Origin of the sequence: Ralstonia pickettii (assembly GCF_000607165.1) — a bacterium.
In the GTDB taxonomy this organism is placed as follows: Bacteria; Pseudomonadota; Gammaproteobacteria; order Burkholderiales; family Burkholderiaceae; genus Ralstonia; species Ralstonia holmesii.
Window position 1 is genome coordinate 400,664 of the sequence record NZ_JFZG01000004.1, and the last position, 56,267, is coordinate 456,930.

Genomic DNA, 56,267 nt, shown 5'->3' on the forward strand with positions numbered 1-56,267 from the left:
GCGCTGCGCGCCTTTGAAGCCACCGCGCGCCACCTCAGCATGAAGCGCGCTGCCGACGAGCTGTCGGTCACGCCCACGGCCGTCAGCCATCAGATCCGCCGCCTGGAAGACGCGCTGGGCGTGACGCTGTTCGAGCGCCACGTGCGGGCGCTGCGCCTGTCAGCCGCCGGCCAGCAGTTGTATCCCGTGCTCAATACCGGCTTTGACGCGTTTGCGCAGGTGATCGATGCCCTTCGTGGCCCGCAAGCGCAACCGACCCGTCAGCGCGTCACACTTACCGCGCCGATGGGGCTTGCCGCGCGCTGGCTGGTGCCACGGCTGGGTGAATTCGCGACGCAGCATCCGGAGGTGGATCTGCGCATTCATGCGTCCGACACTGTGGTCGACCTGTACGGCGGCAGCGCAGACCTTGCAGTGCGCTATGGCGATACGCCCGCTGCGGCCAACGGACTCATCAGCGAACATCTTTTTGGCGATGCCTATGCGCCGGTCTGCCATCCGGGCTTGAACGTCCAGTCGCATGACGATCTGGCGCGCGTGCCGCTCATCCACTCCGAATGGCAGCGCACGCTGCCGCAGCCGATTGCCTGGCCGATGTGGGCGCGCGCCGCCGGGATAGAGCACAGGCTCAAGACCGACACGGGCATCGTGCTGTCCGACGACGGGCACGCCATGTCGGCGGCAACGGCCGGGCAGGGCGTGATCCTGGCGAATCTGCCGCTGGTGCGCGATGCGCTGGAGAGTGGCGCGCTCGTCCAGCCGTTCGCAGCGCCCGTCATTCAACGCTATGCCTTCTGGGCCGTGGCGCCATCTGCGCGGCTTGAAGACGCCGCCGTGCGCTCTGTGTGGGATTGGCTATGCGCGTGCCGCGAAAACACGGCACGCGTGCATCGCTCAGCGCAATAGCGGCGACGTGGTACGAGCCGGCGCGAAAGCTTCGTGCCACGCAGCGGCAAGCTGCAGCAGCGCAAATTCTGACCGCGGCGGGGCAATGACCTGCAAGCCCAGCGGCAGGCCGTCGGTGGTGAAACCCGACGGCAGGCTTGCGGCCGGCACACCCCCCAGCGTGGCGCCAATCACGACTTCCATCCAGCGGTGATACGTGTCCATGGCGCGGCCGGCTACCGTCTTGGGCCAGTGCTCTTCCGCAGGAAAAGGCGCAACTTGCGTGCAAGGCAGGACAAGAAAATCGTACTGTGCGAACTGCCCCAGCAGCGCCTGATACCAGCTCGCACGCGTGGCAATGGCGCGGTTGATGTCGATGGCGGTGCGGCTGCGTCCGTGCTCGATTTCCCAGATGGCTTCGGGCTTGAGCAAGTCACGCGTGGCTGCGTTGGCGTAGAGGAGCCCCAGGTTGCCGGATACGCTCAGCGCGCGCAGCGTGCACCAGCATTCCCACAACGCATCCATCGCGAAGAAGGGCCGTACGGTTTCGACATGGCAGCCCAGCGTATCGAATGTGTCCAGCGCCTGCTCGTTGACGGCCAGCACTTCGCGGTCGACGGCAAGGTAGCCGCCAAAATCGCCCAGCCACCCAATGCGCGCTTGCCGGAAATCACGGTGCAGCGGCCGCATGAAGCACGCCGGATCGTCACCCAGTGACAGCGGCGCTCGCGGGTCGTAACCGGCCTGCGTGGCGAGCAACCAAGCGAGGTCTTGCGGATTGCGCGCCATTGGGCCTTCGGTGCCCAGTTGTTGGAAGAACACGTCGCCGGTGGGGCCGTAGGGCACGCGCCCGAGGCTTGGGCGCAGGCCGTAGATATGGTTCCAGGCAGCCGGGTTGCGCAGCGAGCCCATCATGTCGCTGCCGTCGGCCACGGGCAGCATGTTCAGCGCCAGTGCAACGGCTGTGCCACCGCTGCTGCCGCCGGCCGAGTGCTCGGGGTTCCAGGCGTTGCGTGTGATGCCGTACACACGGTTGTAGGTGTGCGAGCCGAGGCCGAACTCCGGCGTGTTCGTCTTGCCGATCAGCACGGTGCCCTGGCGGCGGATGCGCTCCACGACGATGCTGTCGTGTGTCGGCACATTGCGCGCCATGGCGAGACTGCCCATCGCCGTCACCATGCCGGCGGTGGCCGCAAGATCCTTCGGCGCTTGCGGAAAGCCATGCATCCAGCCGCCGGACAAGCCCTGCGAGAGCAGCACATCCCGCTCGCGCGCCTGGTCGATGGCGGATTCGGCATCGATGCGGGCCACGACAGCATTCACCACCGGGTTATGGCGATCGATCTGCGCGAGGAACGCTTCCATGACTTCCACGCACGACACGTCGCGCGCGTGGATGCGCCGCGACAGCTCGATCGCGCTCCATTGCACGATCTCTTCGTTGGCGGCCGCAGGTGTGGCTGCCTGGCTGAGGTTGGCTTGCATGGCTTGACTCGAAGTTCACTTCACGCGCGCAGGTAGGTCTGCGCCAGACGCACCCAGGCCGCTGCGCCCAACGGCAACACCTGGTCGTTGAAATCGTAGCCAGGGTTGTGCACCATGCAGCCGCCGAATTCACCTTCGCCATTGCCGAGGATCAGGTAGCAGCCGGGCACTTCGTTGAGCATCCAAGCAAAGTCTTCGCTGCCGTTGAGCCCCTTGGGCGCCTGCGTGACGACGTTTGCCGCACCCACCAGTTCGGTGCAGACCTGCTGCGCCAGTTGCGTCTCTGCCTCGGTATTGACCATGGGCGGCGTCAATTGACGATAGTCGATCTGCGCCTCGACGCCATGGGCTTGTGCGGTGAGGCTGACGATCTCGCGGATGCGCATTTCCACCAGCGCGCGCGTTTCCGGCCGCGCCGCGCGCACATTCAGACCGATCGTCACCGATTCGGGAATCACGTTGTGCGTTGCACCGCCACGAATGAAACCGACCGATACCACCGCCGTGTCGTCGGGTGCGACGTTGCGTGCGACCACGGTCTGCAGCGCGGTGATGATGGCGGCCGATGCAGCAATCGGGTCACGCGCACGATGCGGCATCGCGCCGTGCCCGCCCATGCCCTTGATGGTGACGTCGGCCACGTCGGAAGACAGGCTCACCGGCCCCGGCAACACGCGGAAGCTACCGGCCGGCACGCCCGGCATGTTGTGCAAGGCATAGACGGCATCGCACGGGAAGCGCTCGAACAGCCCGTCTTCGATCATGGCGCGCGCGCCGCACAGGTTTTCCTCATCAGGCTGGAAGATGAGGTTGAGCGTGCCGTCAAAGTCGCGGCTCTCGGCCAGCGCCTTGGCCGCTGCGAGCAGGATGGCGGTGTGGCCGTCGTGGCCGCACGCGTGCATCTTGCCGTGGTTGCGGCTGGCGTAGGGCAGGCCCGTTGCTTCAACGATGGGCAGGGCGTCCATGTCCGCGCGAATGCCGAGTCGGCGCGTGCCGCTGCCGAGCTTCAGTTGCCCCACCACGCCGTTCTTGCCGATGCCGGTATGCACCTCGTAGCCCCAGCTCTTGAGCAGATCGGCCACCAATGTGCTGGTCGCGCCCACCTCGAAACCGAGTTCAGGCTGCGCGTGGATCTGGCGGCGGATGTTGACGAACGTTTCTGCATCGATATGAACGGGCGGCAGCAGATGCGGCAGCAGTTGGAACGGCGTGAGCGTGGGCGCTTTGGTCATGTCGGGGCTCCGGGGTTGGAGGTTGGAATCGGGTTCAGTGGGTTTCGCGCGCTTCACGCAGGCTCAGCACGGTCAGCAGCGTGATGGCACTGCACGCCATCATGTAAAAGGCAGGGGAGAGCGGATTGCCGGTGCGGGCCAGCAGCCAGGTCACGACAAACTGGCACGAACCACCAAACACCGTGACACCAATCGCGTAGATGACCGACAGGCCGCTGGCACGCACCTTGATGGGCAGCAGCTCCATCATCATGAGCAGCATCGGCGTGGTGCCCAGGTACAGCGCGCCCGTGAGCAACGCCGACAGCGCCAGCACCAGCGGCACGCTCGGGTAATGCGTCATCAGCCAGAAGGCCGGATAGAGCGCCACCACCGTGACCAGCGTTGCGCCCACCACCAGCGGCTTGCGGCGCGGCAGGCGATCCGCAAGCCAACCCGAGAGCAGCGATGCGCCAAAGCTGGTCACCCCCGTCACACAACCGGCAAGCAGCGACAGCGAGGGCGGCAGATGCAGCTCGCGGATCATGTAGGTCGGCATGAAATAGATGACCAGATACGTGCCGACCGTCCCGCCGATGATCGTGAGCACGCCCTTGATGACGAGCCCGCCGTGATCGCGGAACAAGGTGCCGAGCGGGCTCGGTGCATGCGCCTCGGCGGTGTGCGTTTCATCGAGGTGCGAGCGGATATACAGGCCCACCGGCGCGATCAGCAGGCCGAGGAAGAACGGCACACGCCAGCCCCAGCTCTGCAGCGCTTCCGGCGACAGGCTGCCGTACAGAATGGCCGCGGTCAGTGCGCCGCACAGGGCTGCAAGGCCCTGGCTGCCCAGCTGCCAGCTCACGCGAAAGCCACGCCCGCGAATACCGCCGGATTCCATCAGCATCGCAGTCGACGCACCGATTTCTCCGCCCAGCGAGAAACCCTGCAGCAGCCGCCCGGCCAGAATGATGAGCGGGCCGAGCAGGCCTGCAGTGGCGTACGTAGGCGCCACCGCCAGGCACAGCGTGCCGATGACCATCAGCCCGATCGTCAGCGTCATCGCGGCCTTGCGCCCGTGGCGGTCTGCGTAGTTGCCGATCACGAAGCCGCCCAGCGGCCGCATCACAAAGCCGATACCGAACGTTGCCACCGCCAGCAGCAGCGAGCCATACGCGCTGTCGGACGGAAAGAACAGCTTGCCGATCATCAGCGCGAAGAAGCTGTAGACCGTGAAGTCATACATCTCCAGCGCATTGCCGATCGAGCACGCGGCAATCAGTCGTGCCTGGCCGACAGGCTTGGACACAGCAGCGACCGAGGCGGGCAAGGGCGGCTGCAGGGTGGCGTCATTCATGAGGGTCTCCATCCGGGGTATTGGCGAGAGGGCTTCTATGAACCCTTGGCGCTTGCAGTATTCCGCCAAGCCGCAGTCCGGAAAAAATCGTAAATATTCATCTCGATAACCAAATAGAATCACCGTCATAACCGGCGTGTATCCGCTATCGGGGAAAGCCCGCGAATCCTGGGGCGGAATCGGGTGACGCCGAGTGCCGGGCAGTGCGCCTAACAATGGGGAGGAGCCACGTGAAGCTGCACCAGTTGCGCATCCTGCTTGCCGTGGCACAGCACGGCAGCATCCACGAGGCTTCGCGCGGGCTGCATATTTCTCAGCCCGCGTTATCCAAGGCGATTGCGGAGCTGGAACGGGAGCTTGGCGTCACGCTGCTGTCGCGCTCGGTGCGCGGCGTGAGCCTGACGGCGTATGGGATGGCGCTCGTCAAACGGGCCAGCGTGGTCGAGCAGGAGTTGCGTCACGCGCTGGAAGACATCGAATCCATCCGCGGGCATGCGGAGGCCGAACTCAACATCGGCTTTACCGCCGTGGCGTCGAGCGGACCGCTGCCGGACGCGATGGCGGCACTGCGCAAGCGGTTTCCCAACGTCGCGCTACGCGGCTTCGAACAACGTCCGCAGCAGATTCTGGAAGGGCTGCGCGAAGGGCGGCTCGATATCGGACTGATCTCCAGCAACAGCGGCCCCGGCACGGGGAGTTTTCAGTGGGAGCCGCTGTTTTCGGTGCCGATGCGCCTGGCGGTGCGCCCAGGCCATCCGCTGCGCCGCGTACGCAGGCTGCGCCCGCTGCTGGATGCCGACTGGCTCGTGCTCGACCCATTGGAAGACCCGGGCAGCCCGATGGCCAGCCTGATGCGGCTGCACCGCCTCGAAATACCCCGCCGGATCGTGCAAAGCGCATCGAATCTGCTAGGGCTGCAACTGGCCACAAAGACGGACGTCGTCAGCATGTGGTCGGAATTCGTCTTCAGCGGCACCGGCGGGCCGCTGCGCATGGTTCCCGGCTCGCTCGAAGTCTTGCCGATGGAAGACGAACTGCCGGATTTCAATGTCTACATGGTCTACCGTTCGGCCGACCTGATGACGCATGTGTGTGCGGAATTCAGCAAGGAGATCCGGCACGCGGCGCAGGACTATCGCCATCGTTGAACATCACGCGTCAAGTTCGGCGCCTTCCGTGCGCATGGCCCCTGGCGGGCGCCCGACCACCCGCTTGAAGGCGCGGCTGAACGCAGCGAGAGACCCGTAGCCGAGCCGGTATGCGACGGCTTCAATTGCCTCGCGGTCACGCGTGATCCATTGCGCGGCGAGTCGCATCCGCAGCTCGGTCAGATAGCGTACGGGCGTCATTCCTGTGGCTGCGAGGAAGCGCTCGGCAAATACCGAACGCGAAACGCCCGCTTGCGCCGCCAGCTCGGCAACGCTCCAGTTGCGGCCTGGGTCTCGATGCAGCGCGACGATCGCGCGACCGAGTTTCGGCTCGCGCAGCGCCTGCACCCAGCCCGTCGCATCGCCACAACCGCACTCCACCCAGCCGCGCACGATGAAAGCGGCCACGACGTCTGCCAGTCGCGCCAGGATGCCCGCAAAACCTGCGCGCTCCGAGCACGATTCACGTTCCATCGCATCAAGCATCGGGCGGATTTCGGGATAGCGCGCGAGCAGGGTGCCGACGTGCATGAACTCGGGCATGGTGCCCACTAGGGGCTGCATGCCGCCCAGATCCAACTCCATGCAGGCGCTGAAAATGAGCGCATCCCCCGGCGCCGATTCCGTACCGGCGCCAACCGACGCCACCGTGTCGCAGATCTTCGCGGCTTCAAAGCCGGCGATCTCGCGGCACGGCACATCCGGATCGGACAACAACGCATGCGGCGTGCCCTGTGGCAGCAGCACGGCATCGCCAGCCTCAAGCTGCATCGTTGCGCCCGACGCGTCGCGCAGCAGCACCGGCCCGCGCCCAACAAAGTGGAATTGCGCACGGCCTGGCGCCTCGCCAAAGCTCAACCCGAAGGGCCGGGCTACGTGGATACGGCGGTACTGGACGCCACTCAGCCGCATGCCCAGCAGCAGCTCGCTGACAAGGTCGTGCACGTCGGGCAAGGCAGATGGCAGAGAAGAGGGCATCCCAAAATCCGGACGATTGATCAACAAGACCGGATTGTATGCCATAGACCGTCCGGCGATGGGGCCCTACCATGCGGCCTTATTGGTATTTCCCCTGATCTTTTTCTACGGACCGACGCATGAATCCCGGAATCTCCACGGCTGCCTCAATCGCGGCTCCGCGTGAACCCGCCTGGGGCGCTGTCTTTGCGATGGCGCTGGGCGTGTTCGGGCTCGTCACGGCCGAATTCCTGCCCGCAAGCCTGCTGACGCCCATGGCGGAAAGCCTCGGCGTGACCGAGGGCGTGGCAGGACAGGCCGTCACGGCCACCGCAACGGTTGCGCTCGTCACCAGCTTGCTGACCGCCGCTGTCACGCGCTCCATCGACCGGCGGCGCGTGCTGCTCGCATTCTCGGTGCTGCTCGTGGCATCCAACCTTGCGGTGGCGTTCGCGACCAACCTGACGACGATTCTGATCGGCCGCGTGGTGCTTGGCATTGCGCTGGGCGGCTTCTGGACCATGGCCACCGCCACCGCAATGCGGCTCGTGCCTGCCGCGATGGTGCCGCGGGCGCTGTCGATCATCTTCAGCGGCGTGGCCGTCGCCACGATCGCCGCCGCGCCGCTGGGCAGCTACTTCGGCCACCTGATCGGCTGGCGCAATGTGTTCCTGGCCGCAGCAGGGCTGGGCGTGATTGCGTTCGTGTCGCAGGTCGCGACATTGCCGTCGATGGCGCCAAGCGGCACGACGCGCCTGCGCACATTGATCGACGTGCTGCGACGCCCGAGCGTCGGCATCGGGATGTTTGCCACGATCCTGGTGTTCACCGGTCACTTTGCGTTCTTCACGTACCTTCGGCCATTCCTCGAACAGGTTGCAGGCGTTGGCGTAAACGGCCTGTCAGCGATCCTGTTGGGCTACGGCATTGCCAACTTCGTTGGCACATCGCTCGCCGGCCGTGTGCTGGAACACCGGTTGCGGCCAATGCTGATCGCCATGCCCGCGCTGATGGTGGTGCTCAGCATCGCACTTGTTGCGCTGGGCCGTGCGCCGGTCTTCGATGCCGTGCTCATCGCGCTGTGGGGCATGGCGTTTGGCGGCGTGCCGGTGGCGTGGTCGACATGGGTCACGCGCACCGTGCCTGATGAAGCCGAAAGCGCGGGTGGCCTGATTGTCGCGGCTGTGCAGCTTGCAATTGCAACCGGTGCGGCAGCGGGCGGCGTGGTGTTCGACGCGAACGGCGCGGTGGGTGTGTTCATTGGCGCCGCCGTAGTGCTGGCCATTGCCGTCGCGACGATCGTGACGGGCGTGCCCAAGCGCCTGGAGATGGTGCCGGCAATGGCTGAGTGACGGAGCAAGATGCGCGCTGCTGGGCTGGGCTGGGCTGGTCGGGTGTGGGTTGGGTCCAACATCAAAGCGCGCACCTGTATTTCTCATAATTTGCATTATGTTAAATAGATGGTCGACCGGCATCCACCGGTCTCGCCTCACACCTCTTAAGCCTTCTTCAAAAACTCCGGCTTGAGCAGATAGCTCACGCCATCGATCTTGCAATCGATCGGATGGTCACCCGGGACCAGCCGGATGTTCTTCACCTTGGTGCCCGCCTTGAGCGTGCCCGAACCACCCTTGAGCTTCAGATCCTTGATCAGGAGCGCTGCGTCGCCGGTACGCAGCGGGTTCCCGTTGCTGTCCTTGATCTCCGGTTCGGCCTCCACTTCGGCTGCGGGCTCCCGAGGGTCCCATTCGTGGGCGCAATCCGGGCAGATCATCATTTCGCCGTCCTGGTAGGTATTCTCAGAGGCACATTGAGGACAGGCGGGAATCGTGGACATATCGAGTGGCATGAAGCGGCTGAATTGGGGCCCGCACTATACCAGCCGGACCCCCCTGGATGGCTTGACCATTGTCACGCCGATATGCGCCGCGCCAGCAAGAAAACGGGCCCCGTCGCCGACCGGGCCCGTTTCCATCTTGCTCTTGAGGGCGTCCGTTGCGACGCCCTCAAAGCTGCCGTGCTCAGTTGCCGAACAGGCTCTCCAGCACGCTGATCGTCGTTGAAAGGGTCGCGGAAACCGTCCCCGTTTTCCCTGCGTCGATCGCCAGCGCCACATCACCCGTGGAGGCAAAGGATGCGCTCGCCCGATCCTCCGTGGTGGCAAACGCCACGGAGCCGGCGCTCGGTACGCCCGAGGCGCCCACGACCAACGGCGACGTCGTGGTCAGCAGAAGGTTTTCGTTGCCCGAGGCCGTCGTGAAATTCAGGTTGCCGGAAAGCTTCACCTCATCGGTAAAGGTCAGCAGCGAAAGCGCATCATCCAGACGCCAGCCTGCCAGCATGATGGAATCCTGGACGCCATTGATGTTGCGGTTCACGGTTGCGTCATTGGACGTCGCAATGTATTTCAGCGTGCTGTCGGGCTGCGGAATCGATTTGGAAATCGTCATCGTTCCATTGAATGTCATTGAAGCGGTACCTGCCTGCGCGCTCAGATTATTAGCGGTGACGGCCGCGACAAACGAAAAATCCTGCAGGTTTGCTGTCGGGCCCGACGCCGCATTGATGACAAATGACATTCCGCCATTGAGCGTCGTCAATAACGTTGCGCCGGCAAGTTCAACGTTCTCCTGGCAATTCGCAAACGTCATGCTGGCGGTATCGCCTGCCGAGATGCTGTTCGAACCATCACGATCGTTGAATGTAATGGATGCGGTGCCTCCGCCCGTGCAGTTGGACGATAAGGTTCCGGGGCCCGCCTGGCTGCCCGCAGCGATGACGGAGAAGAGGCTGATCGCGTAGAGGCTGTAAGTATCGCGAGAACCAAAGTACGTATAGGCGGCAGCGGTTCGCGCGTTCAGGTAACCGTTGGCAGGGTCCGCCAGCCGGATGGAGGAAGGTTGCTGCAGCACGGGGGGTGCGGCACCGCCTTCATCATCGCCGCCCCCGCACGCGGCCAAAGCCGCTGCCATTGCCGTGATCAGCGTTGTCTGCAGCAATGTCTTCATGGCGAACTCCTTATTCTTTTCACGAAGATTCAACAACCTATGCCAGAGACATCAGCTTATGCAGCGTGGTTTTCATTGCATTTGATGATTAAAACTTCATTGATCCACCGCAACACAAAATTCAACCGAAAATAATCTGCCAAAGCAGAATCTGCTTACACTTTCAATTCAATCCATTCATTGAATATCCGACTTTCTTTCGCTTGACCGCCCTCACCTCTGCGCGTCATTGCCATCGCTTTTTCGCGGACATCCCGCCCGTTCGATTCGTGGGCAATCCGTCAAGTGCGCGACAGGCACCGGTCTTCGTTCTATGATCCAGCCTTCAACGACCGTTGCTGAACAGGAGAAGCCCATGGGCGAAGCCAAACGACGCGGCACGCAAGCCGAACGCATGTCCCAGGCGCAGAGCCGACTGGACGCCTTGCGCCCCGAAAAGCTGGTCTGCGGCGCCTGCAAGACCGCCTTTACCGAATTCGAAGGGATGGAACCGCGCGACATGCCTGGCATCCACGCCATCTTCGGCGGCGAATGCCCGAACTGCGGCGAGAGCGTGATCTCGTTTAACGGCGAACCCGAAGCCGTGGCCGCCGCCATGCTCGCGTATCAAGACGCCATGGAAGACGCCAAGCTCGGCGCGCAGACGCAGGAGGGCAAACACATGCCCTACGTCGACGAAGACGACAAGCCCACGCAACACTGAAGCCGCCATGCAGAGCACCCCGACGCGACGCTACCGCCACTACAAGGGCGGCGAGTACGAATGGCTATGCGAGGCCACGTATGAGCCCGATCCTGCCATCAAGATGACGGTCTATCGCGCCGCCAACGGCACGATCTGGACACGCCCGTCAACGATGTTCCATGAAATGGTTGAAGTCGACGGCCGGCAGGTGCCGCGCTTTGCGCTGATCGACTGAATGCCGACCGAAACCTTCTCCTTGCGAGCGGGCCTGCGGGCCCGTTTTACGTATTGGCGTGACCGCACCGGCGCTTGGGCCGCGCGCCATGGCCAACTGACTGCGGGGCTGCACGAGTTTGTCGTCTTCGGCATCAAGCAGGCGTGGGCATGCCTGTTCGGCGGGTTGATGGTCGCCCTGCTGATCGGCACGCATTTCTGGTATCCGGCCGACGCGCCGATTGCCCGCTACGACGCTCTGACGATTGCCGCGGTCATCATTCAGATTGCCTTGCTCTGGCTGAAGCTGGAGACGTGGGACGAAGCCAAAGTGATCTTGATGTTCCATGTGGCCGGTACGGGCATGGAGGTGTTCAAGACTGCAGTCGGTTCGTGGATTTATCCCGAGGCGTCGGTGCTGCGCATCGGTGGTGTGCCGCTGTTCACGGGCTTCATGTACGCCTCTGTGGGGAGCTATATCGCGCGGGCGTGGCGCGAATTCGACCTGCGCTTCTCGCAGCACCCGCCGTTGGCCGTGACGGCCCTGCTCTCTCTGGGCATCTACGCGAATTTCTTCCTGCACCACTATTGGTGGGATCTGCGCTACGTGCTGATGGCGCTGATTGCGGTGGCATTCCGGCGCTGCTGGATCCACTTTCGCATTGATCGCGTCCACCGGCGCATGCCGTTTCTGCTCGGCTTTACGCTGGTAGCGCTCTTCATCTGGCTCGCGGAAAACATCGGCACGTTCACGCGCACGTGGCTCTATCCGAACCAGTTGCAGGGCTGGGAAATGGTGTCCATAGCCAAGCTCGGCGCCTGGTTCCTCCTGACCATCATGAGCTACGTGATGGTCACGCTGGTCAACCCGCCGCGGCCCGTTTCTGACGCTTGAACCAGGCATGCTCGCCCGGCGCCCAGTCGCGGAGTTCGAAGGTGATGCGCACGCGGCGCGAGAGCTGCAGGTAGACGCCGCACGTGAACGTCAGCGCCACCGCCACGGCGGCGCCGTCGATAAAGGTGGTGCGCGCTCCTGGAATGCCGCCCGCCATCAACATGAGCCCGATCAGCGGCGGCAGCAGCGCCATGTGCGCGAGCATGGCCGGCCGGAACGCGCTGTCGTGCGTGGTAGCCAGTACCAGGACCGTCACGCAGGAGATCAGATAAAGCAGCGTGGTCAGGTTGATCGCCCCGCTGCCCGGCGCGTTGGCATCAAACAGATCGGCCCCGGCCAGTTGCAGCGCATCCATCGACAACCCTTGCCAGAACACCCACGTTGGCCCGGCGATGGCAATGGCCAGTACCCACGGCAGCCATCCGGCAATGCCGTACAGCGGATGTTGTCCCGCTGCGATCGGGTCGATATCGACCCAGCGATGCGTCAGCATGATGCACCCCCAACAATGCGCGCCCGTTCTGGTGACGGTTGCTTTCGGCAAGCGCCGGCGGCGTCTGCCTCCCCTGCTTTCTAGCTTAGGTCGCTGCGCAAAGCTCGCAATGCGGGAGGAACCCTGAGCGCACAATCGAATTGCGCTGCCTCAACTGCCGGCCAGCTATCGGCGGAACAGTCGCGGGCGGTCCGGATCGTAGAGCGGGTCGGGCGTGATCTGCGTGAGCTGCAATACACCGGCGGGGTCGAAGTAGAAGTGCATCAGCGACGGCCAGACGTCGTCCGCCTTGAAGCGGTACGACCAGACCAGGCGGTCCATGCGCGGGAAATACGCCGTTTCCACCGGCTGGCCGAAATGTCGCAGCACGTCGTCCCGGGTCCAGACACCGATCTTGGCCTGGGCAAACTCAAGGCTGCTCAGCACTTGCTTGAAGGCGACGAGCTTGCCGCTGGCATCGAAATCGGCCGCGTAGGTGAACTGGCCGTACGGTTTGGTCGGATAGAGCCAGCGGGTGCCGCCATCGAGCGGATAGGTTTCGCGCGGCGGCCCGAACTGCGCCTGCACGGCGGGCTCGTCCGCACCCACCAATCGTTGGCCCTTGGTGACGGGGGATTCCAGTGCCGCACATCCCGCCGTTGCCGCAACCACAATCGCTACCGCCGCCCACCGCATTGCGCGCATGACAACCGCCCTCGCCTAACTGAGTGAAGCCGGTAGTTTACCGCCGTGCCTAGGTTCAACGCGCGAGTAGCGGCGTGATATCGAGGTGCGTTGCGGCCAGGCGCGCATCGGCGTGCGGCAATCGCGGGATCGTGCCCAGATGCGGTGCGTTGATCCAGCGGCGCAAGGTGGCGACGTTGTCGTCAAGCCCTGCCATGGCCGGGTCGACCACGTTACCGACCCAGCCTGCCAGATGCAGGCCGCGTGCGGCAATTGCCTCGGCGGTGAGCGCGGCGTGGTTCAGGCAGCCCAGGCGCAACCCGACGACCAGCACCACGGGCAAGCCCAGCGCCACGGCCATCTCGGCCGTATCAAAGTCGTCTGACAGCGGCACCCGGAAACCTCCGACACCCTCCACCACAACGGCATCCGCCAACGATCTGGCGTGCGCAAACGCATCGAGAATCGGCGGCAGCGTAATCGTCACGCCCTCTCGCGCTGCGGCCAAATGCGGAGACATCGGCGCATCGAGCAGCCATGGGCAAACGGTGTCGAGCGGCAGATCGACTGACGCGGCGGCGCGCAGTTGCTCGACGTCTTCATTGGTGCGCGTGGGCGCGCCCGCCAGCGTGCCGGCAGCAATCGGCTTGAGGCCTGCGGCGCGGTAGCCGGCATCAGTAAGCTTGGTCAGCAATGTCGCGCTGACCAGCGTCTTGCCGATCTCCGTATCCGTGCCGGTGACAAAGCAATCGAAGCGCGCGCGCATATCAGGCTGCCTTGGCCGGTTGCAGAGACTGGCCGGCCGTTTCCAGCGCCTGCGCAAGGCGCTCGATGTCTGCATCGGTATGTGCGGCCGACAGCGTGATGCGCAGACGCGCCGTGCCCGCTGGCACCGTCGGCGGGCGGATGGCGGCGATGCGGATGCCTTCGCGTTCCAGCGCGGCGGCCAGCGCCAATGCGGGGGCGTTCTCGCCAATCACGATCGGCTGGATGGCCGTGGGCGATGGCATCCATTGCCAACCGAAACGCGCGGCCAAACGCTGCGCATGGGTACTCCAAACGGCGATATGGCGATCAAGGCGTGCGCGGCGGTCAGCGCCCTCCTCGCCCGCGATCAGATCCAATGCTGCTTCCACCGCACACGCAATGCCCGGCGGCGTGGCGGTTGTGAAGATGTACGTGCGTGCGCGCTGGACCAGCCAGTCGATCACCAGCCGGTGCGCGACGATGGCCGCGCCCGATCCACCAGCGGCCTTGCCGAAGGTGCCGACATAGATGAGGCGTTTCGAGTGCAGCCCGAAATGCGACAGCACGCCCGAACCTTTTTCGCCAAGCACGCCCAAGCCATGCGCGTCGTCGACGATCAGCCAGGCGTCGTAGCGTTCGGCCAGCGCGAGCAGTTCGGGCAGCGGTGCGATGTCGCCGTCCATGCTGAACACGCCGTCTGTGACGATCAGCTTGTTGCGGCTGGTGCTCGCGGCCAGAAGCGCTTCCAGCGCAGCCAGGTCGACGTGCGGATAGACCTTGATCGGCGCCCGCGACAACCGTGCCCCGTCAATGAGCGAGGCGTGGTTCAGCGCGTCGGAAAAGATCGTGCACTCCTCCGCCGGGCGGATGCCGCCGGCCTGCGCCATGGCGCTCACCACGGCCAGATTGGCCATGTAGCCGGTGCAGAAGAACAGCGCGTCTGCCTCGGGAATGTGTTCAGCTTGCAGCGCAGCCATGCGTGCTTCCAGCCGCGCGTGTGCGATCGAATGGCCACTGACCAGATGCGATGCGCCGCTGCCGAAGCCATATTGCTGCGTGCCGCGCGTCACCGCCTCGGCCAAGGCGGGATGCGCTGCCAGGCCCAAATAATCGTTGCCGCAAAAGCCGAGAATGTCGCGCGGTTCGCCCCCGGACACGCTGATGCGCTGACTGCGGTCGGTCGGGCTGTAAGCGGTGCGACGCACGCGGCGCAGGTGCGCGGCATCGATGGCGGCAAGTCCCGCCTGCAGGTCGTCAAGCAATCGCATAGGTGTGTCCTTCTGTTTCGCCCGTAGCTTGGGCCAGCGTGTCTTCAAGCGTCTGCAGCGTGCGTTCGACCAGGATGTCGGCCTCTTCGTCGGTCAGCACATAAGGCGGCAGCAGATAAACGGTGGTGCCGATGGGGCGCAGAAGCAGCCCATGCGTACGCGCCGTCAGCGCAAAACGTTCAGCAAAACGGGCACCGGCCACTTCGGGGTGCACGTCGAACGCGGTGATCATCCCCGTCTGCCGCAGATGGGCAAAACGCGCATCGTGCGACAGCGGCGCCAGCCCCTGGGCGATGCGCGCGGCGGTCACGCGATTGCGCGCAAAGACGTCTTCTTCAGCAAACAGATCGAGCGTGGCCAGTGCCGCGCGGCATGCCAGCGGGTTGCCCGTGTACGAATGCGAATGGAGGAAGCTGCGCACCGGTGCATCGTCGTTGAAGGCGTCATAGATGGCATCACGCGACAGCACGATCGATAGCGGCAGATAGCCACCGCTGATGCCCTTCGACAGACACAGCAGGTCCGGCCACACGCCAGCCCGCTCGCACGCGAAGAACGTACCGGTGCGGCCGCAGCCGACCGCAATCTCGTCCGCAATCCAGTGCACGCCAAATTCATCGCACAGCGCGCGTACGCCGCGCAGATAGCTCACGTCGTGCATGGCCATGCCGGCGGCGCACTGCACCAGCGGCTCGATGATGACGGCGGCGATGGTGCCGGCGTTGGTGCTCAGGCAATCGCGCAGCGCGGCCAACGCGCGTTCGGCCACGTCGGCGGCGGTCTCTCCTGGGCCGGCTAGACGCGCGTCCGGCGATGGCACGCGGTGCGATTGCAGAATCAGCGGGTCATACGCATCGCGGAAGATCGCGACATCGGTCACGCCCAGCGCGCCGAGCGTTTCACCGTGATAGCCATGTTCCAGGCAGACGAAACGGCTGCGCGCGCCCTGCCCTGCGTTGCGATGGGCGTGGAAGCTCATCTTGAGTGCGATTTCCACGGCAGAAGCACCGTCGGAGCCGAAGAAGCTGTGGCCCAGCACACCGTCCGTCAGGTCGATCAGGCGCTCAGCCAGCTCCACTGCCGGGCGATGCGTGGCTCCCGCCAGCATGACGTGCTCCAGTGAGTCGAGCTGGGTCTTCAGCGCCGCGTTGATGTGCGGATTCGCATGGCCGAACAGGTTCACCCACCAAGAACTGGTGCCGTCCAGGTAGCGCTTGCCATCAAAGTCGATCAGCCACGGCCCCTGGCCGCGTGCGATCGGCAGCGGCGGCATGGCATCGAGCCGTGCATTTTGGGTGCACGGATGCCAGACGGCCGCGCGGCTGCGCGCCTGCCACGCCGTATTGGCGCTGGACGCGCCGTCAACCGGCACCGGAATTGGGGGATACGCCATACGAGGCCTCCTCGAAACAGAAGCGGGGGATTCGGCGGCGTATGGTAGAGGGCATATCGATCAAACAACAAGCCCGCACGTTGAATGAAATTAACGACACATAGACCGAAAAAGAAAGACGAAACGCGCTTCTTCGGCGGATTTCCAACGTCCTGCATGGAACTTGTCGCTAAAAAATCTTTTCCGGCGCAATAAAAAAGGCCCTAAAAATCACATCGAGCAGGCATCGGCCGAACGCGACCTCGAAACTTGCGACGGAGGCGGGAGGGCTGAAGGATTATTTACTTTGAGTGATGTTCAGAATGGACCGCACGTTTGCGTTGCGTCATTGCCTCGCCCTAGGGATAACCCTATACTCGGGAAAACCCTAGATAACGCAACGAGAGAAAACATCATGATCCAGCAAGCCTATTACACCCCGAAGTTCGCCGGCCAAGCTCAAGTGCAGGCCGCCCGTCGCCCATCGCTGCTGCGCGCAGTGGTCAATTTCTTCCGCAACGGTTGGGATGACAACCTGGTGTACGCAGAAGTGGTTGGCAAGTCGGGCTCATACCTGGGCTAAGGCCTGCGGCTGAATCGTCAGCCATGCCGCAAAGGCAAAAAAAAAACGGCGCATCGGCGCCGTTTTTGCTTTGGCCGCTTCACGCGCACCTAGCCTAAATCGCCACCGCCCACCGGCAACACCGTCCCGGTGATGTACGAGGCCTCGTCCGAAGCCAGGAACAGGATCGCTCGCACCTGCTCGTCGATCGTTCCGTAGCGATGCATCAGGCTGCTGGCAATGGTCTGGTCGACGATGCCCTGGTACCACGCGGTTTCCTGCTCCGACATGGGCGCTGTATTGCGCGGAATCTTCCGCGGCGGCGCCTCGGTGCCACCCGTGGCGACGGCGTTGACGCGAATGTTGTCCTGCGCATGCTCCAGCGCCAGGCTGGCCGTGAGCGCGTTCACACCGCCCTTGGCCGCCGAATACGGAATCCGGTAGATCCCGCGCGTGGCAATCGACGACACGTTCACGATCACGCCCTGCCGGCGCTCCACCATGTGCGGCAGCACGGCGCGGCAGCACCACAGTGTGGGAAACAATGAGCGGCGGATCTCCGCCTCGATCTGCGCTTCTTCATAGTGCTGATACGGTTTTGCCCAGATCGTGCCGCCGACATTGTTGATCAGTACGTCGATGCGGCCATAGGCATCAAGCGCGGCCTGCACCGCATGTTGAGCGCCAGCGTAGGTTTCCAGATCCGCCGTGGTGGCGTGGGCCTGACCGCCGGCAGCGGCAATCTCGGCCTGCACCTCGTAGACCAGTTCTGCTCGATCCACCAGCAGCACCTGGGCGCCCTCTTGTGCCACCGCCAATGCCACGCCACGCCCGATGCCTTGGGCCGCGCCCGTCACGACGGCAGTCTTGCCTGAGAATCGTTGCATGCTCATGCCGCCTTCGCCTCCGGTACTGCATTGGGCGTGAACTTCTCGTAGTAGAAGCTGTTGGGCTTCACGCCCTCATCGTCAAAGTACTTGCGCACGGCGTCGACCATTGGCGGTGGGCCGCACAGATAGACGTCCACGTCGCCGTCGTTCAGGGCGTCGGCCGGCACGTGCTGCGTCACCCAACCCTTGCGCGGATGATTCGACGCGGCGTCGGCCACGACGGTGGCATAGCTGAAGTTCGGCAACCGTGCTGCATAGGCTTCCAGCGCATCGACCTGCACCAAGTCTAGGTCACGGGTCACGCCATAAATCAGATGCACCTTCTGCTGCGAATTGGTGCGTGCCAGCACTTCAAGCATCGACAGGAACGGCGCGAGGCCCGTGCCGCCCGCCAGGAACAATAGCGGCCGCTGCACATTGCGCAGATAGAAACTGCCCAGCGGCCCGTGCAGATCGAGCTTGTCCCCCGGCCGTGCGGTTTCCAGCCAACGGCTCATCACGCCGCCGGGAATCTTCTTGATCAGGAAGCTGATCTTCGATTCTCCGGGGGCGGATGAGAACGAATACGAGCGATGCTGCCCGCTGCCCGGCACGCCGATGTTGACGTACTGGCCAGGGAGAAACACCGGCGCAGTGGCATCCACATCCAGTTCAAGCACGACGGCTGCGTCGTTGTGCAACTCGACTTTCGACACCGTTGTCCCGAAGCTGCTCTGGCCAGTCTTGCAGCTGGTCGACGTGGTGGGCACCGCGATCACGCAATCGCTTTGCGGCACCATCTGGCACGTCAGGACGAGGCCGGTGTTCTTCTCGTCTTCGGTCAGGGCATCGTCAATGTAGTCGTCACCGAGGTCGTAGCTTCCGCTCTCGGCGCGGCACTTGCAGGTTCCGCACACACCATCGGAGCAATCCATGGGCAGGTTGATCTTGGCGCGGAAGGCGGCATCGAGCACCTTCTCCCCCGCTTTGCAATCGATGAAACGGGTCACACCGTCCTCGAAGTTCAATGCGACTGTGAAACTGGACATGGGATACCTCCGCTGCCTTGGATACGTGGGTGCAGATCAGACGTGATAAACGTCGAGCACCTGCCGGATGTAGTCGTTCTTCAGGACGATCTTCTTGGATGCGATCAGGAAGCCATCGCCGGCGCGGCGCAGGGTGACGAACATCGTGCCGAAGAAGTGATCGGTGGTTTTGTACCGATGGCTGAGCGTGTGAAAGTTGTAGCGCACGTCGACCTCATCGCCGCGTTCGGCCAGGACTTCCACGTTGGTGACCGTGTGGCTGGTTCTCGGCTCCGGCGTGGAAGCGCCGCTGCGTTCGGTCTTGATGCGAAAGACGCGATCCTCCAGCCCGCAGCGATTGGCGTAGTACATCAACGAGATCTGGCTCTGCGGGTCGTCGGTCAACTGGTCGTCGTCATCCCATGCGGGCATCCAGTAGGTGACGTCTTCCGCGTAGCACTCGAGCCACACGTCCCACTGGCGGTCGTCAAGCAGTCGCGCCTCGCGGTACAGGGCGGCGCAGATGTTCTGGTAATCCGTGCTCATGCCGGCACTCCTTCGCATTCCTGCTTGAGTGCCTCGCGCATGACGCGCACCCAATATTCGTGCTGGCAGACGAACAGGCCTTCGTCTTCACTGCGCTCGCCCGAGATGAGCGGCTTCAATCCCATCCTGGTTGCATTCTCGTCAGGGCCGTGAATCCACAGCGGCGCCCCGCGCGACAGGTCGTTCCACAGCGCGGTGGTGCCGGCATATCCGTTCTGGCAGGCGCGGAATTCCTCCAGGTCGTCGGCGGTGCCCATGCCCGTGACGTTGAAGAAATCCTCGTACTGGCGGATGCGCGTGGCACGGTCGGTTGCGCTCTCGCCCTTTGGCGCGAAACAGAAGATGGAGACCTCGGTCTTGTCGACACTGATTGGCCGTACCACGCGAATCTGCGTGCTGAACTGATCCATCAGGAACACGTTCGGATACAGGCACAGATTGCGGGTCTGGTTGACGATGAAGTCCGTTTGGATTTCGCCCACGCGCGCCTTGATTTCGTCGCGGTGTGCATAAACGGGCCGCACCTCCGGATTCATCGTCTTGGTCCACAAGAGGATGTGACCGTGCTCGAAGCCATAGACGCCCGCCACCGACTTGCTCCAGCTGTTCGCATCCACCGCCTGGGTGCCGCCTTCCTTGCGCCGCCCCATCGTTGCGGCGTAGTTCCAGTGCACGGTGCTCACGTGGTAGCCGTCGCAGCCGTTCTCCATCTGCATCTTCCAGTTGCCGTCATAGACGTAGGAAGAATTGCCACGCAGCACTTCCAGGCCATCGGGCGCCTGATCGACGATCTGGTCGATGATCACTCGCGCTTCGCCAAGATAGTTTTCGAGCGGTTGCACGTCGGCATTGAGGCTGCCGAACAGGAAGCCACGATAGTTCTGGAACCGCGCCACCTTCTTCAGATCATGCGAGGCGTGCGTGTTGAACTGCACCGGATACTCGGTGGTCTTTTCGTCCTTTACCTTGAGCAGCTTGCCCGTGTTGGAGAACGTCCAGCCGTGAAACGGGCACGTGAAGCTGCCCTTGTTGCCATGCTTGCGGCGACACAGCATCGCACCCTTGTGCGCGCACGCGTTGATGACCGCGTGCAGCTCCCCGGTCTTGTCGCGGGTGATGACGATCGGCTGGCGGCCGATCCACGTGGTGTAGTAATCGTTGTTGTTCGGGATCTGGCTTTCATGCGCCAGATACACCCAGTTGTTCTCGAAGATGTGCTTCATCTCCAGCTCGAACAGATCCGGGTTGGTGAAGATATCGCGGCGGCAGCGGAAGATGCCGGCCTCTTCGTCATCCACCACGGCGGTTGACAGCAGTTGGTCCAGTTCGCTGGCTTTATCGATCAAGGCGGACATGGTTTTCTCCACGTTGAGGCACTCGGCCTCAAGCCTCGGCCGAAGCGCGCAGGCGATTCACGCGCTGGTTGTCCTTGCCCTGAACCAGTGGCGTCAGGGCAATATTGAATTCAATGTCTTTGTACGCATCGGCCTTCAGGGCGAGCGCGGCACCACCGGTTTTCTCCACCACGTGCGGAATCAGTTCTTCGCGTGTGGCATAGGCAAAGTCGTCCCAGATCAGCGGATCGCCTTCGATGTTGAATTGCGTCGTCAGCTTGCGGTGGCCATTGCTCGTGACGAAGAAGTGCACATGCGCAGGCCGGTTGCCGTGGCGGGCAAGCCCGTTCAGCAGTTGCTGCGTGGCACCTTGCGGCGGGCAGCCGTAGCCCACCGGCATCAGCGTGCGGAATTCATATTTGCCATCGGCACCGGTCCTGACCGCGCCGCGCAGGTTGAACGGGCTTTGCGCACCGGTCGGATCGAAATGCGAATAGAAGCCGTTCGAGTTCGCATGCCAGCACTCGACCACAGCGCCAGCCACCGGCTTGCCGTCGGCACCGGTCACCGTGCCGTGGATGATCAGTGGGCCTGCAGCCGGGTCCGGATCGATATCGATCCTGGACACGCCATCGCGTACCGTCGTGCCCGCAACGTACAGGGGACCCTCAATCGTGCGCGGCGTGCCACCGTTGATGCCAAGTGCCTCGTCCGCAGCGTCCATGCGGATATCGAGATACTTCTCCAGGCCCACACCTGCAGCCAGCAATGCGGCCTCGCCGTCTTGGCCGAGCTTGTTCAGATAGTTGATACCTGCCCACACTTCATCGGGCGTGATATCGAGGTCGTCGATGGCCTTGAACAGGTCGGCCAGCAAACGATGGGTGATCTGCTTCAGGCGGGCGTTGCCCTCCTTGCCGTCCAGATTGGTGGCGGCCTTCAGCAGGTCCTGCACTTCTTTCGTTTGGAATACGCGCGCGTTCATGATGGGTGTCTCCACGTGGTTTTCTGGGGGGAATGTCTCAGGCGTCATTGCCGTGAACTGACGAGGGGTGACGGCACAGCGGTGTTACCGAAATCTCCATGTACGGAAACAGCGGCAGCGCCGTCAGGATGTCGTGCAGTTCGGCATTGCTCTGCACGTCGAAGACGCTGACGTTCGCGTACTCGCCAACCAGGCGCCAGATGTGGCGCCACTTGCCGCTGCGCTGCAGATCTTGCGAATAGGCTTTCTCGCGCGCCTTGATCTCGTTGGCGACATCGGCGGGCATGTCGGCCGGCAGGCGGACATCCATGCGGACGTGGAACAGCATCGTGGTCTCCTTGGTGGGGTGTCGAGGTCTGGTTGTTCTTATTGGCGGCGCAGGCGCGCCAGCTTGTCGCGGTCAATCTCGATGCCCAGGCCGGGGCCGGTGGGCACCTGCAACATGAAATCGCGGTATTGCAGCGGCTCGGTCAGCAGTTCTTGCGTGAGCAACAAGGGGCCGAACAGCTCGGTGCCGAACTGCAGCTCGCCAAAGGTGGAAAACACGTGGGCTGACGCTGCCGTGCCAACGGCCCCTTCGAGCATCGTTCCGCCGTACAGGCCGATGCCTGCAAGCTGCGCGATGGCGGCTACCTGCATGGCCGGCACGAGGCCGCCGGATTGCGCGATCTTCACGGCAAAGACGTCGGCGCTGGCAGAGCAGGCCAACTCAAATGCATCCAGCGGACCATGCAGCGCTTCGTCGGCCATCATCGGCACGGCGAACTGGCGGGCGAGGCGCTCCAGCGCGGCGCGGCTTTCTGCGCGCACCGGTTGTTCAATCAGGTCGATGCCGCCGGCCTGCAACGCGGCGATGCCGTTGGCGGCATCAAGCTCGCTCCAGGCCTGGTTGACGTCCACGCGCACGCTCACGGCGTCGCCCAGGGCGCGCTTGATGGCCAGCACGTGGGCCACGTCGTCTGCCACCGGGCGCAGGCCGATCTTCAGCTTGAAGATGCGGTGACGGCGCTCAGCCAGCATCGCCTCTGCCTCGGCAATGTCCTTCTTCGTGTCGCCGCTGGCGAGCGTCCAGGCCACCGGCAGCGCATCACGCAGGCGGCCGCCGAGCAGCTCCGACAGCGGCACGCCGAGCCGGCGGGCCTGCGCATCCAGCAGCGCCGTTTCCAGCGCGCACTTGGCAAAACGGTTGCCCTGGATGGTCTTTCGCACCTTGGCCATGGCAGCCGCGACATTGCGGGCCTCCGTGCCGATCAGCAGCGGCGCGATGTGCGTATCGATGTTGACCTTGATGCTCTCGGGGCTCTCTTCGCCGTAGTTGAGGCCGCCAATGGTGGTGGCCTCGCCCCAGCCTTCGATGCCGTCTTCGCAGCACACATGCACGAGAACGAGCGTCTGCGTGTGCATGGTGGCGACGGACAGTTTGTGCGGACGGATGGTGGGCACATCCACTAGAATGGCCTCGATCGAGCGAATCATGTTTTCCAGGTATCAGAAGAACTGCTATCAACGTGGAATCCAGATTACTCAGCGCGATTTATTGCGTCCAACACCGATTTAGTATCAGTTTCATACCCATCAGGTATAAAAATGGAGCTGCGCCACCTTCGCTATTTCGTTGCCGTTGCTGAAGAGCTGAACTTCACGCGTGCAGCTGAACGGCTGCACATCGCGCAGCCGCCACTCTCGAGGCAGATTCAGCAGTTGGAAGAAGAAGTCGGCGTGCTGCTGTTCGAGCGCGGCAGCCGCCCGCTCAAGCTCACCGAAGCCGGCCGCTTTTTCCACGCGCACGCGCGGCAATTGCTCGCGCAGACCGCAGAACTTGCCTCGATGACGCAGCGCGTGGGTCAGATCGAGCGGCGCATGTCCGTCGGCTTCGTGGCTTCGACGCTGTATGGGATGCTGCCGAAGGTCATCCGGCGTTTTCGGGCGGAGTACCCGATGGTCGATCTGACCATGCACGAGATGACGACCATGGACCAGATTCAGGCGCTCAAGGACGGCCGCATCGACGTCGGGTTCGGCCGCATCCGCTATGAAGACCCGAACGTGCGGCGCATCCTCCTGCGCGATGAGCGGTTGATCGTCGCGCTGCCGTCAGGCCATGCGCTGCTGGACGGCAGGACGACCGCATCCCTGCGCGACCTTGTCGGCGACACGCTCATCATCTATCCACGCACACCGCGTCCGAGCTATGCGGACCAGGTGCTCGCCCTCTTCCACGATCGCGCCCTGGAACCCAGCAAGATCTACGAGGCACGGGAATTGCAAATCGCCCTGGGGTTGGTCGCCGCAGGCGAAGGTGTATCAGTCGTGCCGCGCAGTGTGGCGGGCTTGCGGCGCGAAGATGTCTGCTACATGGAACTCGACGATCCGCAATTGGTCTCGCCCATTATCTTCAGCACGCGACTGCTCGACGAGTCTGAAGACATCCGTGCCATGCTGGCACTGACGTATCGGCTGTATGACGAGCAGAAGATCCCGTATTACGCACCCTCGTAAGGCTTGCAATGGCGGCCCCAAAGTTACAAGCCGCTGGACACGACGGCCGCATGAGCTAGATTGAAGCAAGGCGCCCGTCCGCCTGCGATTGGAGCGCAAGCGAGTGAAAAGAATACGCCGCCCCATCATCAAGTTGGCCCTCGTCGGGGCGCTGTTGCTTGCGATAGCTGCCTTGCTTGTCGCTCGTGAATTTCGCACCTCTGCTTGGCAAGCCCACTACTTTGCGCAGCTGGCGAAATCGCAGACCTTTCCTGTCAAACCGGGGCCGAACAATTCGGCCCGCTACCCGAACTCCGGCCCCTACGACCAGCGGCTCGGTTATCACGACCTTCCGACCTTTCTGGACCGCCTGCGCTCGCGCGGCTACATCGTCGCTCAGCAGGGCGTGCCATCCAGCGAGATGGTCGCGCGAATGGACAGCGGCATGAATCCGCCCTATCGCGAAAAAGACCAGGCGGGGCTGGAGTTGCTGGACGACGATGGCAGCCCGATCTACCACGTGCGGCACCCCGAACGTGTGTATGACAGTTTTGCGTCGGTGCCGCCGCTGCTGGTCGACTCGCTGCTCGCCATCGAGAACCGCACGCTGTTGCAGACCGAATACCCCAAACGCAATCCGGCCGTGGAGTGGTCGCGCCTGGCGCGCGCCGTGTGGGATCGCGCCCTGCACGTCGTCAACCCGGCGCATGAATCGCCCGGGGGCAGCACGCTCGCTACGCAAATCGAGAAGTACCGCCACTCGCCGGAAGGCCGCACCGATTCCCCCAGCGAAAAGCTGCGCCAGATGGCCTCCGCATCCGCCCGCGCCTATCTGAACGGCGAAGACACCACCGTCACGCGCCACCAGCTTGCAGTCGACTATCTGAACACCGTACCGCTGGGCGCGCGCGCCGGGTTTGGCGAGATTCAAGGGATTGGCGATGCGCTGTGGGTCTGGTACGGACGCGACTTCGCACAGGTGAATGCGTTGCTCTCGGCCAACTCAGCCGCGCCGCTGGCAGACCGTGCGCTGGCATACAAGGAGGCGCTGAGCTTGCTCGTATCGCAGCGGCGCCCGTCGTACTATCTTGAGAATCTCGATGAACTGGAAACGTTGACCGATGCGTACCTGCGCGTGCTGGCCGTATCCGGCGTGATTCCGCCAGCGCTGCGCGATGCGGCCATTGCGCAATCGCTCAAGCAGCAGGCCCTGAACACGCGCGTGCCGCCTCCGCCCATCGAGCACAAGGGGACAAACGCCGTACGCGTCAACCTGGCGGGCATGCTGGGCATCTCGCGCATGTACGCGCTTGACCGGCTCGACCTGACCGCCAGCAGCACGCTCGATGCGCCGTTGCAGCGCGATATCTCAACTGAGCTGCGCAAGCTGCGCGACCCGGCGCACGCCAAGGCCGCCGGCCTCGTCGGCGACATGATGCTGGAGCGCGGCGACCCGCGCGGCGTGACTTACAGCTTCACGCTCTACGAACGCGCGCCCGGCGGCAACCGGGTGCTGGTGCAGGCCGACACGTTCGACAAGCCGTTCGACATCAACGAAGGCGTCAAGCTGGATCTGGGCTCAACGGCCAAGCTGCGCACGCTGGTGACGTATCTCCAGATCGTGGCCGAGCTGCATAAGCGCTATGCCGACCAGCCTGCGGCGGCGCTGCGCAAGATCAACATCCCCGTGCAGAACCCGATCGAGCGCTGGTCGGTCGACTACCTCGCCCATACGCAAGACCGGTCGCTCAAGGCGATGCTCGATGCATCGATGGAGCGCAAATATTCCGGCAACGCCGGCGAATGGTTTGCCACCGGCGGCGGCATGCAGAGCTTCGAGAACTTCGAGAAATGGGAAGGCACGCAGAACTTCACGGTGCGCGAGGGGCTCAAGCACTCCGTCAATCTGGTGTTCGTGCGGATCATGCGTGACATCTCGCGCTACTTTCAGCATCAGTTGCCCAACGCCGGCGCCGAGGCGTTGACCAACCCGGACTCCCCGCAGCGGCAGGTCTACTTGCAACGCTTTGCCGACCGCGAAGGCAAGCTGTTCATGGGCCGGTTCTACACAAAGTACAAGGGCAAGACCGACCAGGAGCGCGAAGCCATTCTCGTGCAAAGCACCCGCGCCACACCGGTGCGACTAGCCACGATCTACCGCAGCATCGACCCGGAAGCCGGTCCGGGCAAGCTCGCAGCGTTCATCCGCAGCTACCTGCCAGGCGCAAAGCTGGATGAGGCCGAACTCACCAATCTGTATGAGAAGTATTCCGTCCAACGTTTCGACCTGGCCGACCGCGGCTACATCGCACGACTGCATCCGCTGGAACTCTGGCTGGTGGCGTACCTGCGGACCCATCCTCAAGCCACGCTCGCGCAGGTGAACGAGGCGAGCGCCGATGAACGCGTGTCCGTCTACAAATGGCTGCTGCAATCGCACCGCAAAGCCGCGCAAGACAAGCGCATCAAACAGATGCTGGAGATTGAAGCGTTCCAGCAGATTCATGCCATGTGGAAGCGGCTGGGGTATCCGTTTGAATCGCTGGTGCCGTCATACGGCACGGCCATCGGCGCATCGGCAGACCGGCCGGCATCGCTGGCGGAGCTGATGGGCATCATCGAAAACGACGGCATCCGCCTGCCCAGCGTGCGTATCGACCGCCTGCGCTTCGCCGCCGACACGCCTTATGAAGTCATGCTTTGCCGCGACCCCAGCGCTGGAGAACGCGTGCTGCCGCCCGAGATTCCACCCCTGGTCAAATCCGCGCTGGCCGGCGTCGTCGAAGGTGGCACCGCCAAGCGAATCTCCGGAACGTTCGTCCAGAAGGATGGCAAACCCATCGCCATCGGCGGTAAAACCGGCACCGGCGACAACCGCTTCAAAACCTTCAGCCGCGGCGGTGGCCTTATCTCGGAGCGGGTCGTCAGCCGCTCCGGCGCCTTCGTCTTCTATTTGGGAGACCGTTACTTCGGCACCGTCGTGGCCTACGTAGCCGGCGCAGACGCGGCCAAGTACAAATTCACCAGCGCACTGACGGTGCAAGTGCTAAAAGTCCTGGCGCCCACGCTGATGAACCACCTGAACCTGCAAGACGAGGCGCCAGCCTTCAACTGCAAGATGCCGCAGGCCACGGCACCGGAACAAAAGCTGGATTGACCATCAACGCAAAGACCGCTGCAACCAGATCGCCCCCGCGCAAACCAACGCCACTGCCGCGCCCCAGGCAAACAAATCCCCCACAGCCAACAACGTCGCCTGCCGATCAATCTCCGCCGAGATGCGAATCAACTCAGAACCCTGCAACGGATGCGGCCACTGCCAGGCCGGCGTCAGCGCGCTTACGTGCCCCACCAGGTCAGTGCGATGCTGCGCCTGTCCGCGCTGCAGCAACAACGTGGCCCCCATCGTCCCAAACGCCTGCGCCCAAGCCCGCATGATTCCCTTGAACTGGTAGGCATGGCCAAAATCCTTGGCGGGCAAATCCACGTAAGACAGCCCCGCCACCTGGATCACCACAAACATCCCCACCATGCCTTCTATCATGAACCCCGGCACCACCGCCGCCACCGAAGCCCCCGGCATGGCTACACGCGACATCCACAGCAGAGCAGTCGCCATCAGCACAAAACCGATGGAGATCAGCACGCGCTTGGTCGGCAGCACGTTCGTCAACTGAAAGTTCAGGATGCCCAGCACCACCGTCACCAGGCCGCCCAGGCTCATCAATTGCGCGGTGGTCTCGTAACGGAAGCCCAAACCGTTCTGCAGCAGGCTCGACGAGAGAAACCCCCAGGCGCTCGCAAACATGTAATAGATGGCGTAGAAGACCATGCCCATCAGGAAGCGCCGCTGCAGCGTCGCCCGTAAATCGACCCACGGCAACGGATGGCCAGTCTGGCGAATACCGATCCAGATGATGAGCGCCACCACCGCAATGATCGGCACCACCTGCGCGGGCGACCCATCCGGATGAATGAAACGCGCCTGCTGGAAACCGTGCAGCGCAATCAGCGCCGCGAGCCCGAACGCGATGGCCGAGGGCCAGTCGAGCGAGGCGAAATCGCCCTTGCGCTCGTGCATCTTCGGATGCGGATAGAACGCCGCCACCAGCCCGCACACTACAACGGCCACCAGCAACTGCGCGACGAAGATGGCGCGCCAGCCGAATTGCTCCGTGAGCGCCGCCGAAAGCATCGGTGACACGCAACTCAGTCCGAAGATGCCGTAGATCATGCCCTTCATCATCGTGCGGCGTTCGTGCACGGGGCTGTGCTGCACAAAGATGCGCGAAGTGGACAACATCGGCCCGCCGCCAAACCCCTGCACCGCCCGCCCGACGATCAGCATCGTGCCGCCCTCGGCCGCCGCGCACATCAGCGTGCCGACGATGAACACCAGAAGCGACAACAGCGTGTGCTTCCGGTATGTCATGTGATCGGCCAGCCGCCCCATCACCAGAATCGCCAGGCTGGCCGCTGCCGCATACGCCGTTACGGCCCAGAGATAGACATCCTGTGATGCAAGCACCCCGCCTTCGATATGCGGCCCGGCAATCGAGAACATCAGGTTGGACATGTAGTCCACGCCCGTCGCCAAGCCAATCACCATGCCCACCATGCGCAATTCCATCCGGCCGCCGACGGTCGATGCGGCGGCGGGTTTGCGCGGTGCGGACGGCGGAGAAACCATGTGGTCTGTGCTTGGCGTGTTCATGCAAGGATGGTAATTTGCCTCGAAACCGGCGGAAATCGCCTGCCAACAAATTCATTGTTCAACTATGCGAACGACGGACTGGAACGACTGGGACACTTTCTGCACCGTGGCCACGCTCGGCAGCTTCACGCGCGCGGCCGATCGGCTGGGGTTGCCCAAGTCGTCTGTCAGCACGGCGGTGTCACGGCTCGAAGGCAAGATGGGCGTGCGCCTTTTCGAGCGCAGCACACGCCGCCTGCGCCTGACCGATGCCGGTGAAGCCCTGCTGCGCGACGCGGGCCCATTGTTCCAGCGGCTGCGCGAAGTGTCGGAAGACGCGGCAGCGACGTTCCAGTCACCCGCGGGCACCTTGCGCATTGCCATGCCGTATGAGTTTGCCGCCAAGCAGCTCGCCGAGGTGGTGCTGGAAGTCATGCGCGAGCACACCGGCTTGCGCATCGAGGTGGACGTCGCGCCGCGCCAGATCGACCCGCTCGCCCAGGGCTACGACATCATGCTGACGGTGCCGCGTGGCCCGTTGCCTGATTCCGGCCTCGTCGCTCAGCGCGTCTTTGATTTGCGGCGCGCCGTGGTCGTCGCCCCGCAACTGCTGGAACGCCTCGGGCCGCTCACCCACCCAGACCAACTCGCCGATTGGCCCTGCCTCGGCACCTCGAACGAAGCCGAATGGCAGTTCCGCACGCCCGGCGGCGAGACGATCAATCTGCCCCTGGACTTCCGCATGCGCACCTCCAACAGCGAACTGCGCATGCAGGCCGCCATTGCAGGCCTGGGTGTCGCCCGCATCACCTCTGTGTTCGCTACCGACCTGATCGCTTCGGGCGCGCTGCAGGAGGTGCTGACAGACTTTCAATCCCCGCCGATGCGCGTGTATGCCGTCTTCCCGGGCCGCCGCCTGATGCCCGCCAAGGTCAAAGTGTTTATGGACGCCCTGCACCGCCGCATAGAGCATTCCCGCCAGCACACCGACATGCGGCCCACCTTTGTGGACGAAGCTGCCGCGTCCTGGCCGCCTGAGTCGCTGCTCTGACTTTCAATCTTTCCTTTTTATCTACGCAAAGCCATGCGCCCGTTTACCAAACTCCCCGTTTTGATTGCCGCGCTCGCTCTGAGCACCGTTGGCTGCTCTCGCGCCGAAGACATCGGCAGCGTCAGCACCAATTTCCGCATCACGGGCTCCGACAAGATCGTCATCGAAGCCTTTGACGATCCGCTTGTGCAGGGCGTGACCTGCTATGTCTCGCGGGCGCGCACCGGCGGCATCAAGGGCTCGCTGGGCGTGGCCGAAGACGTGAGCGAAGCCGCCGTGGCCTGCCGCCAGGTCGGTGACATCAGCTTCGTCAAGCCGCTGCCGCAGCAGGACGACATGTTCACGCAGCGCCTGTCGCTCGTCTTCAAGACGCTGCACGTGGTGCGCACGGTCGATCGCAAGCGTAATGTGCTGGTCTATCTGACGTATTCAGACAAGGTCATTTCGGGCAGCCCGAAGAACAGTGTGACGGCGGTTCCGATCCCGGCCAGCCAACCCATTCCGGTGAAGTGAGGCGCAAGACGTATAGAAAAGCGGTGCTAGCACCACATTGGTGCGGGGCAACGCAAGCGTGGTGGCCGAGCAACGGTAGACGGCGCAAAAGGGGTGCATACGTAAGCCTACGTATGGTGCATTGCATCATCTGGTGTATGATCAGGGTATTCCCTAACCGGGATTTCCCTAAGAGGCCAATCATGCAAAACACGAACGACCTGAAGCTGACCGATCAACTCGAACGCGAACTGATCGAGCGCGAAATGTCCGAAGGTATCTACTACTATCGCCGTCCGAGCGGCCAATCGTTCTCGTTCGCCCAGTTCTTCTCGGCAATCGCGAACCTGTTCGGCACGCACCGCACCGCCAAGGCCTAACCCGCCACGCTATTGTTGATGGGCGTGTGCCCAAGCTAGCTGTATGCAGCAATCGCAGTTGCAGTAGCACCGTGCGCCGGCCGTGTGTCATCACACCCGCCGCCACACCCGCCAGGTCATGACCGCCTGGTGCCAATCGAGGGCCGGATTCCGGCCCTTTGTCATTTCTGCGGCATTTGTTTGGTTTGTCTGCGTGCCGCAGCATCGGCCTTTCTCCTCCGACCGGTTCACCGCGCTGCGGTTGTCTTCTGGTTCGCCTGTGCTTTACTGAGTAGAGCCGCGACCACCGATATCGAGACCACGCGCACGTCTTCGTAGCAAGGAAGGCGCACAGCATGGCACCCGGCGCCCATCCCCCAAGGAGACTCCCATGGCGATCAGCCTCAAGCTGTCGGTCAACGGTGCGCCTGTCACCGTCAGTGTCGAACCTCATACCCTGCTAGTCCAATTGCTGCGCGAAAACTTGCGCCTGACCGGCACGCACGTCGGCTGCGATACCGCGCAATGCGGCGCCTGCACCGTGCATATGAACGGGCGCGCTGTGAAGTCCTGCAACATCCTGGCCGTGCAGGCTGAGGGCACCGAGGTGACCACCATCGAAGGCCTGTCGAAAGACGGCGCGCTGCACCCGATGCAAGAAGCCTTTCGCCAATGCCACGGCCTGCAATGCGGCTTCTGTACACCCGGCATGGTGATGGCGGCCACGGCGCTGGTCGCGCAACACCCGCATCCCGATGAACACACGGTGCGCGAGCAGCTCGACGGCAATCTTTGCCGCTGCACGGGGTATCACAACATCGTGCGTGCGGTGATGCACGGTGCCGAAGCCATGGCTGAGGCTGAGGGCGACGATGCCTCCCTGCAAAGCCTGGCCGCGGCGCGCGCCCACGCTGCCTGACCCCGCGAGGAGACCACCATGAACGCTCCCGCAGAACCCAACAACCACCTGATCGGTGCGTCCGTCAAACGCAAGGAAGATTTCCGCTTCCTGACGGGCGCCGGACAGTACACGGACGATGTCGTCCAGGCCCACCAGTCGTACGCGGTATTCCTGCGCTCGCCGTATGCGCATGCGCGCATCAAGCACATCAATGCGGATGCCGCACGCAACCATCCGGGCGTGCTGGCCGTGCTCACAGGCGACGACCTGGCCGCCGACAAGGTGAACGGACTGCCGTGCGGCTGGCTCATCCACAGCATTGACGGCACGCCGATGAAGGAGCCGCCCCACCCTGTGCTCGCGCAAGGCAAAGTGCGCCACGTGGGTGATCAGGTCGCGCTGGTGGTGGCTGAATCGGTGAAGATCGCCAAAGACGCCGTCGAGATGATCGACGTGGAATACGACGAACTGCCTGCCGTGGTCGACACCGCCACCGCAGATACCGCCGGCACCGCCGTCCACGACGACGTTCCCAACAACACCTGCTACACCTGGGGCCACGGCGACAAGGCCTCGACTGACGCAGCCTTCGCCAAGGCCGCGCACGTGACACAGCTCGACATCGTCAACAACCGGCTGATTCCGAATGCGATCGAACCGCGCGCCGTCAATGCCAGCTATTCGCGCCAGGACGACAGCTACACGCTTTACGTCGCCAACCAGAACCCGCACGTGGAGCGCCTGCTGATGTCGGCGTTCGTGCTGGGTCTGACCGAAGCCAAGGTCCGCGTGATTGCGCCGGATGTGGGCGGCGGGTTCGGCTCGAAGATCTTCCTGTACCCGGAAGACGTTGCGCTTACTTGGGCATCGAAGAAGGTCGGCCGGCCGATCAAGTGGACGGCCGAGCGGTCCGAATCCTTCCTGACCGACGCGCATGGCCGCGACCACGTTACACGTGCGGAACTGGCGCTCGATGCGCAGGGCAATTTCCTCGCCATGCGCGTGCATACGACGGCCAACATGGGCGCATATCTGTCGACGTTTGCCAGCAGCGTGCCGACCATCCTGTATGCGACGTTGCTTGCGGGCCAGTACAAGACGCCGGCCATCTATGCCGAGGTGAAAGCGGTATTCACAAACACCGCGCCCGTCGATGCGTATCGTGGTGCCGGCCGGCCCGAGGCGACGTATGTGGTCGAGCGCCTCGTTGAAACTGCCGCGCGCGAGCTGCAAGTCGACCCGGCTGAACTGCGACGCCGCAACTTCATCCGCACCTTCCCCTATGCCACACCGGTTGGCCTGACCTATGACACGGGCGACTACGAACCGTGCCTGGACCGCGCCATCGAACTCGCCGATGTGAAAGGCTTTGCGGCCCGACGCGATGCATCGCGCGCCAAAGGTCGCCTGCGCGGCATGGGCTACTCCTGCTACATCGAGGCGTGCGGCCTGGCGCCGTCGAACATTGCGGGGGCGTTGGGCGCGCGGGCGGGCCTGTTTGAAGCCGGCGAAATTCGCGTGCACCCGACGGGCTCCGTCACGGTCTTCACCGGCTCGCACAGCCACGGCCAGGGCCACGAGACGACGTTCGCGCAAGTGGTGGCCGATCGCCTGGGCGTGCCCATCGACAACATCGAGATCGTGCACGGCGACACCGGGCGCATCCCGTTCGGCATGGGCACGTACGGCTCGCGTTCGATTGCCGTGGGCGGCTCGGCCATCATGAAGGCACTCGACAAGATCGAAGCCAAAGCCAAGAAGATCGCCGCGCATCTGCTGGAGGCGTCGGCGGAGGACATCGAATTCAAGGATGGCGTCTTCCGCGTGGCCGGCACAGATCGCACCAAGACCTTTGGCGAAGTGGCGCTCACGGCGTACGTGCCGCACAACTACCCGCTCGACAAACTCGAACCGGGGCTGGACGAAAACGCCTTCTACGACCCGACCAACTTCACCTACCCGGCGGGCGCGTACATCTGCGAAGTGGAAGTCGACCCGGATACCGGCGAAGTCCACATCGACCGCTTCGTCGCGGTGGACGATTTCGGCAACATCATCAACCCGATGATCGTCGAGGGCCAGGTGCACGGCGGGCTTGGCCAGGGCATCGGGCAGGCGCTGCTCGAAGCGTGCGTGTACGACGAAAATGGCCAGTTGCTGACCGGCTCGTACATGGACTACGCCATGCCGCGTGCCAACGACCTGCCCAGCTTTACGGTGGAGACCGCAAAGGGCACGCCGTGCACGCACAACCCGCTGGGCGTCAAAGGCTGCGGTGAGGCGGGCGCGATCGGATCGCCGCCGGCCCTGATCAACGCCATCGTCGACGCGCTTGCGCCGCTGGGCGTGAAGGACATCCAGATGCCAGCAACGCCGCATCGTGTCTGGCAAACCATTCAAGCGGCCAAGGCCTAGGCAGAGGAGCGAACCATGTACGACTTCGAGTACCAGAAAGCCACCGACGCCCAGACCGCCGTCACCGCGCTGAAGACGCACACCGACGCCAAATACCTGGGCGGCGGGCAGAGCCTGCTGGCAGCGATGAAGCTGCGGCTGGCGCAGCCGTCTACGCTGGTGGATGTCACGCGCATTCCGGGCATGTCCGGCATTCGCACACAACCCGGTGTGATTACGGTGGGTGCAGCCACACGCCATGCCGATGTGGCGGACAACGCGGACATCGCCCGCATGCTGCCCGCGCTGGGGGAACTGGCCGGTGGCATCGGCGACCGCCAGGTGCGCGCGATGGGCACGCTCGGCGGGTCGCTTGCCAACAACGACCCGGCGGCGTGCTACCCGGCCGCGGTGCTGGGCCTGAACGCGACCGTGGTCACCGAGCGGCGCAACATCGCGGCGGACGATTTCTTCCTCGGCATGTATGAGACCGCGCTGGCTGCGGACGAACTCATCACCGAGGTGCAGTTTCCGGTGCCGGACCAGGCGGCCTACGTGAAATTCCGCAACCCGGCGTCGCGCTTTGCGCTGGTGGGCGTGTTCGTCAGCCGCAAGGGCAGCAACGTGCGTGTGGCGGTCACGGGTGCGGCGCCGTGCGTGTTCCGTTGCACGCCGCTTGAGCAGGCGCTGGCAGCCAGCTTTACAGCAGAAGCCGCACGCAAGGTGGTGGTGCCCGCCGACGATCTGGTGGGCGATCTGCATGCCTCGCCGGAATATCGGGCGCACCTCATTCCGGTATTGACAGCGCGCGCGGTTGAGCAGGCATTGGCGCACCATCACTGAGCACACCGCCAAGGAACGGCATGCCGGTCGATTCCATCGACAACTGCATCGCGCAACTGCAAGGCCAGGGTTATTTCGCCAGCCGTGAGCTGGCCACGGCCTTGTTTCTTGCATTGCGCATGCAGCGGCCGCTGTTTCTGGAAGGCGAACCCGGCGTCGGCAAGACCGAGCTGGCGAAGGCGGCGGCCGGGCTGCTCGGCACGTCGCTGCTGCGGCTGCAGTGTTACGAAGGGCTCGACACCGCCAGCGCGCTCTATGAATGGGATTACCCGCGCCAGATCATGGCGCTGCGCCTGGCCGAGGCCGCCGGTGAGAAGCCACGCGCCGACACGCTCTACCGCGATGAATTCCTCCTCAAGCGCCCGTTGCTGCAGGCGCTGCTGCCCGACACCGCCCATCCCGACACACCGCGCGTTCTCCTGATCGACGAGATCGACCGCGCAGATGAACCCTTCGAGGCTTTTCTGATGGAGCTGCTGTCCGACTTCCAGGTGTCGATTCCGGAGTTCGGCACGGTACGCGCGCAGGTGATTCCGCTGGTCATCATGACGTCCAACCGCACGCGCGAGGTGCATGACGCGCTCAAGCGGCGCTGCCTGTATCAATGGATTGGCTACCCGGATAAGGCACGAGAGCTGCAGATCGTGGCGCAGCGCGCGCCCGAAACCGCTGCCCGCCTGCAGCAGCGTGCGGTCGATTTCGTGCACCGCCTGCGCGGTATCGACCTGTTCAAGGCGCCGGGCATTGCCGAAGCCATCGACTGGTGCCGCGCCTTGGCGGCGCTGAACGTGACCGAGCTTGATCCGCAGTCCGTGCAGGACACGCTGGGCGTGCTGCTCAAGTACCAGGACGACCTGGCGCGCGTCGATACGCAAACCATCGAGCAACTGCTGGCCGCGCCTGCGCTGCCGGAGTAAGGCATGCACGCGACATTGCCAACGCAGGTCCCGATGCTGGCGCGCAACGTGACGCATTTCGTGCGGCTGCTGCGCAACGCCGGCATGCCGCTGGCGCCCTCGCGCGCCGTGGATGCCATCGAAGCCCTGAGCCATATCGACATTGGCCGCCGCGACGACGTAAAGGCCGCGCTCTCTGCCCTGCTCGTTTCGCACCCCGACGAACGCACGCTGTTCGATGCGGCCTTCAACGTGTTCTGGCGCGATCCGGATTGGGAAGGCAAGCTGCGCGCCCTGCTGCTGCCCAAGGTGCGTGGCGGCATTCCCGCAGCGCGCAGCAACCGCCTGGCCGATGCCCTGCGCGCGCAACCGTCGACCAACCTTCCGCCGGGACCGAAGCCCGATGGCGAACGCCATGACATCGTGGCGCCGCTGGCGTTCTCTGCAAACGAAGCCTTGCGCACGCGTGATTTCGACACGCTCAACGCTGCGGAATGGCGCACGCTGCAACACATGATCCGCCGCCGGCGCGTCCATCTGGCGCAGGAGCGCACGCGCCGGCTCAAAGCTGCTTCGCGCGGGCGCCATCCAGACCTGCGTGCGACCGCCCGCCAGGCCGTGCGCGCCGGCGGCGAATGGACCGGGTGGAAATACCGCCAACCCGTCGATCGCACACCGCCGCTGGTGCTGCTGCTCGATATCTCGGGCTCGATGAGTCGTTATTCCCGGGCCGTGCTGTATTACTGCCATGCGCTGGTGCAGTCCCGCGAGCGCATCCAGGCCTTCCTGTTCGGCACGCGGCTGACGAATGTCTCGCGGCAGTTGCGCGAGCGCGATCCGGATGTCGCCGTGCAAGCCATCGCGCAGCTTGTGCCGGACTGGTCGGGCGGCACGCGCATCGGCACAGCGCTGGCGGAATTCAATCGCCAATGGGCGCGCCGCACGCTGTCCGGCCGTGCCACTGTCCTGCTCGTGACGGATGGACTCGACCACGAGCACATCGACCTGCTCGACACCGAGATGGCGCGCCTGGCGCGCTTTGCCCATCGCATCGTCTGGCTCAACCCGCTGCTGCGCTTTGCCGGATTTGAGCCGCGGGCACGTGGTGTGCGGGCCATCCTGCCGCATGTCGATGTGATGGTGCCAGCGCACCATTTCGACAGCCTGGCTGCGCTGGAGCACGAATTGGCGCATGCTCGCCGCACGCGCACCCCCGCCCCCAACCTCAGCCCCATCGACCGCGCCATGGAACTGACCCAGACCCATCTCCTGCCCGTTCCCCTCCAGACCGCCTGGGACGCGCTGAACGACCCAGCCGTGCTGCAACGTTGCATTCCCGGCTGCGAGAGCATCACCGCCGCCGAGGAAAGCGCCAACCCCGCCTACGATGTCGCCATGACCGCCACCGTCGGGCCCGTCAAGGCGCGCTTCAAGGGACGCATGGAACTGGCCGACGTGGCGCCGCCGCGCAGCTACACGCTGCATTTCGACGGCCAGGGCGGCGCAGCCGGCTTCGGCAAAGGCAGCGCGCAGGTGCAACTCACACCCGAAGGCCCCACGGTCACGCGGCTTTCTTACATGGCAACCGCGCAGGTGGGCGGCAAGCTTGCGCAAATTGGCTCGCGGCTCATCGACGGTGCCGCACGCAAGCTGGCTGACGAGTTCTTCCAGCGTTTTGCGGCAGAGTTCGGCCCCGCAGATACGGCTGTCGCCGACGGACATGCCGCGCCGCCCGTCGACGGCATGCCGGCCACGCAGGCAATTCCCGACCTCGCGGCCGGCCAACTCCAGGCCCACGGTGCACCGCCGGGCGCCGCACCCAACGTCAGCCCCGCGCTGCAGCCGCGTAACCCTTGGCCGTGGATTATCGTGGGGCTGGTGGCCGTGGCGGCCGCCTACCTGTTTTTGCACCACGGGGCATAATCGGTGCATCCCCGCAACAAAACCATCAAGCGCGCGAAAGCGCAGCCAACGCATCATGGACAGCGTCGATCTTGAAGTCTTGAAAACCAGCGTGCGCTGGCTGGAACAGGGGCGGCGTGTGCTGCTCGTCACGGTGGTCAAAACGTGGGGCTCGTCGCCACGGCCCGAAGGCGCAATGCTCGCGCTGCGCGATGACGGCGTGGTCATCGGCTCGGTTTCAGGCGGCTGCATTGAAGACGACCTCATCAACCGCGTGCGCCGTGAAGGGCTGCATTACACCAAGCCCGAAGCCGTCAAATACGGCATCAGCGCTGAAGAAGCGCACCGCTTTGGCCTGCCCTGCGGCGGCACGCTGCAACTCGTGCTGGAGCCCCTGAACGCCTCCAGCGGGATCGAAGCGTTGCTGCGGGCCGTGGAAGCCGGTCAGCTCGTCGCGCGCACGCTGGACATGGCGACCGGCGCCTCGACGCTGCAGCACGCTACCGTCACCGATGGCCTGCAGTTTGACGAAGTGCGCCTCGTGACGATTCACGGGCCGCGCTACCGGATGCTCGTCATCGGCGCGGGACAGCTCTCGCGCTACCTGTGCCAGATCGCCGTGGGTCTGGACTACCAGGTCACCGTCTGCGACCCGCGCGAGGAATACAGCGAAGAGTGGTCGATCCCTGGCGTGGCCATGGTCCGCACCATGCCCGACGATACGGTGATGGCCATGAAGCTCGACGAGCGCTGCGCCGTCATCGCCCTCACGCACGACCCCAAGCTCGATGACCTCGCGCTCATGGAGGCGCTCAAGACGCCGGCCTTCTACGTCGGCGCGCTCGGCAGCCGCCGCAACAACGCCAACCGCCGGGAGCGGCTGAAGGAATTCGATCTGAGCGATGCCGAGTTGGCGCGCCTGCATGGCCCGGTCGGAATCTACATCGGCAGCCGTACGCCGCCGGAAATCGCCATCTCGATCCTGGCCGAAGTCACGGCTGCCAAGAACGGCGTGTCGCTGCCGACCATCCTGCAAGTCGAGGGCGCCAAGGCCGCGCGCGAGATTGCTGCCAATGCCACGTCGAGCTGCGCAGTGCCGCAAACTTGAGTCAACCCTCTGATGGAATGGGGTGCTGAAAGGCACCTGAAAGGTTACATTCTTATAAATCGCTGATTGTGCGCAGGTTTCGGCCGCATCGCGTCACGCGAATCTTGCGGCCCGCGAACCCCGTTTCGTGTGCGCGGCTTCATCTGGCACGATTTGCCCCTCCCTGCCTCGAGCGTGCTGCCGATACGCGCCTCGCCGGTGCGGCAGCGGCAGTGTTGTTTGCAAGCGGGTTGGTCGCCCGTTTTGCCACCCAAGGGATTCAAGTTTTCTCGCATGAGTATTTTGCTAACCGGTGCGACCGGGTTCGTAGGCGGCGCCATTGCCGCCAATCTGGCAGCCAAAGGTTTGCTGGCCGACACACGCTTTGCCGTGCGCGGTGACACGCCCGCAGAAGGGTTGGCGCGGCTGCGCAGCAACCTGCGCCGCTTCGAGTTTGCACAGGGCACGCTGGACGGCATTACGGAATCGCAGATCGTGCCGTTCGACCTGCGAGACGCGGGTGCCGCCAAGCTGGGCGATCCGGAAATCATCATCAACTGCGCGGCGCTGGCAACGTTCTCAAACCATCCGTCGCTGTGGGAAACCAACGTGGAGGGCGTGCTGGCGCTGGGCCGACTGGCGGCGCAGGGCAAACGCCTGAAGCGATTCCTGCAGATCGGCACGGCCATGTCGTGCGGCCAGTTGGCGGATCGCCATGTCAGCGAAAGCTGGGATGTCCCCCCGCTGGAGCAGCACGCGGTGCCTTACACGTATTCCAAGGGCATGGCCGAGCTGAAGCTTCGCGAAGACGTGCCCGAACTGCCATTGGTGGTGGTGCGGCCGTCCATCGTGGTGGGTCATAGCACGCTGGGGTGTGAGCCCTCGGGCAGTATTTTCTGGATGCTGCGCATGGTGGCGCTGCTGGAGACATTCAGCTGTCGCTTGTCCGACCGCGTCGACATCCTGCCCGTGGACGACTGCGCCGAGGCCATCGTGCAGTTGTCGACCAAGCCCACGCTTGCGCACGACCTGTATCACATCAGTGCCGGCGACGCGAACTCCGAGCGCATCGAAACGCTGTACCCGCGCTTCAAGCGTTGCAAGACGCCGGAAGAAGATGCCCAGGCGCTGGCCGGCTACGTGTATCAGGAAAAAATCGCCGAGAAAGCTTTGGCGCGTAAATTCCTGAGCCTGACGGGCGACGGCAACGTGCGACTGGTCGCGCGCTGCATCCACCTGTATGCCAAGTTCGCCAGCATGAGCTACGTGTTCGACAACACGCGGCTGGTGCAGGAGACCGGCTTTCAGCCGCGCTCCCTGCTCGCTTACCTCGACCGCTGCCTCGAAACGTCGGACGCCGTGCCGATCCCCGAGCAGATGCAGTGGGACTATAAGTAGCCGTCCGGCTTCCCGGGCTCGCACGGCGTGTCATGGCGCCGTGCTATAACCATCGGCGCCCTTCACCAAGACTCCGGTCTACACAACAAGGAGCCGCCGATGACGCTGCAAGCCATCGCCCATCTCAATGTCGCCACGCTGGTGGATTCGTTCATCAGCCTTGCCTCGGCCTTTGCGCTTGGGTCGCTGATCGGCTTCGAGCGGCAGGTCAGACAGCGGACTGCAGGGCTGCGCACCAACGCGCTGGTGGCGGTGGCGGCATCGGCATTCGTCGACATGGCCGCGCAGATCGGCACCGCATCGGACACCACCCGCGTGATCGCTTATGTGGTTTCGGGCGTCGGCTTTCTGGGTGCCGGCACGATCATGAAGGAAGGGCTGAACGTGCGCGGCCTGAACACCGCCGCCACGCTGTGGGGCTCGGCGGCTGTGGGTGCGGCGGCAGGCTCCGATCTTGTTGGCCAAGCCATTCTGATTACGCTGTTCGTGCTGGCCTCCAACATCCTGCTGCGGCCCGTGGTGGACCGCATCAACCGCACGCCGCTGGACAATCAGGCCAGCGAAGTCACGTACACGATGTGCGTCATCTCCACGAGCGAGCGCCAGAAAGAAGCGCTTGCCGATCTGGAACGTCTGCTCGAAGAAGCCAGCTACCCGATCAGCGATCTGTCAGTCGAACCCTTTGGCGACGACCACGTAGAAATTGAAGCCATGCTGATGTCGACTGCGGTGAATGCCGCCGAGCTGGATCGCATCGTCACCGCGCTGCAATCGCAGCCGCACATTGCTCAGGCCTTCTGGAACCCGAGCACGACGGAATAAGCGGGTCAACGCGCGGGTCAAAGCTCCTGGCTCGCCGCTAGCGCAAAGATCTTCGCCCAGCGCCTCGCTTCGTGGCGGTTGCGCATCGGGATCGACCAATCTGCCTGCGCCTGATGCTTCAGGCGCAGCGCCAGCGTCCAGGCACCTTCGCGTTCAACCGCATCGGCGCCGGCAATATCGGCGAAGAGAAAGCGCGCGCTTTGCCCGTGCAACTGCAGCGTCCCGCGTTTCTGTTCGGCATCGACCGCGACCTGCCCCCAGCTTGCGCTGAGCGACACGATCCGCTGCCCTTTCACGTTCACGCCATGAACGGCACGGTAACGCCGGATGAAGGTGATGACTGCGCCGGCCAGCAGCGCCACGGCAAGCAGCACCGCCGCGCTGCCCGCCAACGCGCCGTAAGTTGCGGCAACCCCCGCATACAGCCGGACTGCGCCATAAATCAGCAGACCAACCAGCGCGAGCGCGGCAATGATGAACGGCATGAGGCGACTCCTTGAATGGACCAGTCGGTTATATCAACCGAAACGGCGCTCAAGGCAAGTCTTTAGCGTGCCCCGTGCATCGACGGGGCCAACATCAGGCGAGGCGGAACGCAGCGATGGCGGCGTTCAAGGCCTGGGCCTGCTCCTCCAGCGATTCAGCCGCTGCTGCAGCCTGCTCGACCAGCGCAGCGTTCTGCTGCGTGGCTTCGTCCATCAACGTGACGGCCTTGTTGACCTGTTCGATGCCGGAGCTTTGCTCGTTCGAGGCGGCGGCGATTTCGCCCATGATGTCGGTCACGCGGCGGATGGACGACACGATGTCTTCCATCGTGCTGCCCGCGCGCTCGGCCAGTGCGCTGCCGGTCTCGACCTTGGACAGCGACGCCTCGATCATTTCCTTGATTTCCTTGGCGGCTGCGGCACTGCGCTGCGCGAGGTTGCGCACCTCACCGGCCACCACGGCAAAGCCACGGCCTTGTTCGCCGGCGCGAGCGGCTTCCACGGCAGCGTTGAGTGCAAGGATGTTGGTCTGGAACGCAATGCCGTCAATCACGCCGATGATTTCCGACACCGTGCGCGACGACGCGCTGATCTCGCGCATGGTCGCCACCACATCGGTCACCACGGCTCCGCCCTGGCTCGCGACTTCCGATGCGCTATCGGCCAGTTGGCTGGCCTGGCGCGCGTTGTCGGCGTTCTGGCGCACGATGGAAGTCATCTCTTCCATGCTCGAAGCAGTTTCTTCCAGCGAGCTGGCCTGCTCTTCCGTGCGTTGCGACAGGTCTGCATTGCCCGCGGCAATCTGCTTGGTGGCGGCGCCGATGGATTCGGAGCCCGTGCGTACGCGGCGCACGGTATCGGTCAGCGCGGTCTGCATGCGAGCCAGGCCTTCGAGCAAACGGCCCATTTCGTCGTGACGGTCGATGCGCACGGGCTGCGTGAGATCACCGGCGGCAATGCGGTCGAACTGGGCCAGCGCAGCGTTTAGCGGCTCCACAATCGCACGCAGCAACGACCATGCGCACCAAAGCGCGACCACGAGGGCGACGAGAATGGCCGCCGTCACGATCACGCGAAAACGCGCGTAGGCCTCCTGGGATTCGTCGTAGTTGGCCTTGGAGAAGCCGAGCTGCTTCTTGCTCAATGCGAGGCTTTTGTCGTTGGAATCGCGGAAAGCGTTGGACACGCGCTTTTCCATGATGCCGTCGGCCGTCGCACGGTCGCCCGCGCGCAGCGCCTTGATGATGTCCCGCAGGCTGCCCGCCGCGGCTTCACGCGTGGTGGCGACCTCCTTGGCCAGGCGATCCTCTTCTTCACTGCGGGGCAGCGTCAGGTATTTTTTCCACGCTTCATCCGAGCGTGCGATCAGCTCTTCGGTACGATCGAGCAACTTCATCGCGCCCTTGTCGTTCGGATACAGCATGGCCTTGTCGAGGGCCGTGCGGGCGCGCGTGAGGCTCAGATCAGACTCGCCAAGCGCGAGCGCAGACGGAAACTGATTGGTGAAGGTTTCCTCGTGCGCATGGTTGGCGCCACGCAGGCCGAGCAGGCCAGCCACGCCAATCAGCAAGGCAAGCAGAAACAGAATGGAAACCGAAAGCACCAGGCGGGTGCGGATGGTCAGGCGAGCGGACATGGGCGCGGCGAGAGTGGTGTGCGCGGCTCTTCACGCGGGCGCGACCATCGCGCCGGGCGGCCGGCTACCTCAGCACTATCGGCCGCGGAATCGATCAACTTAAGGGCGGAGAGGCGAATACATCGCTGCAGCCCGCCTCGTCTTGGGCAGTTTCGTGATTGCCGAGTGCCCGTTGGAGGACGTGCCGATCACCCGGTTCGGTGCCGAAACACAGTACTGGGCCGAACCGCATGCGAATGTGCGGCGGCTGGCCATCATGGAAACGGCGAGTGAGGCGCAGAGCTACATCAGCAATAGGTACAAGGCGACAACCCTGAACCTGCCGCCATCACATCACCCGTCGTACGAATACGCGCGCCGATGCCGCACAGCCTCAGCGAGTATGTCGAGCACTGGCTCAGTCTGCGTCCAGCTCAGGCACGCGTCGGTGATCGACACGCCGTACTTGAGCGGCACACCCGGCTTCAGATCTTGGCGGCCCGCTTCGAGGTGGCTTTCGACCATCACGCCGACGATCCGGTGCTCCCCCTGCGACAACTGCCGCGCGAGATCCTGCGCAACCTCGATCTGCCGTTCATGCGATTTGTTTGAATTCGCGTGCGAGCAGTCGACCATCACCTGTTCACGCAACTTTGCCGCGCGCAGCGCCGCGCAGGTCGCCTCGATGTGCGCGCTGTCGTAGTTCGGCCCGCTCTTGCCGCCGCGCAGGATCACGTGCGCGTCGTCATTGCCGCGCGTCTCGAAGATCGCGGCCATGCCCATCTTGGTCATGCCCATGAACGCATGGCTGGCGCGCGCCGCAATGATTGCGTCCGACGCAACCTGCACGCCGCCGTCGGTGCCGTTCTTGAAACCGATCGGGCAACTCAGGCCCGACGCGAGCTGTCGATGGCTCTGGCTTTCCGTCGTGCGCGCGCCGATCGCGCCCCACGCGATGAGGTCCGCGATGTATTGCGGGCTCAGCAGATCAAGAAATTCCGTCGCGGCAGGCAGACCGAGCGCGTTGACGTCGAGCAGCAGTTGCCGCGCAGCGCGCAGCCCTTCATTGATACGGAAGCTGCCGTCCAGGCGCGGGTCGTTGATGTACCCCTTCCAACCGACCGTCGTGCGCGGCTTCTCAAAGTAGACGCGCATCACGATCAGCAGGTCGTCCTTCAGTGCATCAGCCGCAGCCTTGAGGCGGCGCGCGTAATCGAGCGCCTGGTCGTGATCGTGGATCGAGCACGGCCCGACGATGAGCAGCAGCCGGTCGTCGCGGCCGTGCAGGATGTTGCCGATGGCCCGTCGGGTGTCTTCGACGAGCGTCTGCGTATCGGCCGGCACCGGCAGCTCATCCAGCAGCAGCGCCGGGGAAATAAGCGGACGCACCGCGCCGATGCGGGTGTCGTCGATGCGCGTCGTGTCTTGCGTCGCGTCGGCGACGCCCACCTCGCGATCATGTGATGGATTGTCGAGGTTCTTCATTGTGATCTCCGAGGGACTTCAAATATGAATCGCGCGCCTGACGTCAATGGCGCGCCATCGCGCACTTAAGCGGCCTTGCCACCGCGCGCTTGACGATAGTCCTCAGCAAACTCAGCCCATTGCTTGAGCGACACGTCTTTGCCATGCGCCGCCAGCTTCAGGGCCGATTTGCGCCATGCCGTGCCGGCCGCGTAGTCCTGCACCTTTTCCACGAGATCCGTTCCATGCCGGCCGCAGCCGCGCAGATGGCACCACGCTGCCACGCGAGCCATGGTCTGCAGTGCATCGTCCAGGTTGGCGACCACGTTCTTGCCCGAGCCTAGCGCGACGCGATCGGCGGTCGGTTGCAGGCTTTTGACGACGTACGACTTCGGTTTCTCACCCTTGGCGCCGTAGACAACGCCGCGCAGCAGTGCTGGCGAAATGGCCTGCGAAATGCGCTGGATATCGACAACGCGCCCTGCCTCGCTACGCCAAGGGGCTACGCTGCAGGCGCTGCCCAGCACATCGTCCCAGACACTTGGGATGGAGAGCTTGATGTCGATCAGGCGCAGCGTGGCGGGGTCGTTTTCCGGGCGGGCGAGCACTGAATAGCGCTCAAGCCCGAGACTGCCTGTACCGGCAATCCGCCGGGCGACGTCGATGGCAATGAAACGCTGACCGTTGCCCTGCTGGCCATACGCCTGGAGGATGCGCCGTGCGCGGCGGGCCTCGTCCTTGCTGGCACGCAATGTGCGGCGCCCGTCAATGCGCAGCGAGATGCGGTTGCCGCTGCGCACGGTGCGCTGCGCCAGGTAGGCCGCACGGTTGCGCTTGCGCAAGGCACGCAGCAGATCGCGCACGATGCCCGTGGCGGTCGCCCGCTCGACCCAGCGCGGCTTACCGTCAACCAGCGCGGCCGCATAGGTGTCGAGAAAGCGCCGGCACAGGTTGTGAGCGTCTTCATCGGCCAGTTTCCAGCTGAAGGACGCCACCTGCAGGCTGGACAGCACCCGCACCAGATCGACCGTGAACGGCGCCGCCAGCGCTTCGTCAAAGTCGTTCATGTCGAAGTAGACGAGGCCGTTGTCGCCCTTGAAGCTGCCGAAGTTTTCAAGGTGCAGGTCACCGCAGACGAGCGTGCGGGGCGCGTCGTGCAGCAGCGCAGCATCGGCCAGCGACGCGGCATACAGGTTGTTGGTGCCGCGAAAGAATGAAAACGGGTCGGCGGCGATGGCATCCAGCTTGCGGGTGAGTCTTTCCGGATCACGCCCGGCGTTGTATTCAAGCAGGATGCGGGTGCTGTCATGCATGGTCACGGCCTCGTTGAAGTGCTTGGAGTGGAGTGCAATGCCCTCGAGAATCGAAGATTACGCGTTGATTGGCGATTGCGAAACCGCGGCACTGGTTTCGCGCGACGGGTCCATCGATTGGCTGTGCTGGCCGCGGTTCGATTCAGGCGCTTGTTTTGCCGCGCTGCTCGGCACGCCGGACCACGGCCGATGGCGCATCGCGCCACAAAGCGAGGCTCGTGCCACGCGCCGGCGCTACCTGCCTGGCACGCTCGTGCTGGAAACCGTATTCGAGACCGACACCGGTTCCGCCAGCGTGACCGACCTGATGACCGCCCGCCTGCCGGGCCCCGCCGGCGCCCGGGACGACACCTCGGACCTCATCCGTATCGTGCGGGGGCTCTCCGGCACCGTCGACATGCGCATGGACCTCACGCTGCGGTTCGACTACGGCACGTCGATACCGTGGGTCAGCCGCGTGTCCGAAGTCACGGGGGCGCCGGCTGACGGCCCGTGCGACATGTCCGATTGCGTGCTCCGGGCCGTGGCCGGACCCAACATGACGACGCTGCGCACCCCTGCCCCGATCCGTGGCGAGAACCTCTCCACCGTGGCGGATTTCACCGTGCGCGAAGGTGAAGCGTTGCCATTTGTGCTCACGCATTCGCCCTCGCATCTGCCATTACCGGCATCGATTGATGCGCTTGAAGCCCAGATCGACATCGAGGCGCGCTGGCGTGCGTGGTCTGGCCGCTGCCACGGTGCAGGCCAATGGACAGAAGCCGTCGAACGCTCGCTCATCACGCTCAAGGCACTGACGTATCACCGCACCGGCGGCGTCGTGGCCGCCCCCACAACGTCGCTGCCTGAACAGCTCGGCGGCGTGCGCAACTGGGACTACCGCTACTGCTGGCTGCGTGACGCCACCCTCACGCTGCTCGCGCTCATGAACGCGGGCTACTACAACGAGGCACGCTCCTGGCGACAATGGCTCGAACGCGCAATCGCCGGCAGCCCGGCACAGGTGCAGATCATGTATGGCATTGCCGGCGAACGGCGCCTGGGCGAGTGGACTGTTCCCTGGCTCCCCGGCTATGAAGGCGCGCAACCCGTGCGCGTGGGCAACGCGGCCGCGATGCAACTCCAGCTCGACGTCTACGGCGAACTGATGGACGCCCTCTTCATCGCCCGCAAAGGCGGCCTGGATGGCGACGAAGCCTCGTGGCGCTTGCAGGTCGCGCTGATGACGCATCTGGAAAACATCTGGCAGACGCCCGACGAAGGCATCTGGGAGGTCCGTGGCCCCTCGCGCCATTTCACGCATTCCAAGGTCATGGCATGGGTCGCATTCGACCGCGCCGTCAAAACCATCGAGCAATTCAACGTGGATGGCCCTGTGGAGCGCTGGCGCGCCGTGCGCGATCGCATCCACGCGGAAGTCTGCGCCCACGGCTACAACGCCACGCGCGGCTGCTTCGTGCAGAGCTACGGTGGCGATGAGCTGGATGCCGCGCTTCTGATGCTGCCGCTCGTCGGCTTTCTGCCGGCGTCTGACCCGCGCATCCAGGGCACGGTCAAGGCCATCGAAGAAGACCTGCTCGTTGATGGCCTCGTGCGCCGCTACCGCACCGAAGCCGTAACCGATGGCCTGCCCCAGGGCGAAGGCGTATTTCTCGCCTGCAGCTTCTGGTATGTCGACAACCTCGTCATGCAAGGCCGCCAGGACGAGGCTCGCGCGCTCTTCACCAAGCTGCTGGCACTGCGCAACGACGTCGGCCTGCTGGCCGAAGAATACGACCCGCGCGTGAAACGGCTGGTTGGCAACTTCCCGCAAGCGTTTTCGCATATCGCGCTCGTGAATTCAGCACTGGCGCTATCTGCCGCGGCGGATCACGTCAGCCAGCGCACGGGCGAGCCAGCTCGACGCGCGGCTGACGAGCGGCCGAAGCCGGTAAAATAGCGGCCATGACCGAATCGACCGCATTCAGCCCTATGCCAGACGACGCAACCAGTGCTTCCGACAGCACCCTGCTGGGCCGCCCAGACAGTCCCTGCATCGGCATCTGCTCAACGCTCTTCGACGAGGTCTGCCAAGGCTGCGGGCGCACGCAGCTTGAGGTCAGCAACTGGGTGTTCATGACGGACGAAGAACGCAACACGGTCTGGACGCGCATCCTTGCCGAAGGCACCGCCCAGGGCTACAACCCAGATGGCAGCCGCAAGTAGGCGCAACGCATCAAACGCAAAAAACCCGGCCGAAGCCGGGTTTTTCATTGGTGCGGCACGCCCAGCCGATCAGGCCGTCTTCGCAGGATTGAGCTGCATCGCCTTGTACTCCAGGAACTCCTCCAGGCCGTACTTGCCGTTCTCGCGCCCGTGGCCGGACTGCTTGTAGCCGCCAAACGGCGCCTGCATGTTGAACGGCCCGCCGTTGATATTGACCTGCCCCGTGCGGATGCGCCGCGCCACACGAATCGCCCGCGCCTCGTCGCCCGACCACACGCCGCCGCCCAGGCCGTAGATGCTGTCGTTGGCAATGCGGACGGCCTCTTCCTCGTCGTCGTAGCAGATCACGGTCAGCACGGGGCCGAAGATTTCTTCGCGCGCCACGGTGTCAGTCGTCTTGACGTTACCGAGCACCGTCGGCTTGACAAAGAAACCAGTGGACAGGCCTTCCGGCGTCTCCGCTCCACCGGTAATGAGTTCGGCGCCCTCTTCCAAGCCCTTGCGGATGTAGCCCAGCACGCGGTCGCGCTGCACGGCAGAAATGAGCGGCCCGAGGCGCGTGTTTTCGTGCGCCGGATCGCCCGGCACGTACGCGGCGGCAAACTGCGCGGCCAGCGCCTTTACCTCGTCATACTTCGCGCGCGGCACCAGCATGCGTGTGTGCGCCGAGCACGTTTGCCCAGAGTTCAGGAAACACGCCGACAACGTGCCCTTGACCGCCGATGCCAGGTCCGCATCATCCAGGATCACCGAGGCCGACTTGCCGCCCAGCTCCAGCGCCACGCGCTTGACCGACTGCGATGCCAGTTCGGCCACGCGCTTACCTGCACGCGTCGAGCCCGTGAACGACACCATGTCGACATCCGGATCACTTGCGAGCACCTCGCCCACCACCGGGCCATAACCCGTGACAAGGTTGAACACGCCCGGCGGCAGACCGGCTTCTTCAATGACTTCCGCCAGCACGAAGGCGTTGAGCGGCGCCACTTCCGACGGCTTGAGCACCACCGTGCAACCGGCCGCCAGCGCGGGTGCGACCTTCAGCGTGATCTGATTGAGTGGGTAGTTCCACGGCGTGATGGCGCCCACCACACCCACCGGCTCGCGCACCACCAGCGAATTGCCAACGTGCTCTTCAAATTCAAACGTGCTGAGCAGCTTGGCGAAATTGCCCCAGTTATAGACTGGGCCGCCCACCTGGATGGCGCGCGCCAGCTTGATCGGCATGCCGACTTCGCCGGCAATCAACTGCGCCAGCTCTTCGCTGCGGGCCTGCAGGCCGTCGGCAATCTTCTGGATGTATTCGGCGCGCTTGGCCACGGGCGTGGCAGCCCAGTCATCAAATGCGGCGCGCGCCGCTGCCACGGCGGCTTCCGCATCGGCCGCGCTGCCTTCGGGAATGGTTCCCATCACGGCTTCAGTGGCCGAATGAATCACTTCAATGACGCCCTTGCCCTGCGGCGCCACCCACTTGCCATTGATGAAAAGCTTGTCGCGTTGCTGCATCGTTGGTCGTCTCGCTCTGGTGGATGCGCGATTTGCGCGTTGTGCTATCCGGGTTGCGACTGAGGCCCACGTCACCCCCGGGCGGTTATGATCGGTCTATTGTAGAGCCAGCAGAGCGCGCGCTGCAGACGCGCCGGCCGAGGGAGACAGCATGACCACCACCATCTACCAGAAGACCGAAAAAGGTCAGGACGAGATCCGCACACGTGCGAATCACCTTGACCAGCGTCACCGCGCGGTCCTTCTGATGATCAACGGCGAAAAAACCTGCGACGACATCCTCGTCCAGCTGCAACCTCTGGGCATGACGCAAGCCGTGTTCGACGAGCTCGAGAACGCCGGGTATATCCGTACGCACGCGCCCGGAGCCACGACTGTGAAGGCGGCACCGGCCACCGCATCTGCGGCAACGGCAGAGGCGGCGTCCCCCGCATCTGCAGCCACTTCAAAAGAGCCGGCCGCCGAAGGCTATCAACGCCTCTACCGCTTCTATACCGAAACCATCAGCCGGTATCTCGGCCTGCGCGGCTATCTGCTTGAGATGAAAGTGGAGAAAGCGGGCAACATCGCCGAACTCGTCGCCCTGCGCGACACGCTCAAGACCGCGCTCAGCAAAACACGCGGCGAGCCCGAGACCAGCAACGTGATCGCCCAGCTTGATCTGCTGATCGACGAGGCAACAGGCTGAGAGCAACGCATCCTGGCTTGCATAAAAGGCGGTCGCGTGAGCCGCCTTTTTTGTCGAGCGCCGTTGAATGCGAGCGTCCATCAGATTTTGAGATCACCGCGTCGCGGAATGGGAAAACTTCATTACCATGGCGAATCCCATTCGCGTGCTTCATGGCAGAGGACCGCCCATGCCCATCGATATCCGAGCCCTTCGTTACTTCGTCGAAACCGCGCGGCTGCAGAGCTTCACGCAGGCGGCGAGTTCGCTCTCGGTGACACAGTCCACCATCAGCAAGATGGTGCGTCAGTTGGAAAACGAGGTTGGGCAGCCGCTGCTGATTCGCGAAGGCAGGCAGGTGCGGCTCACCGACGTGGGCCGTGTCGTGTACGCGCGCGGCCAGGAAACGCTCGGTGTGGTGCACAGGCTGACGCTTGAAGTGGCTGACCTGTCTTCGCTTGGACGGGGCGAACTCACGGTCGGCATCCCTCCGATGGTGAACCTGTTCTTCTCGCCCGTCGTAAGCGCATTTCGGCAGCGTTATCCCAATCTGGCGCTGAACCTGGCCGAGTACGGCGGCAAGACAGTGGAACAGCAGGTGGCCAACGGCGAACTGGAGGTCGGCGCCACGGTTCTGCCCGGCGACAGCGGCCTCGAACTCGCTACGCGGCAGTTTGCAAAGTATCCGATCTGGGTGGTGGGACCGCGCAAAGCGAAATGGGCCAAGGGCAAGACCGTCAGCCTCTCGGCACTGCGAGACGAACCGCTGCTGTTGCTGGCTGAAGATTTCTCGCTCACGCGCAAGCTGCGGCAGGCCTTTCTTGAAGCCCGCATCGAGCCGCACATCGCTGCACAGAGCGGGCACTGGGAATTCCTCGCCTCGATGGCGGCTGCGGGACTGGGCACGACTTTCTTGCCACAGCCGCTGGTGGCCAACCTTGCGAACCGCGACAAGCTGGCCGTGGCACGCCTGACCGCTCCCGACATGGATTGGGCGCTTGCGCACCTGTGGTCGCCGGGCCGCTATCTTTCCCACGCCGCCCGTGCGTGGCTCGCGACGTGCGAGGAAGTGCTGGGCGCCTGAGTAGCGGCGCCCACGCCTCAAGCGCTGAGAACGGGTTCCGGAAGCAGGTTCTCATCCGTAGAACCTGCCGGGGCCATCGAACCCTGATCGCGAAAGCGCACATGCCAGGCCAGCGCCTCTTCCAGCAGATGCGGGGTATGCCCGCCGCGCCGCTGCGCGCGCACAACGTAGTCGCGCAGCAGCTCGCGGTAGCGAGGATCAGCACAGTTGCCGATGATCTGGACAGCACGCTCACGCGGCGCCAGCCCTCGCAGATCGGCCAACCCATGTTCGGTGACGATGATGTCGACGTCGTGCTCGGTGTGGTCCACATGCGAGACCATCGGAACGATGCTCGAAATATCGCCGTCCTTGGCCAACGACTTGGTCACGAAAACCGACAGATGCGCGTTGCGCGCAAAGTCGCCCGAGCCTCCGATGCCGTTCATCATGTGCGTGCCGCCCACGTGCGTCGAATTGACGTTACCGTAGATATCGCATTCCAGCGCGGTATTGATGGTGATCAGACCCAGCCGGCGGATCACTTCCGGGTGGTTGCTGATCTCCTGCGGCCGCAGAACCACGCGCGTCTTGTAGCGCTCAAGTTCCGTCAGGAACCGCTTGTAGACCGGGCGCGACAGCGTGATCGACGAAGCCGAGGCAAACGCCAGCTTGCCCGAGTCGAGCAGCTCGATGGAGCTGTCCTGCAAGACCTCCGAATACATCTTGAGGTCATGGAACGGCGAGTCGATGAAGCCATGCAGGACGGCGTTGGAGATGGTTCCGATACCCGCCTGCAGCGGCTGCAGCGTGGGCGAGAGACGGCCCGTGCGCACCTCGCGCGCCAGGAACGCATTCAGGTGCCCGGCGATGGCGTTGGTCTCGGCATCGGGCGGCAACACGTTGGACGGGCTGTCATCCTGCCCCGTGATGACGATGGCCGCGATCTTGCGCGGATCGATCGGGATATACGGCAGGCCGATGCGTTGCTCCGGTGCAATGAGCGGAATCGGCTGACGATGGGGCCGCTGCACCGGGAAGAAGATGTCGTGCAGTCCTTCCAGATTGGCGGGCATGTTCAGGTTGATCTCGACGATCACCTGTTTCGCCAGCACCGCAAAACTTGCGGAATTGCCCACCGACGTGGTCGGCACGATGCCGCCGTTCTCGGTGATGGCCGTGGCTTCGACAACCGCCACATCCAGCGGTGCAATCTGCCGTGAACGCAACTGCTCGACGGTTTCCGACAGGTGCTGGTCAATGAACATGACCTCGCCTGCGTTGATCTTGCGCCGTAGCGTGGCATCGGCCTGGAACGGCAGGCGGCGGGCAATCACATCGGCTTCGGCCAGCACCTTGTCGATGTCGTTGCCCAGCGAGGCACCGGTCATCAAGGTAATACGCAGCGGCTCGTGCGCAGCACGCCGGGCCAGGGCAAACGGCACGGCTTTGCAGTCGCCGGCACGGGTGAAACCGCTCATGCCGACCGTCATGCCATCGCGGATCACGGCTGCGGCTTCGTCCGCAGACACCACTTTGTCCAACAGGGATTGCAACCGAATGCGGCCGCCGATATCAGAGGTCATTTCGTCTCCTGGGTACTTCGCCGGGCCTGCGTTTGGCGCTTCTTGGTGTGATGCGTGACGCCTCGTCCGCAGGTCTCGGCCTGTTCACTGTGATATGCAGCCCAGTGTAGCGACGGCAATGAATTCCGATGGCGATAAAAAATCATGGAATCCAGTCGGTTTTTTCATAAATGGCCGACTTTGGTGGCGCGTCTGCCGCTTGCGGTGAACACCAAAAGCAAAGGGCCGCACATGGGCGGCCCGTAGTTACAGCAAAGAATCGATGCTCACCATACGCGGCATCAAAGCTGTGCGTAGTCCTCGCTCGGCGGCACGTCGGTCAGGGCTCCGGGAAACGCGCGAGCTTGGCGGCATTTTTCGGCACCGGATACTGCGCCACGTTCATTTCCATGGCGAGCAGCGTGTAGTAACCGCAAATGCCGGTCATGTCTACGATGCCCTTGTTGCCGAACCGCTTTTCCGCCCGGGCATAGGTCCCGTCGGCCACGCGCTTGTTGCGGATCAGTTCGGTCGTGAAGTCATAGACGATCTCCTCGTCCTCACTCATGCCAGTGGGGCGGCGGCCATCGGCAATCGCATCGGCAATACTCGGTTTGATGCCGGCCTTCAGGGCGATCGGATGGTGCACGTACCACTCGTAATCCTGGCTCCACTCCCGCGCAGTGACGAGGATAACCATTTCGCTCAACGTGTTGCCAATGGCGGAGTGATATCGCAGATAGTCGCCCATTGCCCGGGTCTGGCTCATCACCTCCGGGCTATGCATCAGTGGCTCGAAAGGCCCGAATACAGGCACCTTGCGCGCAGCCTGAAAGTCTTGCGCTGCCTTGGCCTGTTCGGCGTCGTATTTGTCCGGCGGAATGGTTGGCAGGCGCTCTGCTGCGTGCGCAGACGTCATCAGCACCAGTGCGGCTGTCGACAGTAACCTCAGTACGTTTTTCAACGCGAGTCTCCTCATATGTTTTGATTGTTCTTTGCTGGCGCTGAACGCAGCGGCAGGGATGCAGGTGTGGCGTTCGGCCAAGGCATTCTGGAATCGGGAGGAGGTACTGTCAACGCAGCCTTGGTGAGCGGCACGTGCAGGCCAGATCAGGATCGGACAACGCGCGTTCGCCTTGCAAAGCCCGCCGCAAAAAAAGAGGCCGCACATCGGCGGCCCCTTGGTTACGGCTGAAGATCGGCGCTCAGACTTCGACGCCCTGGCTCTGCAGGTATTCGTCGTAGGTGCCGAGGTAGTCGGTCAGCGTGCCGTTCGGGCGCACTTCGATCACGCGCGTAGCCAGCGCGCTAATCAATTCGCGGTCATGCGACACGAAGATCAGCGTGCCTTCGTACTTGTCCAGCGCGATCTGCAGCGACTCAATGGATTCCATGTCCATGTGGTTGGTCGGCTCGTCCAGTGCCAGAACGTTGTGACGGCCCAGCATCAGCTTGCCCCAGATCATGCGGCCCTTCTCGCCACCGGAAAGCACCTTCACGCTCTTCTTGATGTCGTCGGCCGAGAACAGCAAGCGGCCCATCGTGCCACGCAGCGATTGGTCGTCGTCGCCGGCCTGCGTCCACTGGCTCATCCAGTCCATCAGGTCGCGGTCTTCGGGGAATTCTTCGTAGGTGTCCTGCGGCATGTAGCCGACATTGGCGTTCTCGGCCCACTTGACGGCGCCGCCGTCGACCTCGATGCCGCGCTGTACGCCGGTCTTCACAGCGCCGTTCAGCAGGCAGCGCAGCAGCGTGGTCTTGCCCGCGCCGTTCTCACCGATGATGGCAATCCGCTCGCCCGCGCGCACGGCCATGGTCAGGCCATCGAAAATCTTGCGGTCGTACGTCTTGCGTGCGTTGTCGGTTTCCACCGCCAGGTTGTGCAGCTTCTTCTCCATCTCGAAACGGACGAAGGGGTTCTGGCGCGACGACGGTTTGATGTCTTCCACCTTGATCTTGTCGATCATCTTCAGGCGCGACGTGGCCTGGCGGGCCTTGGACTTGTTGGCCGAGAAGCGGCGCACGAAGTCCTGCAGGTCGGAGATGCGTTCCTTGGCCCGCGCGTTGGCAGCCTGCAGGCGTTCACGCGCCTGCATGGAGGCTTCCATGTAGTCGTCGTAATTGCCCGGGTAGACCTTGAGCGTGCCGTAGTCCATGTCGGCCATGTGCGTGCAGACCGAGTTCAGGAAGTGGCGATCGTGGGAAATGATGATCATGGTGGAATTGCGCTCGTTGAGCACCGATTCCAGCCAGCGGATCGTGTTGATGTCGAGGTTGTTGGTCGGCTCGTCCAGCAGCAGCACGTCCGGGTTCGAGAACAGCGCCTGCGCCAGCAGCACGCGCAGCTTCCAGCCGGGCGCGACGTTGCTCATCGTGCCGTTGTGCTGGTCGGTCGGAATGCCCACGCCCATCAGCAGTTCACCCGCACGCGATTCGGCGGTGTAGCCGTCGTATTCGGCGTACTTGGCCTCCAGGTCGGCGGCCTTCATGTAGTCGTCGTCGGTCGCTTCCGGGTTCGCGTAGATGGCATCGCGCTCCTGCGCGGCGGCCCACATTTCGGTGTGGCCCATCATCACCACGTCCAGCACGCGCATGTCTTCATAGGCGAACTGGTCCTGGCGCAGCTTGCCCAGGCGCACGCCCGGTTCCAGGATCACGTTGCCCGCGCTTGGCTCCAGATCGCCGCCCAGGATCTTCATGAAGGTCGACTTGCCGCAGCCGTTGGCGCCGATCAGGCCATAGCGATTGCCCTCGCCAAACTTGACCGAGATGTTCTCGAACAAGGGCTTGGGCCCGAACTGCATGGTGATGTTGGCGGTGGAAAGCACGTGGAAACCTTGATTTGGAAAGCGATGATCTGGCGCGGCAAGCACTTGGCCGTTCGCCATTTGGGGAACCGAATATTTTACCACCCGGACGTGACCGGGATGGCCGGGGGCTATGCCTTCAGTGTCGGATACCCCGACAAGTGCAGCGTAAAGCCCGTGGCGTCGACATCCAGCTCGGCCTGTGCGCCAATCGGCAGCGTCGCCTTGGTCGGACAATGGCCGAATGGCAAGCCTGTGACGACCGGAATCGACAGGCGTTCGGCCAAGTAATCACGCATGGCGTCGAAATCGTAGCCGGCGTCGTACGGCGTGGTGCGATAGCCAGAAAAATCGCCCAGTACCAGCGCCTGCTGGGCATCGAGCACGCCGGCCTGCTGCAATTGCAGCAGCATGCGTTCCACGCGGTACGGATGCTCGTTGATGTCCTCAACAAACAATATGCCGTCGCGAATCTCGGGCAGATACGGCGTGCCGATCAGGCTGCACAGCATGGCCAGATTGCCGCCCCAGAGCGTACCGGCAATGCGCC

52 protein-coding genes and 1 pseudogene (2 of these 53 running past the window's edge) are annotated in these 56,267 nt (G+C 63.8%); 25 read left to right on the forward strand and 28 right to left on the reverse strand.

The features are described 5' to 3' along the window. Window positions 1–906, forward strand: the 3' portion of a protein-coding gene (locus BG83_RS0104940; RefSeq protein WP_080693647.1) for a LysR substrate-binding domain-containing protein. The gene continues 24 nt to the left of window position 1, outside the view; 906 of the gene's 930 nt are visible here — the last part of the coding sequence; its start codon lies beyond the left edge, outside the window; it ends in the stop codon at window positions 904–906. Here BG83_RS0104940 and BG83_RS0104945 read toward each other — a convergent pair. Genes BG83_RS0104945 through BG83_RS0104955 form a run of 3 tightly spaced genes read right to left on the reverse strand, consistent with a single transcriptional unit; the run spans window position 895 to window position 4,938 of the window. Next, entirely contained in the window at window positions 895–2,370 is a 1,476-nt protein-coding gene (locus BG83_RS0104945) for an amidase (RefSeq protein ID WP_024975678.1), read from the reverse strand. The two genes, BG83_RS0104940 and BG83_RS0104945, sit on opposite strands and share 12 nt — an antisense overlap. Before the next feature lie 20 nt (window positions 2,371–2,390). Next, the gene (locus BG83_RS0104950) at window positions 2,391–3,602 is read right to left on the reverse strand and encodes a M20 aminoacylase family protein (protein WP_024975679.1); all 1,212 of its coding nucleotides are present in this window, start codon (window positions 3,600–3,602) and stop codon (window positions 2,391–2,393) included. Window positions 3,603–3,636: 34 nt separating this feature from the next. Continuing rightward, window positions 3,637–4,938 carry an MFS transporter gene (locus BG83_RS0104955; protein ID WP_024975680.1) on the reverse strand — a complete coding sequence of 434 codons (1,302 nt, stop codon included), beginning with the start codon at window positions 4,936–4,938 and terminating at the stop codon, window positions 3,637–3,639. Between the two features lie 230 nt (window positions 4,939–5,168). Between BG83_RS0104955 and BG83_RS0104960 the strand changes: the two genes are divergently transcribed. Continuing rightward, the gene (locus BG83_RS0104960) at window positions 5,169–6,086 is read left to right on the forward strand and encodes a LysR family transcriptional regulator (protein ID WP_024975681.1); all 918 of its coding nucleotides are present in this window, start codon (window positions 5,169–5,171) and stop codon (window positions 6,084–6,086) included. A gap of 3 nt (window positions 6,087–6,089) precedes the next feature. Here BG83_RS0104960 and BG83_RS0104965 read toward each other — a convergent pair whose 3' ends face one another. Beyond that, the gene (locus tag BG83_RS0104965; RefSeq protein ID WP_051541445.1) at window positions 6,090–7,109 is read right to left on the reverse strand and encodes an AraC family transcriptional regulator; all 1,020 of its coding nucleotides are present in this window, start codon (window positions 7,107–7,109) and stop codon (window positions 6,090–6,092) included. A 74-nt stretch (window positions 7,110–7,183) separates the two neighbouring features. Here BG83_RS0104965 and BG83_RS0104970 point away from each other — a divergent pair, with 74 nt between their 5' ends. Then, window positions 7,184–8,395 (forward strand): MFS transporter, encoded by a 1,212-nt coding sequence (locus BG83_RS0104970; RefSeq protein ID WP_024975683.1) that lies wholly within the window; start codon window positions 7,184–7,186, stop codon window positions 8,393–8,395. Between the two features lie 146 nt (window positions 8,396–8,541). Here the strand turns inward: BG83_RS0104970 and BG83_RS0104975 are convergent, their stop codons facing one another. Beyond that, window positions 8,542–8,880 carry a zinc ribbon domain-containing protein YjdM gene (locus BG83_RS0104975; RefSeq protein ID WP_024975684.1) on the reverse strand — a complete coding sequence of 113 codons (339 nt, stop codon included), beginning with the start codon at window positions 8,878–8,880 and terminating at the stop codon, window positions 8,542–8,544. Between the two features lie 184 nt (window positions 8,881–9,064). Next, window positions 9,065–10,051, reverse strand: a complete 987-nt coding sequence (locus BG83_RS0104980; protein WP_024975685.1) for a hypothetical protein — start codon at window positions 10,049–10,051, stop codon at window positions 9,065–9,067. A 355-nt stretch (window positions 10,052–10,406) separates the two neighbouring features. On the opposite strand from BG83_RS0104980, the gene BG83_RS0104985 reads away from it, so the two are divergent. The 3 genes from BG83_RS0104985 to BG83_RS0104995 are packed head-to-tail and all read left to right on the forward strand — an operon-like array spanning window position 10,407 to window position 11,844. Further along, on the forward strand, window positions 10,407–10,754 hold the full coding sequence (locus tag BG83_RS0104985) for a hypothetical protein (protein WP_024975686.1): 348 nt from the start codon (window positions 10,407–10,409) through the stop codon (window positions 10,752–10,754). A 7-nt stretch (window positions 10,755–10,761) separates the two neighbouring features. Further along, a complete protein-coding gene (locus BG83_RS0104990) occupies window positions 10,762–10,971 on the forward strand; it encodes a DUF1653 domain-containing protein (RefSeq protein ID WP_024975687.1) in 210 nt (69 codons plus the stop codon). Further along, complete coding sequence (locus BG83_RS0104995) at window positions 10,972–11,844, forward strand: DUF817 domain-containing protein (RefSeq protein WP_024975688.1); 873 nt, start codon at window positions 10,972–10,974, stop codon at window positions 11,842–11,844. Here the strand turns inward: BG83_RS0104995 and BG83_RS0105000 are convergent. The 5 genes from BG83_RS0105000 to bioA all read right to left on the reverse strand — a co-directional run bounded on the left by BG83_RS0105000 (window position 11,813) and on the right by bioA (window position 16,408). Next, window positions 11,813–12,337, reverse strand: coding sequence for a hypothetical protein (locus BG83_RS0105000; protein WP_024975689.1), 525 nt, complete (start codon window positions 12,335–12,337; stop codon window positions 11,813–11,815). The two genes, BG83_RS0104995 and BG83_RS0105000, sit on opposite strands and share 32 nt — an antisense overlap. 165 nt (window positions 12,338–12,502) lie before the next feature. Continuing rightward, entirely contained in the window at window positions 12,503–13,021 is a 519-nt protein-coding gene (locus tag BG83_RS0105005) for a hypothetical protein (protein WP_024975690.1), read from the reverse strand. A gap of 55 nt (window positions 13,022–13,076) precedes the next feature. Then, window positions 13,077–13,766 carry a dethiobiotin synthase gene (gene bioD, locus BG83_RS0105010; RefSeq protein WP_024975691.1) on the reverse strand — a complete coding sequence of 230 codons (690 nt, stop codon included), beginning with the start codon at window positions 13,764–13,766 and terminating at the stop codon, window positions 13,077–13,079. A 1-nt stretch (window position 13,767) separates the two neighbouring features. Then, window positions 13,768–15,015 (reverse strand): 8-amino-7-oxononanoate synthase, encoded by a 1,248-nt coding sequence (bioF, locus tag BG83_RS0105015; protein ID WP_024975692.1) that lies wholly within the window; start codon window positions 15,013–15,015, stop codon window positions 13,768–13,770. After that, window positions 15,002–16,408, reverse strand: a complete 1,407-nt coding sequence (gene bioA / locus BG83_RS0105020; protein ID WP_024975693.1) for an adenosylmethionine--8-amino-7-oxononanoate transaminase — start codon at window positions 16,406–16,408, stop codon at window positions 15,002–15,004. The genes bioF and bioA overlap by 14 nt, the downstream gene beginning before the upstream one ends. 394 nt (window positions 16,409–16,802) lie before the next feature. Here bioA and BG83_RS29640 point away from each other — a divergent pair, with 394 nt between their 5' ends. Next, window positions 16,803–16,970, forward strand: a complete 168-nt coding sequence (locus BG83_RS29640; protein WP_200869025.1) for a hypothetical protein — start codon at window positions 16,803–16,805, stop codon at window positions 16,968–16,970. 89 nt (window positions 16,971–17,059) lie between these two features. On the opposite strand, the gene BG83_RS0105030 is transcribed toward BG83_RS29640, so the two are convergent. The 7 genes from BG83_RS0105030 to BG83_RS0105060 are packed head-to-tail and all read right to left on the reverse strand — an operon-like array spanning window position 17,060 to window position 23,187. Further along, on the reverse strand, window positions 17,060–17,842 hold the full coding sequence (locus tag BG83_RS0105030; protein WP_024975694.1) for a 1,6-dihydroxycyclohexa-2,4-diene-1-carboxylate dehydrogenase: 783 nt from the start codon (window positions 17,840–17,842) through the stop codon (window positions 17,060–17,062). Next, window positions 17,839–18,867 (reverse strand): benzoate 1,2-dioxygenase electron transfer component BenC, encoded by a 1,029-nt coding sequence (gene benC / locus BG83_RS0105035; protein WP_024975695.1) that lies wholly within the window; start codon window positions 18,865–18,867, stop codon window positions 17,839–17,841. Before benC ends, BG83_RS0105030 begins: the two co-directional genes overlap by 4 nt. 36 nt (window positions 18,868–18,903) lie before the next feature. Next, on the reverse strand, window positions 18,904–19,392 hold the full coding sequence (gene benB / locus BG83_RS0105040; protein WP_024975696.1) for a benzoate 1,2-dioxygenase small subunit: 489 nt from the start codon (window positions 19,390–19,392) through the stop codon (window positions 18,904–18,906). Further along, the gene (locus BG83_RS0105045; RefSeq protein ID WP_024975697.1) at window positions 19,389–20,747 is read right to left on the reverse strand and encodes a Rieske 2Fe-2S domain-containing protein; all 1,359 of its coding nucleotides are present in this window, start codon (window positions 20,745–20,747) and stop codon (window positions 19,389–19,391) included. The genes benB and BG83_RS0105045 overlap by 4 nt, the downstream gene beginning before the upstream one ends. A 28-nt stretch (window positions 20,748–20,775) precedes the next feature. Next, the gene (gene catA, locus BG83_RS0105050) at window positions 20,776–21,711 is read right to left on the reverse strand and encodes a catechol 1,2-dioxygenase (RefSeq protein ID WP_024975698.1); all 936 of its coding nucleotides are present in this window, start codon (window positions 21,709–21,711) and stop codon (window positions 20,776–20,778) included. 37 nt (window positions 21,712–21,748) lie between these two features. Then, window positions 21,749–22,039, reverse strand: coding sequence for a muconolactone Delta-isomerase (catC, locus tag BG83_RS0105055; RefSeq protein WP_024975699.1), 291 nt, complete (start codon window positions 22,037–22,039; stop codon window positions 21,749–21,751). Window positions 22,040–22,077: 38 nt separating this feature from the next. Further along, window positions 22,078–23,187, reverse strand: coding sequence for a muconate/chloromuconate family cycloisomerase (locus BG83_RS0105060; RefSeq protein ID WP_024975700.1), 1,110 nt, complete (start codon window positions 23,185–23,187; stop codon window positions 22,078–22,080). A gap of 111 nt (window positions 23,188–23,298) precedes the next feature. On the opposite strand from BG83_RS0105060, the gene BG83_RS0105065 reads away from it, so the two are divergent. Next, window positions 23,299–24,210 carry a LysR family transcriptional regulator gene (locus tag BG83_RS0105065; protein WP_024975701.1) on the forward strand — a complete coding sequence of 304 codons (912 nt, stop codon included), beginning with the start codon at window positions 23,299–23,301 and terminating at the stop codon, window positions 24,208–24,210. 103 nt (window positions 24,211–24,313) lie between these two features. Further along, window positions 24,314–27,346, forward strand: coding sequence for a transglycosylase domain-containing protein (locus BG83_RS0105070; RefSeq protein WP_024975702.1), 3,033 nt, complete (start codon window positions 24,314–24,316; stop codon window positions 27,344–27,346). A 3-nt stretch (window positions 27,347–27,349) separates the two neighbouring features. On the opposite strand, the gene BG83_RS0105075 is transcribed toward BG83_RS0105070, so the two are convergent. Beyond that, window positions 27,350–28,903, reverse strand: a complete 1,554-nt coding sequence (locus tag BG83_RS0105075; RefSeq protein ID WP_024975703.1) for an MFS transporter — start codon at window positions 28,901–28,903, stop codon at window positions 27,350–27,352. A gap of 64 nt (window positions 28,904–28,967) precedes the next feature. Between BG83_RS0105075 and BG83_RS0105080 the strand changes: the two genes are divergently transcribed. The 12 genes and pseudogenes from BG83_RS0105080 to BG83_RS0105135 all read left to right on the forward strand — a co-directional run bounded on the left by BG83_RS0105080 (window position 28,968) and on the right by BG83_RS0105135 (window position 41,027). Then, window positions 28,968–29,933, forward strand: coding sequence for a LysR family transcriptional regulator (locus BG83_RS0105080; RefSeq protein WP_024975704.1), 966 nt, complete (start codon window positions 28,968–28,970; stop codon window positions 29,931–29,933). A gap of 33 nt (window positions 29,934–29,966) precedes the next feature. Next, window positions 29,967–30,446, forward strand: a complete 480-nt coding sequence (locus BG83_RS0105085; RefSeq protein WP_024975705.1) for a CreA family protein — start codon at window positions 29,967–29,969, stop codon at window positions 30,444–30,446. Between the two features lie 182 nt (window positions 30,447–30,628). Next, window positions 30,629–30,805: a hypothetical protein gene (locus tag BG83_RS29645; RefSeq protein ID WP_009238172.1), complete on the forward strand. Its 177-nt coding sequence runs from the start codon at window positions 30,629–30,631 to the stop codon at window positions 30,803–30,805. A 370-nt stretch (window positions 30,806–31,175) separates the two neighbouring features. Continuing rightward, window positions 31,176–31,703: a (2Fe-2S)-binding protein gene (locus tag BG83_RS0105095; protein WP_024975706.1), complete on the forward strand. Its 528-nt coding sequence runs from the start codon at window positions 31,176–31,178 to the stop codon at window positions 31,701–31,703. 18 nt (window positions 31,704–31,721) lie between these two features. Next, the gene (locus BG83_RS0105100; RefSeq protein ID WP_024975707.1) at window positions 31,722–34,100 is read left to right on the forward strand and encodes a xanthine dehydrogenase family protein molybdopterin-binding subunit; all 2,379 of its coding nucleotides are present in this window, start codon (window positions 31,722–31,724) and stop codon (window positions 34,098–34,100) included. Window positions 34,101–34,115: 15 nt separating this feature from the next. Further along, complete coding sequence (locus BG83_RS0105105) at window positions 34,116–34,922, forward strand: FAD binding domain-containing protein (protein ID WP_024975708.1); 807 nt, start codon at window positions 34,116–34,118, stop codon at window positions 34,920–34,922. 20 nt (window positions 34,923–34,942) lie between these two features. Then, window positions 34,943–35,839: an AAA family ATPase gene (locus tag BG83_RS0105110; protein ID WP_024975709.1), complete on the forward strand. Its 897-nt coding sequence runs from the start codon at window positions 34,943–34,945 to the stop codon at window positions 35,837–35,839. Window positions 35,840–35,842: 3 nt separating this feature from the next. Next, window positions 35,843–37,073, forward strand: a pseudogene (locus BG83_RS27620) (vWA domain-containing protein). Beyond that, window positions 37,064–37,741 carry a CoxG family protein gene (locus BG83_RS0105120; RefSeq protein WP_024975710.1) on the forward strand — a complete coding sequence of 226 codons (678 nt, stop codon included), beginning with the start codon at window positions 37,064–37,066 and terminating at the stop codon, window positions 37,739–37,741. Before BG83_RS27620 ends, BG83_RS0105120 begins: the two are co-directional and overlap by 10 nt. Window positions 37,742–37,796: 55 nt before the next feature. Then, on the forward strand, window positions 37,797–38,828 hold the full coding sequence (locus tag BG83_RS0105125) for an XdhC family protein (RefSeq protein WP_024975711.1): 1,032 nt from the start codon (window positions 37,797–37,799) through the stop codon (window positions 38,826–38,828). Between the two features lie 273 nt (window positions 38,829–39,101). Beyond that, entirely contained in the window at window positions 39,102–40,205 is a 1,104-nt protein-coding gene (locus BG83_RS0105130; RefSeq protein ID WP_024975712.1) for an SDR family oxidoreductase, read from the forward strand. 99 nt (window positions 40,206–40,304) lie between these two features. After that, the gene (locus tag BG83_RS0105135; RefSeq protein WP_080693648.1) at window positions 40,305–41,027 is read left to right on the forward strand and encodes an MgtC/SapB family protein; all 723 of its coding nucleotides are present in this window, start codon (window positions 40,305–40,307) and stop codon (window positions 41,025–41,027) included. A gap of 17 nt (window positions 41,028–41,044) precedes the next feature. Here the strand turns inward: BG83_RS0105135 and BG83_RS0105140 are convergent, their stop codons facing one another. The 4 genes from BG83_RS0105140 to BG83_RS0105155 all read right to left on the reverse strand — a co-directional run bounded on the left by BG83_RS0105140 (window position 41,045) and on the right by BG83_RS0105155 (window position 45,904). After that, on the reverse strand, window positions 41,045–41,512 hold the full coding sequence (locus tag BG83_RS0105140; protein ID WP_024975714.1) for a hypothetical protein: 468 nt from the start codon (window positions 41,510–41,512) through the stop codon (window positions 41,045–41,047). Window positions 41,513–41,606: 94 nt separating this feature from the next. After that, a complete protein-coding gene (locus tag BG83_RS0105145) occupies window positions 41,607–43,148 on the reverse strand; it encodes a methyl-accepting chemotaxis protein (RefSeq protein WP_024975715.1) in 1,542 nt (513 codons plus the stop codon). A gap of 333 nt (window positions 43,149–43,481) precedes the next feature. After that, window positions 43,482–44,612 (reverse strand): 3-deoxy-7-phosphoheptulonate synthase, encoded by a 1,131-nt coding sequence (locus BG83_RS0105150; RefSeq protein ID WP_024975716.1) that lies wholly within the window; start codon window positions 44,610–44,612, stop codon window positions 43,482–43,484. Between the two features lie 65 nt (window positions 44,613–44,677). Continuing rightward, window positions 44,678–45,904, reverse strand: a complete 1,227-nt coding sequence (locus BG83_RS0105155) for a DUF2252 family protein (RefSeq protein WP_024975717.1) — start codon at window positions 45,902–45,904, stop codon at window positions 44,678–44,680. Between the two features lie 37 nt (window positions 45,905–45,941). On the opposite strand from BG83_RS0105155, the gene BG83_RS27625 reads away from it, so the two are divergent. Both BG83_RS27625 and BG83_RS0105165 read left to right on the forward strand, forming a co-directional pair. After that, window positions 45,942–47,843: a glycoside hydrolase family 15 protein gene (locus tag BG83_RS27625; protein ID WP_051541447.1), complete on the forward strand. Its 1,902-nt coding sequence runs from the start codon at window positions 45,942–45,944 to the stop codon at window positions 47,841–47,843. A 5-nt stretch (window positions 47,844–47,848) separates the two neighbouring features. After that, the gene (locus tag BG83_RS0105165; protein WP_024975718.1) at window positions 47,849–48,109 is read left to right on the forward strand and encodes a DUF1289 domain-containing protein; all 261 of its coding nucleotides are present in this window, start codon (window positions 47,849–47,851) and stop codon (window positions 48,107–48,109) included. A 69-nt stretch (window positions 48,110–48,178) separates the two neighbouring features. On the opposite strand, the gene BG83_RS0105170 is transcribed toward BG83_RS0105165, so the two are convergent. Then, window positions 48,179–49,615: an aldehyde dehydrogenase family protein gene (locus tag BG83_RS0105170; RefSeq protein ID WP_024975719.1), complete on the reverse strand. Its 1,437-nt coding sequence runs from the start codon at window positions 49,613–49,615 to the stop codon at window positions 48,179–48,181. 151 nt (window positions 49,616–49,766) lie between these two features. Here BG83_RS0105170 and BG83_RS0105175 point away from each other — a divergent pair, with 151 nt between their 5' ends. Continuing rightward, entirely contained in the window at window positions 49,767–50,303 is a 537-nt protein-coding gene (locus BG83_RS0105175) for a hypothetical protein (protein ID WP_024975720.1), read from the forward strand. Between the two features lie 169 nt (window positions 50,304–50,472). Beyond that, the gene (locus tag BG83_RS0105180) at window positions 50,473–51,366 is read left to right on the forward strand and encodes a LysR family transcriptional regulator (RefSeq protein ID WP_024975721.1); all 894 of its coding nucleotides are present in this window, start codon (window positions 50,473–50,475) and stop codon (window positions 51,364–51,366) included. Window positions 51,367–51,383: 17 nt separating this feature from the next. On the opposite strand, the gene BG83_RS0105185 is transcribed toward BG83_RS0105180, so the two are convergent. The 4 genes from BG83_RS0105185 to ldcA all read right to left on the reverse strand — a co-directional run. Next, entirely contained in the window at window positions 51,384–52,931 is a 1,548-nt protein-coding gene (locus BG83_RS0105185; RefSeq protein ID WP_024975722.1) for an acetyl-CoA hydrolase/transferase family protein, read from the reverse strand. A 319-nt stretch (window positions 52,932–53,250) separates the two neighbouring features. Continuing rightward, on the reverse strand, window positions 53,251–53,874 hold the full coding sequence (locus BG83_RS0105190) for a carboxymuconolactone decarboxylase family protein (protein ID WP_024975723.1): 624 nt from the start codon (window positions 53,872–53,874) through the stop codon (window positions 53,251–53,253). A gap of 241 nt (window positions 53,875–54,115) precedes the next feature. Next, on the reverse strand, window positions 54,116–55,738 hold the full coding sequence (locus BG83_RS0105195) for an ABC-F family ATPase (protein ID WP_024975724.1): 1,623 nt from the start codon (window positions 55,736–55,738) through the stop codon (window positions 54,116–54,118). Window positions 55,739–55,848: 110 nt separating this feature from the next. After that, a protein-coding gene (ldcA, locus tag BG83_RS0105200) for a muramoyltetrapeptide carboxypeptidase (protein WP_024975725.1) crosses the window boundary here: on the reverse strand, window positions 55,849–56,267 show its 3' portion. The gene runs 508 nt beyond the window's last position; the window shows 419 of its 927 coding nt (coding positions 509–927); its start codon lies beyond the right edge, outside the window; it ends in the stop codon at window positions 55,849–55,851.

What these genes read in the sequence shown, in the direction of transcription:
- BG83_RS0104945 (WP_024975678.1), bottom strand. Translation starts at nt 2,370, where the DNA reads ATGCAAGCCAACCTCAGCCAGGCAGCCACACCTGCGGCCGCCAACGAA.
- BG83_RS0104950 (WP_024975679.1), bottom strand. Translation starts at nt 3,602, where the DNA reads ATGACCAAAGCGCCCACGCTCACGCCGTTCCAACTGCTGCCGCATCTG.
- BG83_RS0104955 (WP_024975680.1), bottom strand. Translation starts at nt 4,938, where the DNA reads ATGAATGACGCCACCCTGCAGCCGCCCTTGCCCGCCTCGGTCGCTGCT.
- BG83_RS0104965 (WP_051541445.1), bottom strand. Translation starts at nt 7,109, where the DNA reads ATGGCATACAATCCGGTCTTGTTGATCAATCGTCCGGATTTTGGGATG.
- BG83_RS0104970 (WP_024975683.1), top strand. Translation starts at nt 7,184, where the DNA reads ATGAATCCCGGAATCTCCACGGCTGCCTCAATCGCGGCTCCGCGTGAA.
- BG83_RS0104975 (WP_024975684.1), bottom strand. Translation starts at nt 8,880, where the DNA reads ATGTCCACGATTCCCGCCTGTCCTCAATGTGCCTCTGAGAATACCTAC.
- BG83_RS0104980 (WP_024975685.1), bottom strand. Translation starts at nt 10,051, where the DNA reads ATGAAGACATTGCTGCAGACAACGCTGATCACGGCAATGGCAGCGGCT.
- BG83_RS0104985 (WP_024975686.1), top strand. Translation starts at nt 10,407, where the DNA reads ATGGGCGAAGCCAAACGACGCGGCACGCAAGCCGAACGCATGTCCCAG.
- BG83_RS0104990 (WP_024975687.1), top strand. Translation starts at nt 10,762, where the DNA reads ATGCAGAGCACCCCGACGCGACGCTACCGCCACTACAAGGGCGGCGAG.
- BG83_RS0104995 (WP_024975688.1), top strand. Translation starts at nt 10,972, where the DNA reads ATGCCGACCGAAACCTTCTCCTTGCGAGCGGGCCTGCGGGCCCGTTTT.
- BG83_RS0105000 (WP_024975689.1), bottom strand. Translation starts at nt 12,337, where the DNA reads ATGCTGACGCATCGCTGGGTCGATATCGACCCGATCGCAGCGGGACAA.
- BG83_RS0105005 (WP_024975690.1), bottom strand. Translation starts at nt 13,021, where the DNA reads ATGCGCGCAATGCGGTGGGCGGCGGTAGCGATTGTGGTTGCGGCAACG.
- bioD (WP_024975691.1), bottom strand. Translation starts at nt 13,766, where the DNA reads ATGCGCGCGCGCTTCGATTGCTTTGTCACCGGCACGGATACGGAGATC.
- bioF (WP_024975692.1), bottom strand. Translation starts at nt 15,015, where the DNA reads ATGCGATTGCTTGACGACCTGCAGGCGGGACTTGCCGCCATCGATGCC.
- bioA (WP_024975693.1), bottom strand. Translation starts at nt 16,408, where the DNA reads ATGGCGTATCCCCCAATTCCGGTGCCGGTTGACGGCGCGTCCAGCGCC.
- BG83_RS29640 (WP_200869025.1), top strand. Translation starts at nt 16,803, where the DNA reads ATGATCCAGCAAGCCTATTACACCCCGAAGTTCGCCGGCCAAGCTCAA.
- BG83_RS0105030 (WP_024975694.1), bottom strand. Translation starts at nt 17,842, where the DNA reads ATGAGCATGCAACGATTCTCAGGCAAGACTGCCGTCGTGACGGGCGCG.
- benC (WP_024975695.1), bottom strand. Translation starts at nt 18,867, where the DNA reads ATGTCCAGTTTCACAGTCGCATTGAACTTCGAGGACGGTGTGACCCGT.
- benB (WP_024975696.1), bottom strand. Translation starts at nt 19,392, where the DNA reads ATGAGCACGGATTACCAGAACATCTGCGCCGCCCTGTACCGCGAGGCG.
- BG83_RS0105045 (WP_024975697.1), bottom strand. Translation starts at nt 20,747, where the DNA reads ATGTCCGCCTTGATCGATAAAGCCAGCGAACTGGACCAACTGCTGTCA.
- catA (WP_024975698.1), bottom strand. Translation starts at nt 21,711, where the DNA reads ATGAACGCGCGCGTATTCCAAACGAAAGAAGTGCAGGACCTGCTGAAG.
- catC (WP_024975699.1), bottom strand. Translation starts at nt 22,039, where the DNA reads ATGCTGTTCCACGTCCGCATGGATGTCCGCCTGCCGGCCGACATGCCC.
- BG83_RS0105060 (WP_024975700.1), bottom strand. Translation starts at nt 23,187, where the DNA reads ATGATTCGCTCGATCGAGGCCATTCTAGTGGATGTGCCCACCATCCGT.
- BG83_RS0105065 (WP_024975701.1), top strand. Translation starts at nt 23,299, where the DNA reads ATGGAGCTGCGCCACCTTCGCTATTTCGTTGCCGTTGCTGAAGAGCTG.
- BG83_RS0105075 (WP_024975703.1), bottom strand. Translation starts at nt 28,903, where the DNA reads ATGAACACGCCAAGCACAGACCACATGGTTTCTCCGCCGTCCGCACCG.
- BG83_RS0105080 (WP_024975704.1), top strand. Translation starts at nt 28,968, where the DNA reads ATGCGAACGACGGACTGGAACGACTGGGACACTTTCTGCACCGTGGCC.
- BG83_RS0105085 (WP_024975705.1), top strand. Translation starts at nt 29,967, where the DNA reads ATGCGCCCGTTTACCAAACTCCCCGTTTTGATTGCCGCGCTCGCTCTG.
- BG83_RS29645 (WP_009238172.1), top strand. Translation starts at nt 30,629, where the DNA reads ATGCAAAACACGAACGACCTGAAGCTGACCGATCAACTCGAACGCGAA.
- BG83_RS0105095 (WP_024975706.1), top strand. Translation starts at nt 31,176, where the DNA reads ATGGCGATCAGCCTCAAGCTGTCGGTCAACGGTGCGCCTGTCACCGTC.
- BG83_RS0105100 (WP_024975707.1), top strand. Translation starts at nt 31,722, where the DNA reads ATGAACGCTCCCGCAGAACCCAACAACCACCTGATCGGTGCGTCCGTC.
- BG83_RS0105105 (WP_024975708.1), top strand. Translation starts at nt 34,116, where the DNA reads ATGTACGACTTCGAGTACCAGAAAGCCACCGACGCCCAGACCGCCGTC.
- BG83_RS0105110 (WP_024975709.1), top strand. Translation starts at nt 34,943, where the DNA reads ATGCCGGTCGATTCCATCGACAACTGCATCGCGCAACTGCAAGGCCAG.
- BG83_RS0105120 (WP_024975710.1), top strand. Translation starts at nt 37,064, where the DNA reads ATGGAACTGACCCAGACCCATCTCCTGCCCGTTCCCCTCCAGACCGCC.
- BG83_RS0105125 (WP_024975711.1), top strand. Translation starts at nt 37,797, where the DNA reads ATGGACAGCGTCGATCTTGAAGTCTTGAAAACCAGCGTGCGCTGGCTG.
- BG83_RS0105130 (WP_024975712.1), top strand. Translation starts at nt 39,102, where the DNA reads ATGAGTATTTTGCTAACCGGTGCGACCGGGTTCGTAGGCGGCGCCATT.
- BG83_RS0105135 (WP_080693648.1), top strand. Translation starts at nt 40,305, where the DNA reads ATGACGCTGCAAGCCATCGCCCATCTCAATGTCGCCACGCTGGTGGAT.
- BG83_RS0105140 (WP_024975714.1), bottom strand. Translation starts at nt 41,512, where the DNA reads ATGCCGTTCATCATTGCCGCGCTCGCGCTGGTTGGTCTGCTGATTTAT.
- BG83_RS0105145 (WP_024975715.1), bottom strand. Translation starts at nt 43,148, where the DNA reads ATGTCCGCTCGCCTGACCATCCGCACCCGCCTGGTGCTTTCGGTTTCC.
- BG83_RS0105150 (WP_024975716.1), bottom strand. Translation starts at nt 44,612, where the DNA reads ATGAAGAACCTCGACAATCCATCACATGATCGCGAGGTGGGCGTCGCC.
- BG83_RS0105155 (WP_024975717.1), bottom strand. Translation starts at nt 45,904, where the DNA reads ATGCATGACAGCACCCGCATCCTGCTTGAATACAACGCCGGGCGTGAT.
- BG83_RS27625 (WP_051541447.1), top strand. Translation starts at nt 45,942, where the DNA reads ATGCCCTCGAGAATCGAAGATTACGCGTTGATTGGCGATTGCGAAACC.
- BG83_RS0105165 (WP_024975718.1), top strand. Translation starts at nt 47,849, where the DNA reads ATGACCGAATCGACCGCATTCAGCCCTATGCCAGACGACGCAACCAGT.
- BG83_RS0105170 (WP_024975719.1), bottom strand. Translation starts at nt 49,615, where the DNA reads ATGCAGCAACGCGACAAGCTTTTCATCAATGGCAAGTGGGTGGCGCCG.
- BG83_RS0105175 (WP_024975720.1), top strand. Translation starts at nt 49,767, where the DNA reads ATGACCACCACCATCTACCAGAAGACCGAAAAAGGTCAGGACGAGATC.
- BG83_RS0105180 (WP_024975721.1), top strand. Translation starts at nt 50,473, where the DNA reads ATGCCCATCGATATCCGAGCCCTTCGTTACTTCGTCGAAACCGCGCGG.
- BG83_RS0105185 (WP_024975722.1), bottom strand. Translation starts at nt 52,931, where the DNA reads ATGACCTCTGATATCGGCGGCCGCATTCGGTTGCAATCCCTGTTGGAC.